This window comes from Melghirimyces algeriensis, assembly GCF_900182565.1.
In the GTDB taxonomy this organism is placed as follows: Bacteria; Bacillota; Bacilli; order Thermoactinomycetales; family DSM-45169; genus Melghirimyces; species Melghirimyces algeriensis.
In genome coordinates, this window is the sequence record NZ_FXTI01000006.1 from 57672 (window position 1) to 115041 (window position 57370).

61 protein-coding genes, 1 tRNA gene and 1 riboswitch (1 of these 63 running past the window's edge) are annotated in these 57370 nt (G+C 45.8%); of the genes, 22 read left to right on the top strand and 40 right to left on the bottom strand.

Annotated features, from left to right (window positions below; translation table 11 throughout):
- The first annotated feature begins 13 nt into the window (after positions 1 to 13).
- Together ptsG and FN782_RS09980 are read left to right on the top strand one after the other, a co-directional pair.
- The gene (ptsG, locus tag FN782_RS09975; protein WP_142505654.1) at positions 14 to 1954 is read left to right on the top strand and encodes a glucose-specific PTS transporter subunit IIBC; all 1941 of its coding nucleotides are present in this window, start codon (positions 14 to 16) and stop codon (positions 1952 to 1954) included.
- Between the two features lie 160 nt (positions 1955 to 2114).
- Entirely contained in the window at positions 2115 to 2750 is a 636-nt protein-coding gene (locus FN782_RS09980; RefSeq protein WP_142505655.1) for a DsbA family oxidoreductase, read from the top strand.
- Positions 2751 to 2995: 245 nt separating this feature from the next.
- Here the strand turns inward: FN782_RS09980 and wrbA are convergent, their stop codons facing one another.
- On the bottom strand, positions 2996 to 3655 hold the full coding sequence (wrbA, locus tag FN782_RS09985) for an NAD(P)H:quinone oxidoreductase (RefSeq protein ID WP_142505656.1): 660 nt from the start codon (positions 3653 to 3655) through the stop codon (positions 2996 to 2998).
- A 246-nt stretch (positions 3656 to 3901) separates the two neighbouring features.
- Between wrbA and FN782_RS09990 the strand changes: the two genes are divergently transcribed.
- The 7 genes from FN782_RS09990 to FN782_RS10020 all read left to right on the top strand — a co-directional run bounded on the left by FN782_RS09990 (position 3902) and on the right by FN782_RS10020 (position 12396).
- On the top strand, positions 3902 to 4678 hold the full coding sequence (locus tag FN782_RS09990; protein ID WP_142505802.1) for an aldo/keto reductase: 777 nt from the start codon (positions 3902 to 3904) through the stop codon (positions 4676 to 4678).
- 92 nt (positions 4679 to 4770) lie between these two features.
- On the top strand, positions 4771 to 6288 hold the full coding sequence (locus FN782_RS09995; protein WP_185956201.1) for a response regulator transcription factor: 1518 nt from the start codon (positions 4771 to 4773) through the stop codon (positions 6286 to 6288).
- A 176-nt stretch (positions 6289 to 6464) separates the two neighbouring features.
- Complete coding sequence (gene hutU, locus FN782_RS10000) at positions 6465 to 8138, top strand: urocanate hydratase (RefSeq protein WP_425462705.1); 1674 nt, start codon at positions 6465 to 6467, stop codon at positions 8136 to 8138.
- A 12-nt stretch (positions 8139 to 8150) separates the two neighbouring features.
- Positions 8151 to 9425: an imidazolonepropionase gene (gene hutI / locus FN782_RS10005; protein WP_142505658.1), complete on the top strand. Its 1275-nt coding sequence runs from the start codon at positions 8151 to 8153 to the stop codon at positions 9423 to 9425.
- Positions 9426 to 9451: 26 nt separating this feature from the next.
- Positions 9452 to 10456: a formimidoylglutamase gene (gene hutG, locus FN782_RS10010; protein WP_142505659.1), complete on the top strand. Its 1005-nt coding sequence runs from the start codon at positions 9452 to 9454 to the stop codon at positions 10454 to 10456.
- Positions 10457 to 10502: 46 nt separating this feature from the next.
- Entirely contained in the window at positions 10503 to 11834 is a 1332-nt protein-coding gene (locus FN782_RS10015) for a YjiH family protein (RefSeq protein WP_142505660.1), read from the top strand.
- Positions 11835 to 12057: 223 nt separating this feature from the next.
- Complete coding sequence (locus tag FN782_RS10020; protein WP_142505661.1) at positions 12058 to 12396, top strand: hypothetical protein; 339 nt, start codon at positions 12058 to 12060, stop codon at positions 12394 to 12396.
- 88 nt (positions 12397 to 12484) lie between these two features.
- On the opposite strand, the gene FN782_RS10025 is transcribed toward FN782_RS10020, so the two are convergent.
- The 7 genes from FN782_RS10025 to FN782_RS10055 all read right to left on the bottom strand — a co-directional run bounded on the left by FN782_RS10025 (position 12485) and on the right by FN782_RS10055 (position 17839).
- Entirely contained in the window at positions 12485 to 13012 is a 528-nt protein-coding gene (locus FN782_RS10025; RefSeq protein WP_142505662.1) for a GNAT family N-acetyltransferase, read from the bottom strand.
- Positions 13013 to 13655: 643 nt separating this feature from the next.
- Entirely contained in the window at positions 13656 to 14438 is a 783-nt protein-coding gene (gene srlD, locus FN782_RS10030) for a sorbitol-6-phosphate dehydrogenase (RefSeq protein ID WP_142505663.1), read from the bottom strand.
- A gap of 19 nt (positions 14439 to 14457) precedes the next feature.
- Positions 14458 to 14826, bottom strand: a complete 369-nt coding sequence (locus tag FN782_RS10035) for a PTS glucitol/sorbitol transporter subunit IIA (protein ID WP_142505664.1) — start codon at positions 14824 to 14826, stop codon at positions 14458 to 14460.
- Between the two features lie 20 nt (positions 14827 to 14846).
- Positions 14847 to 15875 carry a PTS glucitol/sorbitol transporter subunit IIB gene (gene srlE / locus FN782_RS10040; protein ID WP_142505665.1) on the bottom strand — a complete coding sequence of 343 codons (1029 nt, stop codon included), beginning with the start codon at positions 15873 to 15875 and terminating at the stop codon, positions 14847 to 14849.
- A 15-nt stretch (positions 15876 to 15890) separates the two neighbouring features.
- The gene (gene srlA, locus FN782_RS10045; protein ID WP_142505666.1) at positions 15891 to 16436 is read right to left on the bottom strand and encodes a PTS glucitol/sorbitol transporter subunit IIC; all 546 of its coding nucleotides are present in this window, start codon (positions 16434 to 16436) and stop codon (positions 15891 to 15893) included.
- A gap of 15 nt (positions 16437 to 16451) precedes the next feature.
- Positions 16452 to 16874 (bottom strand): transcriptional regulator GutM, encoded by a 423-nt coding sequence (locus FN782_RS10050; RefSeq protein ID WP_142505667.1) that lies wholly within the window; start codon positions 16872 to 16874, stop codon positions 16452 to 16454.
- Positions 16875 to 16888: 14 nt separating this feature from the next.
- Positions 16889 to 17839 (bottom strand): sugar-binding transcriptional regulator, encoded by a 951-nt coding sequence (locus FN782_RS10055; protein ID WP_142505804.1) that lies wholly within the window; start codon positions 17837 to 17839, stop codon positions 16889 to 16891.
- Between the two features lie 527 nt (positions 17840 to 18366).
- Here FN782_RS10055 and FN782_RS10060 point away from each other — a divergent pair.
- Positions 18367 to 19440 (top strand): acyltransferase, encoded by a 1074-nt coding sequence (locus FN782_RS10060; protein ID WP_142505668.1) that lies wholly within the window; start codon positions 18367 to 18369, stop codon positions 19438 to 19440.
- Between the two features lie 170 nt (positions 19441 to 19610).
- Here FN782_RS10060 and FN782_RS17510 read toward each other — a convergent pair whose 3' ends face one another.
- Positions 19611 to 19745, bottom strand: coding sequence for a transposase (locus FN782_RS17510; RefSeq protein WP_221930174.1), 135 nt, complete (start codon positions 19743 to 19745; stop codon positions 19611 to 19613).
- 133 nt (positions 19746 to 19878) lie between these two features.
- Here FN782_RS17510 and pdxK point away from each other — a divergent pair, with 133 nt between their 5' ends.
- Positions 19879 to 20667: a pyridoxine/pyridoxal/pyridoxamine kinase gene (gene pdxK, locus FN782_RS10070; protein ID WP_142505669.1), complete on the top strand. Its 789-nt coding sequence runs from the start codon at positions 19879 to 19881 to the stop codon at positions 20665 to 20667.
- A 506-nt stretch (positions 20668 to 21173) separates the two neighbouring features.
- On the opposite strand, the gene msrB is transcribed toward pdxK, so the two are convergent.
- Complete coding sequence (msrB, locus tag FN782_RS10075; protein ID WP_142505670.1) at positions 21174 to 21632, bottom strand: peptide-methionine (R)-S-oxide reductase MsrB; 459 nt, start codon at positions 21630 to 21632, stop codon at positions 21174 to 21176.
- A gap of 39 nt (positions 21633 to 21671) precedes the next feature.
- Positions 21672 to 22412, bottom strand: coding sequence for an IclR family transcriptional regulator (locus FN782_RS10080; protein WP_142505671.1), 741 nt, complete (start codon positions 22410 to 22412; stop codon positions 21672 to 21674).
- 208 nt (positions 22413 to 22620) lie between these two features.
- Here FN782_RS10080 and acnA point away from each other — a divergent pair, with 208 nt between their 5' ends.
- The 3 genes from acnA (at position 22621) to FN782_RS10095 (ending at position 26171) form a co-directional block, all read left to right on the top strand.
- A complete protein-coding gene (gene acnA / locus FN782_RS10085; protein WP_142505672.1) occupies positions 22621 to 25332 on the top strand; it encodes an aconitate hydratase AcnA in 2712 nt (903 codons plus the stop codon).
- The gene (locus FN782_RS10090; RefSeq protein WP_142505673.1) at positions 25332 to 25697 is read left to right on the top strand and encodes a VOC family protein; all 366 of its coding nucleotides are present in this window, start codon (positions 25332 to 25334) and stop codon (positions 25695 to 25697) included. The genes acnA and FN782_RS10090 overlap by 1 nt, the downstream gene beginning before the upstream one ends.
- A 156-nt stretch (positions 25698 to 25853) precedes the next feature.
- Positions 25854 to 26171, top strand: a complete 318-nt coding sequence (locus tag FN782_RS10095) for a DUF3817 domain-containing protein (RefSeq protein ID WP_142505674.1) — start codon at positions 25854 to 25856, stop codon at positions 26169 to 26171.
- 50 nt (positions 26172 to 26221) lie between these two features.
- On the opposite strand, the gene FN782_RS10100 is transcribed toward FN782_RS10095, so the two are convergent.
- The gene (locus FN782_RS10100; RefSeq protein WP_185956203.1) at positions 26222 to 27022 is read right to left on the bottom strand and encodes an ATP-binding cassette domain-containing protein; all 801 of its coding nucleotides are present in this window, start codon (positions 27020 to 27022) and stop codon (positions 26222 to 26224) included.
- Positions 27023 to 27196: 174 nt separating this feature from the next.
- A riboswitch (TPP riboswitch) is annotated at positions 27197 to 27308 on the top strand.
- 114 nt (positions 27309 to 27422) lie between these two features.
- Here FN782_RS10100 and thiC point away from each other — a divergent pair.
- A complete protein-coding gene (gene thiC, locus FN782_RS10105; protein WP_281285939.1) occupies positions 27423 to 29135 on the top strand; it encodes a phosphomethylpyrimidine synthase ThiC in 1713 nt (570 codons plus the stop codon).
- A 155-nt stretch (positions 29136 to 29290) separates the two neighbouring features.
- Entirely contained in the window at positions 29291 to 29695 is a 405-nt protein-coding gene (locus FN782_RS10110) for an acyl-CoA thioesterase (RefSeq protein WP_246064918.1), read from the top strand.
- Between the two features lie 93 nt (positions 29696 to 29788).
- Here FN782_RS10110 and FN782_RS10115 read toward each other — a convergent pair whose 3' ends face one another.
- From FN782_RS10115 to FN782_RS10150, 8 genes are all read right to left on the bottom strand, one after another.
- Entirely contained in the window at positions 29789 to 30139 is a 351-nt protein-coding gene (locus FN782_RS10115; RefSeq protein ID WP_142505677.1) for a hypothetical protein, read from the bottom strand.
- A gap of 135 nt (positions 30140 to 30274) precedes the next feature.
- Positions 30275 to 30610, bottom strand: a complete 336-nt coding sequence (locus FN782_RS10120; protein ID WP_142505678.1) for an ArsR/SmtB family transcription factor — start codon at positions 30608 to 30610, stop codon at positions 30275 to 30277.
- A gap of 74 nt (positions 30611 to 30684) precedes the next feature.
- On the bottom strand, positions 30685 to 31128 hold the full coding sequence (locus FN782_RS10125) for an ArsI/CadI family heavy metal resistance metalloenzyme (protein ID WP_142505679.1): 444 nt from the start codon (positions 31126 to 31128) through the stop codon (positions 30685 to 30687).
- A gap of 297 nt (positions 31129 to 31425) precedes the next feature.
- Complete coding sequence (gene trhA / locus FN782_RS10130; RefSeq protein WP_246064919.1) at positions 31426 to 32079, bottom strand: PAQR family membrane homeostasis protein TrhA; 654 nt, start codon at positions 32077 to 32079, stop codon at positions 31426 to 31428.
- A gap of 117 nt (positions 32080 to 32196) precedes the next feature.
- Positions 32197 to 33060 (bottom strand): alpha/beta fold hydrolase, encoded by an 864-nt coding sequence (locus tag FN782_RS10135; RefSeq protein ID WP_142505681.1) that lies wholly within the window; start codon positions 33058 to 33060, stop codon positions 32197 to 32199.
- A 48-nt stretch (positions 33061 to 33108) separates the two neighbouring features.
- Positions 33109 to 34188: a saccharopine dehydrogenase family protein gene (locus FN782_RS10140; protein WP_142505682.1), complete on the bottom strand. Its 1080-nt coding sequence runs from the start codon at positions 34186 to 34188 to the stop codon at positions 33109 to 33111.
- 28 nt (positions 34189 to 34216) lie between these two features.
- On the bottom strand, positions 34217 to 35146 hold the full coding sequence (locus tag FN782_RS10145) for a DMT family transporter (protein WP_142505683.1): 930 nt from the start codon (positions 35144 to 35146) through the stop codon (positions 34217 to 34219).
- A 77-nt stretch (positions 35147 to 35223) separates the two neighbouring features.
- Positions 35224 to 35673, bottom strand: a complete 450-nt coding sequence (locus FN782_RS10150; RefSeq protein ID WP_142505684.1) for a MarR family winged helix-turn-helix transcriptional regulator — start codon at positions 35671 to 35673, stop codon at positions 35224 to 35226.
- 150 nt (positions 35674 to 35823) lie between these two features.
- Here FN782_RS10150 and FN782_RS10155 point away from each other — a divergent pair, with 150 nt between their 5' ends.
- Complete coding sequence (locus tag FN782_RS10155; protein WP_142505685.1) at positions 35824 to 36033, top strand: helix-turn-helix transcriptional regulator; 210 nt, start codon at positions 35824 to 35826, stop codon at positions 36031 to 36033.
- 2 nt (positions 36034 to 36035) lie between these two features.
- Positions 36036 to 36506 (top strand): hypothetical protein, encoded by a 471-nt coding sequence (locus FN782_RS10160; protein ID WP_142505686.1) that lies wholly within the window; start codon positions 36036 to 36038, stop codon positions 36504 to 36506.
- Between the two features lie 278 nt (positions 36507 to 36784).
- Here FN782_RS10160 and FN782_RS10170 read toward each other — a convergent pair whose 3' ends face one another.
- Complete coding sequence (locus FN782_RS10170) at positions 36785 to 37654, bottom strand: lipoate--protein ligase family protein (RefSeq protein WP_142505688.1); 870 nt, start codon at positions 37652 to 37654, stop codon at positions 36785 to 36787.
- A gap of 401 nt (positions 37655 to 38055) precedes the next feature.
- Between FN782_RS10170 and FN782_RS10175 the strand changes: the two genes are divergently transcribed.
- Positions 38056 to 38127 (top strand) — tRNA-Phe (locus FN782_RS10175).
- A 53-nt stretch (positions 38128 to 38180) separates the two neighbouring features.
- On the opposite strand, the gene FN782_RS10180 is transcribed toward FN782_RS10175, so the two are convergent.
- Complete coding sequence (locus tag FN782_RS10180) at positions 38181 to 38396, bottom strand: hypothetical protein (protein ID WP_142505689.1); 216 nt, start codon at positions 38394 to 38396, stop codon at positions 38181 to 38183.
- Between the two features lie 191 nt (positions 38397 to 38587).
- On the opposite strand from FN782_RS10180, the gene FN782_RS10185 reads away from it, so the two are divergent.
- Positions 38588 to 39874 carry an NCS2 family permease gene (locus FN782_RS10185; protein ID WP_246064920.1) on the top strand — a complete coding sequence of 429 codons (1287 nt, stop codon included), beginning with the start codon at positions 38588 to 38590 and terminating at the stop codon, positions 39872 to 39874.
- Positions 39875 to 39924: 50 nt separating this feature from the next.
- Here FN782_RS10185 and FN782_RS10190 read toward each other — a convergent pair whose 3' ends face one another.
- From FN782_RS10190 to FN782_RS10230, 9 genes are all read right to left on the bottom strand, one after another.
- Complete coding sequence (locus tag FN782_RS10190) at positions 39925 to 41028, bottom strand: GerAB/ArcD/ProY family transporter (protein ID WP_185956204.1); 1104 nt, start codon at positions 41026 to 41028, stop codon at positions 39925 to 39927.
- Between the two features lie 16 nt (positions 41029 to 41044).
- Positions 41045 to 41272 (bottom strand): hypothetical protein, encoded by a 228-nt coding sequence (locus tag FN782_RS10195; RefSeq protein ID WP_142505692.1) that lies wholly within the window; start codon positions 41270 to 41272, stop codon positions 41045 to 41047.
- Positions 41273 to 41309: 37 nt separating this feature from the next.
- The gene (locus tag FN782_RS10200) at positions 41310 to 42500 is read right to left on the bottom strand and encodes a Ger(x)C family spore germination protein (RefSeq protein WP_185956205.1); all 1191 of its coding nucleotides are present in this window, start codon (positions 42498 to 42500) and stop codon (positions 41310 to 41312) included.
- Positions 42501 to 42514: 14 nt separating this feature from the next.
- Entirely contained in the window at positions 42515 to 44083 is a 1569-nt protein-coding gene (locus FN782_RS10205; RefSeq protein ID WP_142505806.1) for a spore germination protein, read from the bottom strand.
- 158 nt (positions 44084 to 44241) lie between these two features.
- Positions 44242 to 44844 (bottom strand): trimeric intracellular cation channel family protein, encoded by a 603-nt coding sequence (locus FN782_RS10210; protein WP_142505694.1) that lies wholly within the window; start codon positions 44842 to 44844, stop codon positions 44242 to 44244.
- 139 nt (positions 44845 to 44983) lie between these two features.
- Positions 44984 to 46000 carry a metal ABC transporter solute-binding protein, Zn/Mn family gene (locus FN782_RS10215; RefSeq protein WP_246064921.1) on the bottom strand — a complete coding sequence of 339 codons (1017 nt, stop codon included), beginning with the start codon at positions 45998 to 46000 and terminating at the stop codon, positions 44984 to 44986.
- Between the two features lie 156 nt (positions 46001 to 46156).
- Positions 46157 to 47362, bottom strand: a complete 1206-nt coding sequence (locus FN782_RS10220) for an ABC transporter permease (RefSeq protein WP_142505695.1) — start codon at positions 47360 to 47362, stop codon at positions 46157 to 46159.
- Between the two features lie 3 nt (positions 47363 to 47365).
- Positions 47366 to 48079 (bottom strand): ABC transporter ATP-binding protein, encoded by a 714-nt coding sequence (locus tag FN782_RS10225; RefSeq protein WP_142505696.1) that lies wholly within the window; start codon positions 48077 to 48079, stop codon positions 47366 to 47368.
- Positions 48080 to 48224: 145 nt separating this feature from the next.
- On the bottom strand, positions 48225 to 48854 hold the full coding sequence (locus FN782_RS10230; protein WP_142505697.1) for an SCO family protein: 630 nt from the start codon (positions 48852 to 48854) through the stop codon (positions 48225 to 48227).
- A gap of 150 nt (positions 48855 to 49004) precedes the next feature.
- On the opposite strand from FN782_RS10230, the gene FN782_RS16845 reads away from it, so the two are divergent.
- Both FN782_RS16845 and FN782_RS10235 read left to right on the top strand, forming a co-directional pair.
- Positions 49005 to 49160 carry a hypothetical protein gene (locus FN782_RS16845; protein WP_185956206.1) on the top strand — a complete coding sequence of 52 codons (156 nt, stop codon included), beginning with the start codon at positions 49005 to 49007 and terminating at the stop codon, positions 49158 to 49160.
- A 61-nt stretch (positions 49161 to 49221) separates the two neighbouring features.
- Positions 49222 to 49785: a class I SAM-dependent methyltransferase gene (locus tag FN782_RS10235; RefSeq protein ID WP_142505698.1), complete on the top strand. Its 564-nt coding sequence runs from the start codon at positions 49222 to 49224 to the stop codon at positions 49783 to 49785.
- Here the strand turns inward: FN782_RS10235 and FN782_RS10240 are convergent.
- The 9 genes from FN782_RS10240 to FN782_RS10275 all read right to left on the bottom strand — a co-directional run.
- Entirely contained in the window at positions 49782 to 50645 is an 864-nt protein-coding gene (locus tag FN782_RS10240; RefSeq protein ID WP_142505699.1) for an aminotransferase class IV, read from the bottom strand. The genes FN782_RS10235 and FN782_RS10240 overlap by 4 nt on opposite strands.
- Positions 50642 to 52009, bottom strand: a complete 1368-nt coding sequence (gene pabB / locus FN782_RS10245; RefSeq protein ID WP_142505700.1) for an aminodeoxychorismate synthase component I — start codon at positions 52007 to 52009, stop codon at positions 50642 to 50644. Before pabB ends, FN782_RS10240 begins: the two co-directional genes overlap by 4 nt.
- A gap of 58 nt (positions 52010 to 52067) precedes the next feature.
- Positions 52068 to 52751, bottom strand: coding sequence for a 7-cyano-7-deazaguanine synthase QueC (queC, locus tag FN782_RS10250; RefSeq protein ID WP_142505701.1), 684 nt, complete (start codon positions 52749 to 52751; stop codon positions 52068 to 52070).
- 4 nt (positions 52752 to 52755) lie between these two features.
- Complete coding sequence (locus FN782_RS10255) at positions 52756 to 53484, bottom strand: radical SAM protein (RefSeq protein ID WP_142505808.1); 729 nt, start codon at positions 53482 to 53484, stop codon at positions 52756 to 52758.
- Positions 53477 to 53962 carry a 6-carboxytetrahydropterin synthase QueD gene (queD, locus tag FN782_RS10260; RefSeq protein ID WP_142505702.1) on the bottom strand — a complete coding sequence of 162 codons (486 nt, stop codon included), beginning with the start codon at positions 53960 to 53962 and terminating at the stop codon, positions 53477 to 53479. The genes FN782_RS10255 and queD overlap by 8 nt, the downstream gene beginning before the upstream one ends.
- 222 nt (positions 53963 to 54184) lie before the next feature.
- Positions 54185 to 54343, bottom strand: coding sequence for a hypothetical protein (locus FN782_RS16850; RefSeq protein ID WP_185956207.1), 159 nt, complete (start codon positions 54341 to 54343; stop codon positions 54185 to 54187).
- A gap of 95 nt (positions 54344 to 54438) precedes the next feature.
- Positions 54439 to 54732, bottom strand: a complete 294-nt coding sequence (locus FN782_RS10265; protein ID WP_142505703.1) for a helix-turn-helix domain-containing protein — start codon at positions 54730 to 54732, stop codon at positions 54439 to 54441.
- Positions 54733 to 54975: 243 nt separating this feature from the next.
- Entirely contained in the window at positions 54976 to 56436 is a 1461-nt protein-coding gene (locus FN782_RS10270; RefSeq protein WP_425462703.1) for a catalase, read from the bottom strand.
- A gap of 319 nt (positions 56437 to 56755) precedes the next feature.
- Positions 56756 to 57370 carry the 3' portion of a gamma-glutamylcyclotransferase family protein gene (locus FN782_RS10275; protein WP_185956209.1) on the bottom strand. The gene runs 270 nt beyond the window's last position, so the window shows 615 of its 885 coding nt (coding positions 271-885); the start codon falls outside the window, past its right edge — the gene reads right to left on this strand; the stop codon is at positions 56756 to 56758.

The following is a 57370-nucleotide window of genomic DNA, read 5'->3' on the forward strand; positions in this document are numbered from 1 at the left end:
AAGGAGGGTTTTTATGCTTAAAATAGGATTTGGGGTTCTCCAACGAATCGGCCGTTCGTTGATGTTGCCTGTAGCGATGCTACCGGCAGCTGGCCTATTGCTGGGAATTGGTGATGCCGCTTCCATTCCCCTCATGACACAGGCCGGGCAAATCATCTTTAGTAACCTTGCACTGATCTTTGCTGTTGGAGTGGCCATCGGACTGACAGATAATGAAGGAACCGCCGGACTTGCCGCAATCAGTGGATTTTTAATTATGATAGTAACCATGGGTACTCTGGCAGAAGATGCCAAAGTGCAAACCAGCCCTGTTCTAGGGATTGAGACAATTGATATGGGAGTATTTGGCGGAATTATCATCGGGTTGGTTGCCGCCTACTTATATCAAAAATTCCATGATATTCAGTTACCCCAATTTCTCGGTTTTTTTGGAGGAAGGCGTTTTATTCCCATTGTTACTGCCGTCACCGCTTTTTTTCTCGGTATCGCCTTTTTCTATATTTGGCCGCCCATCCAAGACGGGATTGACAGATTTTCCATCTTGGTTACGCAACAGAATACCGCTTTGGCAGCCTTTATTTTCGGTGTCATTGAACGTTCTCTGATCCCGTTTGGACTTCATCATATCTTCTACTCACCCTTTTGGTTTGAATTTGGAACCTTTAAAACGGCTGCAGGTGAAATTATAAAAGGAGACCAAGCCCGCTTTATGGCTGGTGACCCAACAGCCGGCACCTTCCTGGGCGGAAAATTTCCCTTTATGATGTTCGGTTTGCCGGCAGCTGCCCTGGCTATTTATCATGAGGCCCGTCCTGAACGGAAAAAAGTTGTTGGTGGGATTATGCTTTCAGCAGCTTTAACCTCTTTTTTAACCGGCATTACGGAACCCATCGAATTTTCCTTCCTTTTTGTGGCCCCTCTTCTCTTTGCAATCCATGCTATTTTTGCGGGAATCTCGTTTATGGTGTTGGATCTGATCAATGTGAAGGCTGGTGTAACATTTTCCGGCGGGGTTTTGGACTACATCCTTCTATTTAAGAAAGCGACCAACCCGCTCTTGATTCTTCCGGTAGGCTTGGTCTTTGCAATCATTTATTATTTTGGCTTCCGTTTCGCCATTCGAAAATGGGATCTGAAGACCCCAGGACGTGAAGATGAGGACACAGAAGAGAATCAGAATGTGGACACCACCGATGATGAACTGGCCTATGAAATTCTTCAGGCTTTCGGCGGTAAAGAGAATATGGAGAAGCTGGATGCTTGTATCACCCGTCTCCGTGTCACGGTCAAGGATGCTGGTCAAGTGGACAAAGATCAACTAAAAACGTTGGGAGCGTCAGGTGTCATGGTTTATGGAAACAATATTCAGGCCATTTTTGGCACGCAATCGGATCGACTCAAAGATATGATCAAAAACATTCTGAGTGGCAAAAAACCGTCCCGGCAAGAAAAAAAGGAGAAAGAAGAAAGTAAAAATCCCCCCCCTCCTACAGATGGTGAGGAGCAATTGGCTGCTCCTCTATCCGGTAAGATCCTTCCGATCACAGAAGTTCCGGATGCCGTTTTTTCCGGGAAGATGATGGGGGATGGTTTCGCCATTGAGCCTTCAGAAGGTACGGTTGTGGCACCAGTAAACGGAAAAGTGGTGAATATTTTCCCCACCAAGCATGCCCTCGGTCTGCAAACTCCAAATGGGATGGAAGTACTGATTCATGTGGGAATTGATACTGTCAAGCTGGAAGGCAAAGGCTTTGAAGTTCTGGTGGAAGCGGATGCTGAAGTAAAAAGAGGACAGCCTCTTCTCAAAGTGGATCTGGACTATATTCAACAACATGCTCCGTCGATCATTACTCCGGTTGTCTTCACCAATCTAGAAGGCAAAAGCGTTAAACTTCTCAAAAAAGATCATGTGGAAAAAGGTGAAACAGATATTATTTCCATCACTGAAGAGTAATACGAAAAAAGGCCCATTAACGGGTCTTTTTTCTTTTGACAGAAACATCAAGGTTGACAACCGATCATGTTGTAACTAAAATAGTTACAACACAGCGCGCTTTATTTTGTTGTAACTGTTACAATTGCTTTGTATTGTAAGGAAAGGAGAAAGATAGATCATGTCTGTAAACGTAAAAGTATATTCAGATTATATTTGCCCTTTTTGTTTTTTGGCGAAAGCATCGTTTGAGAAAGCCATACAGGGAAAAGATGTTGAAGTGGAATGGATGCCTTTTGAACTGCGCCCCAGTCCTTCACCAAAATTAGATCCAGTAAATGACCCCTCCAAAAGAATGGGATGGGATCAGTTTATTAAACCAACGGCAAAAAAGTGGGGAGTCCATATGAAATTGCCATATGTTTCACCGCATCCCTATACAAACCTAGCATTTGAAGGATTTCACTTCTCCAAAGAACATGGCAAAGGAAAGGAATACAACGATCGGGTATTTACAGCATTTTTTCAAGAAGAACAGGATATTGGAGATATTGACGTTCTGACAAACATTGCGGGTGAGGTTGGACTGAATCAAGGAGATTTTAGAGAGGCTTTAATGACACGAAAATATAAAGAAATACAACAACAATCACTCAAACATGCGAATGAAGAAGCACAAATTACCGCTGTCCCAACATTTATCATTGGCGATGAACGGATTCAAGGGGTTGTCAATAAAGAAACATTTGAAAGGATTTTGGATCAGGAGTTAAAAAAGAACCGTAACTCTGTTGCCAATGGTTGCAATGCGATGTGAACGGCTCTCCACTAAAGTGGTAGAGCTTCTCGGTTCATCAAGCCGCAGGCGGGTACTCTCCGCGAGCTTTACTTCCCGTAGTTCCTACGGTACATATTGAAAATGTTTTTGTGGGTCTTTCCGCATGACAGGAATCGTTTTACGTGGTGACTGTTCCTTCCTCACCACAACCCCATACGATTCGGTTTTCAAGGTACAAATCGTTTAACACGTTTTCGCTCGTATTTTGAGTAATTTCGAAAGGCTCATACAGACGAACCTTGAATTTCTTCGGGTTGATTCAACTTTCCCTTTAACGCCTTGGCTACTTTGGCTACCCTGGCACCAAGGCGATAAGCCATTTTCAATTCGCGTTCTTCCGGTGTCTTTGACCCATCCGGACCCGCCACTGTGGTTGCCGCATAAGGAGAACCACCAATTCCATCCGCTGTCAATTGTTCAGGGTTTTCGCCATATGGAAGGCCTACATAAATCATTCCGTAGTGCAGTAACGGTATGAGAGTCGTAATCGCTGTTGTTTCCTGACCACCATGAACCGATCCGGTACTGACAAAAACAGAAGTTACTTTCCCTTCAAGCGCACCTTTGGCCCAAAGACCACCTGATGCGTCCATAAACTGTTTCATTTGGGCAGGCATCAGTCCAAAACGGGTAGGTACACCCCAAATGATACCGTCAGCCCAAGTAAGGTCCTCTTGGGTCGCTTCAGGAATATCGGCTTGAGCTTCCTGTGCCTTGACATAAGGTTCCTGTGTGGATAAATATTTTTTGGCCACCTCAAATTCCGAAGTTTTTGCTACTTTTACCTCTGTACCTTCAACACTTTTTGCCCCTTCTGCCACAGAGAGGGACATTTTGTAAATGTGACCGTAAGCACTGTAATAAGGAATCAGGATATTTGTCATTTTTCCCACTCCAGTAAACGAATTTGATAGGTTTATTGTGCCCCTACTGCCTCTGTAAATTCTCAAGGAGATGATTTCACTTATCTTAAATTTGATACATCTTATTCCTTATTCTCATCGTGGAAAGAGGTGTATCCGTTCATTTTTTTGGGTATAGTCTAATGGAACATTTACTTGATATTTGGGAGGAATTTCGCTGTGCCAGAACACCTGTCGGAACGCATTCAATTAAATAACCGTATCGAAATGCCATGGTTTGGACTGGGCGTCTACAAAGCGGAAAATGGAGACGAAGTGGTACAAGCGGTTCAAACCGCACTCCGTGTAGGCTATCGATTAATCGACACCGCTTCATTTTATGGAAATGAAGAAGGCGTGGGAAAAGCGATCCGGGACTCCGGAATTCCCAGAGAAGAGGTCTTTGTCACAACCAAGGTGTGGAACGATGATCAGGGATATGAGTCCACCCTAAAGGCCTTCGAAGAGAGCCGGGAAAAGTTGGGATTTGATCAGATCGATCTTTATTTAATCCACTGGCCGGTACGGGATAAATATCTGGAAACATGGAAAGCTCTGGAAAAACTATATCATGACGGCAAAGTGCGGGCCATTGGAGTCAGCAACTTCCAAATCCATCATCTGAAAGAGTTAATGAAACACAGCGAAACACGCCCAGCAGTCAACCAAGTGGAATTTCATCCCCGCCTCACGCAGAAAGAGCTCTTGGAATTCTGCAATGAACATCAGATTCGCCTGCAAGCTTGGTCTCCGTTAATGCGGGGAGAAATTTTGGATCATGAAACCATCCAGGAGATTGCAAAAAAACATGGCAAATCCCCAGCTCAGATTATTCTGCGCTGGGATTTGCAAAACGGAGTCTCCACCATTCCAAAGTCCGTTCGAGAAGAACGGATCAAAAGCAATGCGGATTTGTTTGATTTTAAGCTGTCCCCGGATGATATGAAGAAGATTGACAGCTTGAATCAGGATCGGCGGATCGGTCCGAACCCGGACGATTTTTAAACAGAACATATGACAACCTAAGGGTAACTCGCTTCGGGCGGGTTCCCTATTTTTGTTATAATGTGACTCCGTAAAAGGAAGGAGAAATGGGTTTGAAATTACTGATTGCAGATCGGGACAAAAAAGAACAAATCGGTCTGGAATGGCTGGTACGCGCTTATCCCATTCCCTTTCAGGAAATAAAGACAGCCACGGACTTCGATTCATTGCTGGAACAATTAACACAAAGTCCCCCTTCCGTTTGCTGTGTAGAGTTAGATATGGTACCGCGGAAGCGGTGGGAGGAATTTCGGCGTCTGGCTAACATCTATACCCGGACAATTATTGGAATGACTGCGGAAGCCACTTTTGACCGCGCCGTTCAGGCCATTGAATTGCATGCTTTTGACTTGTGGGTAAAACCTGCTTCTCCAGACCGAATCAAACGTTCTCTTAACCGTGCTTTTCGGGAATTGACTGAAACCCCGACGGAAAGGGAAAACCAATCCTCTCCAACTGCTGCCCCGCCTTTTTCCTACCGATCCCTTTTTATTGAAGAAGAAGGGAAGCAAGCTGGCACCCTCCTTCTTCTTCAGCCGGAAACACCAGAATCCATTCCGTCTCTGTACCGTTTTCTTGAAGATTACCCCTTTCATCATCAACCGATGCTTTTTCCCTTGAGCGATGCTGTGGCGGCGGTCTATCCCCGTTCACGATCCGACCGAAACAATATTTTCCAACGGGAAGGCTATCGCTTGATCCGGGAGTGGTCGGATCGATCACAAGAGTCTCTGTTTGCTGTGAGCCATCATAAACAGGATACTCTCTCGCTTCGACAACAATACCGTTTGGCCCGGCAAGCTCTCCAACTTCGGTTTTATCGGGGAAATCAACAGTGGATCACCGTCGAAAAAGCCATCCAATGGAAACGAATCGATCCTTTTCTCAATCCGGAGGAACAACGGCTTTGGGTAGATATGCTGGACCAATCGGACAAGGAAGGAATCAAAGCTTGGATGCAGTCTGAATTTTACAATCTGGCTTCTCCCTATCCTGACCCAGGACTTTTGCGGATTCGGCTGACCAGTCTTCTTGCCCAATTGCGGCGATTTATGAAGAGTTGGTCGCTTCATACGCAACCTTCCTTGGAAGCACACTACCACCGCATTTTTTCGACTGTTTTATATAACCCTTTACTCTACCGCATCGTGCAAGAGCTGTTGCTTTTTGTCTATGCTCTCTTGGATGGAGCGGAAGAACAACGGCAGCGCGGGGAATCAGACCCGGTGGAACGGGGAATCCGGTGGATGGAAAAAGAGTTTCACCGTCCAGATTTAAGTTTGGAACAGGTAGCCAACCATGTAAAACGAAACCCCTCTTATTTCAGCCATCTGCTTTCTCAGCAAAAACAGGTTTCATTCCGCCATCTGCTCCGGTCAATCCGGGTTCGTCACGCCCGTCGTCTATTGGAAACCACAACGCTTTCCATTCAAGAAGTTGCCCGACAATCCGGATTCTCTCATGCCAATACGTTTAGCCGTATTTTCAAAAAGATGACCGGACATTCCCCCAGGAATTACCGAGATCAAATAAAAAATCAATCATCCAAAGAAAAGGAAGATTTGACATGAAAGCGCTTCCTTTTCTTTGATCCAACCCAAAAAATTCCCTCTTTTTCGAATGTGGAGACTCTCAAAACACGTTTTATTCTTCTTTATACTGATAGAGAATCCATAAAATAAGCTTTTTTCACAGCCCATTCTTATAGAGAAAAAGTTAGTGATGAAAAAAAGGAAGGTGCTCAGTGATGAACAATGGAATGACGAAACCGCGAACCATCCGCGCTTCCAACGGAACGAAACTTCAGGCCAAGGGATGGATTCAGGAAGCAGCCCTGCGGATGCTGATGAACAATCTTGATCCGCAAGTGGCGGAAAATCCTGAAGATTTGGTTGTATACGGTGGCATCGGCAAAGCGGCCCGAAACTGGGAAGCATTTGATGCCATTGTACACACATTGAAAGAGCTGGAAGAGGATGAGACGATGTTGGTTCAATCGGGAAAGCCGGTAGCCGTTTTTAAAACCCATACGGATGCTCCACGGGTGCTGATCGCCAACTCCAATCTGGTTCCGGCCTGGGCTAACTGGGACCATTTTCATGAATTGGATCAAAAAGGGCTGATGATGTACGGCCAAATGACAGCGGGAAGCTGGATCTATATTGGTAGCCAAGGGATTGTTCAGGGAACCTATGAAACCTTTGCTGAATGCGCCCGTCAACACTTTGGAGGCTCATTGAAAGGGACACTCACAGTAACGGCAGGACTGGGCGGCATGGGTGGTGCTCAACCGTTGGCAGTAACGATGAACGGCGGAGTGGTAATCGCCATGGAAGTGGATCAGACCCGAATCCAGCGGCGTTTGGATACAGGTTATCTGGATCGGATGACGGAAAGCTTGGATGAGGCCCTCTCCATGGCAAACGCCGCCAAAGAAAAAGGGGAAGCATTGTCCATTGGACTGCTGGGCAATGCAGCCGAATATCTCCCCGAAATGGTCAGACAGGGGGCCATTCCCGACATCGTTACTGATCAAACCTCCGCCCATGATCCCTTAAACGGATATCTCCCCCAGAGAATGACCCTTGATAAAGCTGCTGAATTGCGGAAAAAGGAACCGGAGGCACTGATCGCTCAGGCAAAGAAAAGTATGGCCGTTCATGTACAGGCCATGTTGGATATGCAACAAAAGGGAGCCATTGTCTTTGATTATGGAAACAACATTCGACAGGTGGCAAAAGATGAAGGTGTAAAACACGCCTTTGATTTCCCCGGTTTTGTTCCCGCTTACATTCGACCGCAATTTTGTGAAGGAAAAGGCCCCTTCCGTTGGGTGGCTCTGTCAGGAGATCCTGAGGATATATACCGAACGGATGAGGTCATTTTACGGGAGTTTCAGGATAATGAAAATCTCTGTCACTGGATTCGAATGGCACAGCAGAAGATCTCCTTCCAGGGGCTACCTTCCCGGATTTGCTGGCTGGGTTATGGTGAGCGGGCCCGATTTGGCAAATTGATCAATGATATGGTAGCCAAAGGGGAACTGAAAGCCCCCATCGTGATTGGGCGGGATCATCTGGACTCCGGCTCCGTCGCCTCTCCTAACCGTGAAACAGAAGGGATGAAAGACGGAAGTGATGCCGTAGCAGATTGGCCCATCCTTAACGCAATGATTAACGCGGTGGGCGGAGCCAGCTGGGTTTCCGTACACCACGGTGGCGGTGTGGGCATGGGTTATTCCTTGCATGCGGGAATGGTGATCGTCGCTGATGGCACCAAAGCAGCGGAAAAGCGGTTGGAACGGGTCCTCACCACCGATCCGGGAATGGGGGTTGTCCGCCATGTGGATGCAGGATACGATAAGGCCATTCAGACCGCCAAGGAAAAAGGAGTCAAGATTCCGATGCTGAAAACTACCTGAAGGAGGCTCATTATGGCTAACAAACCTTTATATATACAAAAGGCAGCCCAACTGGTCACCTTGCAAGGAAGCTCCGATGCCCCCTTGCGTAAGGAAGAAATGGAACAGCTGCAAATCATTGAAGATGGAAGCGTATGGATTGAAGATGGCTTGATTCAATCCGTCGATACCGATGCAGAAATCCAAAAGCGTTATGCCTCCCGGTTAAACGAGGCAGAAATCGTAAATGCCCGTGGGAAATTGGTCACCCCAGGCTTGGTTGATCCCCATACCCACATCGTTTTTGCCGGTAGTCGGGAAAGTGAATTTGAGTTGCGCCTCAAAGGGGCGACCTACATGGAAATTATGAACGCTGGTGGTGGGATTCACTCCACTACATCCGCCACCCGAAACGCATCCCATGAGCAGCTTTACGAAGAAAGCTGGAAACGGCTGGATCAATTTCTCCGCCATGGGGTTACAACCGTAGAGGCAAAAAGTGGATATGGCCTCTCCATGGAACATGAGATCAAGCAACTGGAAGTGGCCCAGCAATTAAACCGTGATCATACCATCGATATCGTTTCCACATTTATGGGTGCCCACGCGGTTCCCGCCGATTACAAAGAGCGACCGGATGATTTTGTGGATGAGGTCATACAAAAAATGCTTCCAGAAGTGGCCCGGCGGGAACTGGCGGAATTTAACGATGTTTTCTGTGAGCGCGGCGTGTTTACCCCTGATCAATCCCGTCGCATTCTGGAAGCCGGTAAAAAATGGGGGCTTCTTCCCAAAATCCACGCTGATGAAATTGAACCGTACCGAGGGGCAGAACTGGCGGCAGAAGTGGGAGCGGTCTCCGCTGACCATCTGTTACGTGCCTCGGATGTGGGCATTCAAGCTATGGCCGATCAGGGAGTCGTTGCCGTATTGCTTCCGGGAACCGCCTTCTTCCTGATGGCAGAGATGGCGAATGGACGCAAAATGGTGGATACCGGTGTCCCTGTGGCACTTTCCACCGATTGCAACCCCGGTTCTTCTCCCACCGTTTCCCTGCCGTTCATTATGAACCTGGGATGTCTAAAGATGGGAATGACTCCTGCTGAAGTATTGACAGCCACTACCATCAATGCCGCTCATGCCATTCGCCGTGGACATGAAATCGGCAGTCTGGAGAAAGGCAAAAAAGCGGATTTGGTCATCTTTGACGTGCCCAACTATATGGGACTTCAGTATTCCTATGGCTCCAACCATACACAAACCGTGATCAAAAACGGTCGAGTCGTATATCGTCGAGACGAAGTATAATGATTTTCTCAGAAAGGAGGATCACATTGACATCCCATTACCCCTATCCCATGCTGAACCCACCTGCTTTCCGCTGGAACCGGCCCCAGCCATTGCCGACGGACCCCAAGGTACATGAATGGATTGAATCGCTGGATGAAGAGTCAGCCAAAACATTGGACTGGGCAAACGTGGATGTTACGTTATTTGGCGTCCCTCTCTCCCGCTCTTCCATCAGCGCTTCCGGGGCCAGCGAAAATCCCCATGCCCTGCGACAGGCATGGAAAGGATTCAGCACCTACAACCTGGATGAGGAAATCGATCTCTCATCATTGCGGGTGGTTGACCTTGGAGATGTGAGGCAACATGTGACCGATATCTCCATCTGTCATCAAAATATCATCCAAGCAATGGAAGCGATGCGAAATCATCATCCTTATACCACCCCTGTGGCGATGGGTGGCGACCATTCCATTACTGCTATGCTGGTTAAAGGGTGGAAAAAAGCCCATCCGGAAGAACGGATCGGAATTCTTCAATTGGACACGCATTTTGATCTTCGCAGCCTGGAAGACCACGGCCCTACCAATGGAACCCCGATCCGCAATTTGATCGAAAGTGGAACCATTCATGGAGAAGACGTCTACAATATCGGCTTGCACGGCTTTTTTAACGCCCGTTCCCTGAAAGAATACGCCGATCAGGCCGGTGTTCATTATGTCACCCTGAAACAAGCCCGAAAAAAAGGGGTGGACAAAACGGTCCAGGAAGCACTTTCCCAACTGAAACAGCGGGTAGACACCATCTATCTCACCGTGGATATGGATGTACTGGACATTGGAGCAGCACCCGGCGCTCCAGCCTCCACCCCCGGTGGAATGCAATCGGACGAACTGTTTGAAGCCGTCCGGATTGCAGGACAACACCCATCAGTAAAGGCGATGGACCTTGTCTGTCTCGATCCCCTGCGGGATGTACGAGAAGCAACCGTTAAAACAGGTGTCCATGTGATGTTATCTTTTCTTACCGGACGGATTCAAAGAAAGGGTTGAGGAGAAAAACTCCTCTTCCCTATATCCCATTCTAGGAGGGTTCATCATGAGCCAACCAGCAAATCATCTTCCTCCAAATAGGGGATCATCCTTATCTGTCAAAAATATCTCAAAATTAATTCTATTCAGCGGGATTGGAATATGGATGTTCTTTATACCCGTCGCTATCGGTGAAACGTCTACCATCCCTTTGGATCATATTGTAACTTGGATTCGGGAAAGCTTTCCTGCACTCGTTCCTTGGTATGCTTTGATCATGATTTTTATGGGCGCTCTCTATCCCTTTATCAAGGGAACCTGGAACCTTCGTCCAGTCGATCGTATTTTCTCGATCTTGAAGATCCTGGGGTTTCTGACTGCACTCCTTCTCATTACCCAAACGGGGCCTCGCTGGCTGTTCTCCCCGGATCTCGGACCCTTTCTCTTTCATAAACTTGTGATTCCAGTAGGTCTTTTGGTACCCGTGGGGTCCATGTTCCTCGCTCTTTTAGTAAGCTACGGCCTTTTAGAATTTATCGGAGTGCTTGTCCGACCCATGACGCGTCAGATCTGGAAAACGCCTGGACGTTCAGCCATTGATGCCGTCGCTTCCTTTGTTGGCAGCTACTCCATCGGTCTATTGATTACCAATCGTATGTTTAAAGAAGGGTATTACAACGCCAAGGAAGCCACTATTATTGCTACCGGATTTTCCACCGTTTCCGCCACCTTTATGATTGTCGTCGCCAAAACACTGGGCTTGATGAGTCATTGGAACCTGTATTTCTGGCTAACCCTGTTCATCACATTTTTGGTCACAGCCCTGACTGTACGTATTCCACCCATCCGAAACAAAAGTGAAGCCTACGCACAGGGAAAGGGAATTCCTGAACCGAACATCAAACACCAGCTCCTATCCACAGCCTGGAAAGAAGCTCTTCATGCAGCAGAACATGCCCCGCCTCTTTTCCGAAATATATGGAACAACCTGAAGGATGGACTGGTGATGACCATCTCCATTCTTCCGTCCATTCTCTCCGTAGGTCTGACCGGGTTGCTTTTGGCCAAATTTACTCCCGTCTTCGATTGGCTCGGCTATCTGTTTCTCCCGGTCACTTGGTTGCTTCAACTGCCGGAACCCATGCTGGCAGCAAAAGCGTCCGCCGTGGGAATCGCAGAAATGTTTCTTCCGGCACTATTGGCGACCAAAGCTCCATTGGTAACCAAGTTTGTCATTGGAATTGTCTCCGTTTCATCCATTCTCTTTTTCTCCGCCTCCATCCCGTGTATTTTGTCCACCGAAATCCCCGTTTCCATTGGAGAGTTGGTGATTATCTGGGTGGAACGGACGATCCTGACACTTTTACTGGCCACTCCCATTCTCTATCTGCTGTTGTAAGTTCTATGAATAAGACCAAAAAGGTCCGGCCCCGATCCATGGTAACCGGACCTTTTACATTTTCAACGTTTATGGTGGGTAGTTTGAAACTATCGGCTCATCCGTTCAGTTTAAATATAAACATTTATCGTACCAGTGGGTAAACCGAAATATATTCCAATATTTACAAAAAATAAACTTTATTGTATGATCCAAATATAAAATATCAGGAGGTAAAACGAGAGTGAAAAAAATTGTGTTCTCTCTAATGGCTGTGCTGGTTGTGTTTTCTTTCACAGGGGCTGATGTTTTTGCCAAAGAGATTGAAATACAAAGTTCCTGCCAGAATTACGACCAAGCAATCAGAGTGGGTGTAGGCTATTCTGCAACAGGAATTTTCGGCAAACCGGGTACTATTGTACCGTTGTATGGATGGCCGGATCTTTACGATCTACGAATAAACAGCCATGGTACCTACGACTCAGCAACGGTGATAGGTAAACGGGAGGGGACAGGATGTGTGCAGACGAAAGCCACCGATGGTTCTTACTATTATTACAAAATAAAAGTAGTGGAATACTAATTCATAAAAGACAGCAACCATGGGTTGCTGTCTCTTTTCGCTTGATAAAATGCCGACTCCTTTTTTGCGACATGTGCACTAACCGTTTTCAATCATCAGGATTCAGGATCGCCAGCAATTGGTGATCCTCCCATTTCCCATTAATCCTTACATTTTTCTTGGATAACCCTTCTTTATGAAATCCGGCTTTTTCCAACACGCGAATGGAACCTTTGTTATGGGGCATCACACCCGCTTCGATTCGGTGCAACTTCAATTCCTTAAAGGCAAAATCCACGACAAATTTCACCGCTTCGGTCATATATCCCTTTCCATTTTGCTCCTGATCCAAGCAATATCCCAGCCAGCAACTCTGTAAATCCCCTCGGACAATTTCTGCCAGAGATATTTTTCCGATTAATTGGTCATTCACCAAAAAAATTCCAAAATAATACCCGATTCCTTTCTTGGCCTGTTGCACATGTTCTTTTACAAGCTCCCTTTGACCTTCAAGGGTATAAAACATTTCTGTCCTCAACGGTGTATACCGTTGAAAAAAATTCTTATTTTTCATTTCCAAACGTAACAATTGCTCAGCATCGCGAATCTCCAGCGGTCTAATCACAATGTCACTCAATGGGCTTTCTCCTCCCAAATAAAAACACCACAGGAAGCCCCTGTGGTGTAGGATTTTCTACAATTGTTACACCACAGGCAACGACCTGCAGTGTCCTATTGAAAAATGGATCACATCAAGGATACAAGTCGTCGATCATCTGAAATTAGACAGACGGATCCCATGATGATGATCAAGGAAAAAAACAGCAGTCGAGTACCCGCCTTTGGAAAGAAATTTGATGGATTTCTTTTTCATGATGGTACCCTCCCCTGTTCCAGAGATAAGTTTTATATTATATGATTTTTTAGTATTGATCAAGGACCATATGAAACCTTAAAACCGACGAAAGCGAAATAATGCCCATTGCCCTAGAAGTAGAAGCCTACTTCTGCAATGAACACAGAAACGCTGGCAACTAACAAATCCGTTCCATGTAAAAAATGTTCTGGATAATAATTGATCCAAGAAAAGAGATTGCCCATCGTAAGCACCTAGGTGCTAGCATACAGCAATACGACCGCAATTAAAAATTCATTTTTCAAAAAACTAAAGTGGAAAAAACCTGTGCCGAATTAACGACAAAACACCATTTCTCATAAGGAAACGGTGTTTTGCCCTTTCGCTGTTAGAACCAAGATTCATATTATTCAAGTTTCCATCCTCAATGCATCACTTGTCCGCCCGTTACATTAATCGATTGCCCAGTCATATAGGATGCTTGATCAGATGCATAGAAAACAACGGCGTTGGCAATGTCTTCATAGGTACAGCCCCGTTTCAACGGTACCTTGTCGATATAGACCTGGCGCACCTCTTCCGGTTTGATTCCCAACTTTTTCGCATATTGGGGCGTTAAACTCTGAAACATCGGCGAGTCCAGAAGGTTGCCCGGCATAATGGAGTTGACTCGGATATTGTATTCCGCCAAATCCAATGCTAGGCTTTGGGTCAGTCCAACACCGCCAAATTTGGAAGCGGAATACGCGGAATTGTGCTTACTCCCCACTTTCCCTGACTTGGAATTAATTTGTATAATATTTCCATATCGCTGGTTGACCATCACTTTGGCCACTTCCCGCGCAGTCAGAAAATAACCCGTCAGATTTGTATCCAAGGTTTTCTGCCAATCCTGCAATTCGTACTCGGTAATATTGGCGCTCTTTGCCACTCCTGCATTGTATACAAGAAGATCGATGCGACCAAAGATATCGACGGTATCCCGAACCATTTTTCGAACCTGATCTTCCTTTGTTAGATCCACAGTGACAGGCAAACTAGCCACCTGGTAGTGGTTGCGGATTTCTGTGGCCACTTTTATCGCATGTTCACGGATGAGGTCCGCAACGGCCACTTGATAGCCTTCCAGTGCCAATCGATAGCTTAATGCTTCTCCAAGATTTTGCCCTCCACCGGCAACAATTGCGACTTTTTGTTCTCCACTCATAACCTCTTCTCCTTTATCTCTATGATTTCCGGACGATTTCGAGCGAGCTTCCAACTTGGATCTCGTTTATTTTTCCTATCTCAAGAACCAAGGTTCCCGGCAAATCAGCGCTGTTCTCTCCCGTAAATTTGAGCGTGATGTGACCCAAGTTATCCAAATTTTGGTTCACAGCACTTCCTACAGCTGTCACTTTAAATGTCTGACCATCAATCATTAAGATATCTTCCGGTTGAATCGGTTCTTTCAGGTCATTTATCTGATGCAGGAAACAGAACTCTGCCAAATCTTCCGGTGCACCCTCTTTAAAGAGAATCAGCATCTGTTCGTCTAAAAGTTGGGCTGCCATAGGGCCAATTTGTGTAATTGTTGTGTTGTAAATCGTCTTCATGGACGGCAACCTCCCGATTGTTAGGAATCATAGAGTCCAAAGCTGGCAAGCCAGGCAATAAAGACCGTGGGAGCTCCTGTCAAAAATCGGCCATAGAGAACCGAAGGGACTCCTACTTCCACCGTCTCCACCTCTGCTTCAGCAAGTCCCAGACCTACGGGAACAAAGTCAGCTGCAGCCTGGGAGTTAATGGCGAATAAGGCTGGCAGAGCCAGTTGCGGCGGGATGTTCCCTTTCCCGATCTCCACACCGATCAGGGTCCCAATCACTTGGGCAATAACCGCTCCAGGCCCCAAAAACGGTGATAAAAGTGGAAAAGAACAGACCAAGGAGATAAGCAGCAATCCTGGGAGGGACCCAGCAAATGGAGAGAGTACCGATGCGAAAAGATCCCCGATTCCAGATTCCAGGATGATCCCAATCAACATGGCTACAAAAGCCATGAAGGGCAGAATGGTTTGAATAACCGTTTGGATGGCATCCCTACCTGCCTGATAAAATACGCCGACGATGGAACCCATTCCCATTCCGATTTTGACCATCAATCCCTTTGGGTTGGATTGTTCATTTATTTTTTTATCCGTGGTATACTTAGGGTTGGAAATTACTTGCTTTGCATTGGGTTGAGAGCTTGCGCTCTTTTCTTTTTCTGTTTCCGATTCAGAATTTTCAGCAATCTGTATATTATCGGGTTTGACACCGGAGACATAGATATCCTCGGTGATAAACCTGGCGAGTGGCCCACTTTTACCGGTTGCCATCACATTGATCGTTTTAATGTTTTTCTGTGGGTACATACCGCAACGCAGCGTACCGCCACAATCAATAATGACACAGGCCAATTCATCGTCCGGTACTTTAGTCTTAAACCCGTCTACCAACTCACAACCTGTCAGTTCTGCAATCCTGTCTGCAATATACGGTTTGCTCCCCCCTGTAATATAGGCGACTTTGTTCCGCTTTTCGTCCGGTGAAATCACGAGAGGACCGCCGAAACCACCTGGTCCTGCGTGAACGATGATCGATTGATAGGATTGATCCTTTGCCATCGGTGCTTTCCCCCCTCACAGTTGTACGGTATCTTTCAGTTTTACATTCTGTTGTTTGGCTACATAGGCAGTGGTAAAGTCGGTAACCCAACCCCTTAGGAAGTTCGTTACCATCCCGACTAAAAGATACCTTAGCGCCAAATCCGTAACGGGAAGATCCAATTGGGTAATCCCTGTCGCAATCCCAAGAAAGACAAAGAGTTCACCCGGATTGACGTGAGGAAATAACCCGTTCATCGTATGGCAGGAAAACGAAGCGGAAGCGTAATAACCAGGCTTGTACTTTTCCGGCAGGAATCTTCCCAGCGATAATGTCATGGGATTGGTCAGGACAAATGTACCGATCACCGGAAGTACCAGATAACGGGTAAAAACATTTTTTCCCGATTTTTTCGCCAACCGTTCCACCCGGTCTTCTCCGATCAGTTGAACCAAGGCATTCATGGCGACCAAAAGCATGACGAGAAGCGGAACAATGCCGGTTACCAAATCGACAAAGACTTCCCCACCCCGTTGAAACAATTGGATAAACGCACCGGCATAATCGGATACCATTTCCATTTGCATCACCTCTTCTTATTTTGCCATCAGCATCTTATCAAGCCATGTCTTTTTAACGGGAACATCACCTCCTTTAGCGATCGTTTTAACGTTGTTGACCGCATCTTGAATCGCCTTTGCAGTAAGTCGGTTGTATCCTGCAATATCTTCCGGTTGAAGATCCAACAGATTTTTTCCTTCCAGACCCTTAAGGGGTCGCAAGCGGGAAAAAATCGTTACCCCCTGCATTTTCTCCACCCTTATGATTGTATTTCGAGCGTCGATCGCGATTAAGACCACCGTCCCGGCCCGAAATTTTCCTGTCAATCGCCCAATCGCCACTCTGCCCAATCGCCGCATCTCCCTGAACCGTTGATTAAAATGCCTCACCTGAAAATAGCCTAGAATGATTTGAACCAACCAAGCGAGACCGATCATCAGAATGATGGAAAAAATCATGAAATCCCTTCTCTCTAACTGTTTAAAATGGCTTCTGCTGTCTCTTCATTGGAAATCAAGACATTGATATATCTCCCTTTCATCGCCCCGATAATGGAAGGAACCTTTTCCACTGATTCTGCCATTCCAATGGAGTATTTAAGATTCTTGAGTCGATCCAGTTCAATCGCCACTGTCCGCTCGTTCACCTCAGGATGCAGTAAATTCCCTTCTCGATCAAAATAACGGGAACAAATTTCTCCAATGGCACCCAAACGGTTTAATTCCTGGATTTCCATATCTCCAAAAAAGCCTGTCCAAATCATATTTGATGAACTGATGGGTGCACCGATCCCGACAACTGCAATCGTCAAATTTCGCCACAGATCCAAAATCTTGCGAAAATAATGGGAACGCATAATATCATCACGGGTCTCTTTTTTCTCTACAATTGCTGCTGCGTCAATAAAATGGGTCGTCCCGCCAAACGCGTTGGCTACATTGTAAACAATCGTGTTGACATGGTATTTACTATCCATCGTCCCCGGTCCCCCGACAAGCGGAACAAAATCCGCCCGTCGCTGTTTTATATCGGAAAACTGACCCACCATACCGGCAAGCGTACTGCCCCAAGCAAACCCAACTACATCGTGATCCCTGACGATCCTCTTCAGTAAATCAGCTCCCGCTCGACCAATCGCCTTTTTCTTTTCTTCGGGCGAATGATCGCGTTCCGATGGAACAATAATCGCTTCCTTCAGTTGAAATGTTTTTTCCAGTTGGTATTCCAAATCAAAAATCCGGTCTGCAGAGTCCCCCCTTATCGTAATGGTAACGATTCCTTTCTCACGGGCTTTTTTCAGCATTCGTCCAATGGTCGTCCGATAAATGCCCAGTTCCTTGGCGATCGCTCCCTGAGTCATTCCCTCTTCGTAGTACATCCGTGCGATCTTAATCAGAAGCCGTTCCTCTTCTCTGTTTTTCAATTTATCACCTTCATTCGCACAAATGTGCAATATCATGTCATATGTAGTTTTCACAAATTATAAGCGCTTTCATTTAAATCGTCAACTCCCATCCTAGTGGTTATAAAAGGAAAAAGAGGACTTTCATTCTAAATTTCTATCTCTCTCAATGTAAAAAAGAGAGCCCTTTTGATCCTTCCGTCAAACCATTTTTTCCTATGAATCCAATATATAACCGATAATAACATGTCAGGAAGATTCCGAAGAATGTGTGAACATTGATTTTCTCTGGATACCTCCCTGTTCAGATTTATATGGAACGAAACCTTAACCCAAAGTCAACCGAGCAGAGTGAACAAAGACCACCCACCGGGAAGCCGGATTGTTTAATAAGGTCTCACTCCCCTCTCACCATTTTTGCATGAAAAGGTAGAGGTTTTTTTTCTTTTTAATGGAATGTTAAGTATTCTTAAAGATAAACCGTTTTCACAAAAATCTTTGCTATACTCGTATCCATAGCTGAGGTTTGGTAATGGAGGCGGAATAGGGTGTACTTTCCGGAAATCAATTTTGTGCGCGGCTGGGCGTGTTTGGCTGTGGTAACGGTGCATGTGGCGGGGGCTTTTTATTATCAGCAGGGAGCATCCTGGTCCGAAATATCCTTCATGTTGAATCAACTGGGCCGTTTTGGCACTCCCTTATTCGCCGTAATTGGTGGCTTTTTACTGTTTCATCAGGCCATGCACCGGAGATTTTCCCTGATGATGTTCATCCGGTCACGGACAATGAAAATTCTGTTGCCGTTTTTGATCTGGAGTGGGATCTACTTGCTGATCCTATGGCGATTTTATGAAGTACCGGTCTTTTCAGACGGTTTGGCACTTGTTCTGCGTATTATAACCGGACAATCCTATTATCATTTGTATTTTATGGTTGTGGTCTTGCAATTTTATCTTCTCTTTCCGCTGTTACAAAAGAATTTGCGATCGGAACGGGCTTGGCGAGTCGCTATGCTTGTTTCACTTGCGGTGACAGCAGGATGGTTGCTGTTCCCCTTAAATTTTGAAATCAGTAAGGCGTTGGGGCATCCCGCCATGCTGGGAAAATGGATCTTTTATTTCCTGTTCGGGGGATTTCTAGCTCGTCACTGGAACCGGATCAAGGAGGAATTGTGCCGGTATCCTCTACAGGTAGCCGGTTTGACCATAGCAGTGTTCATCGGAGGGATCGTGGAATATCAATGGTGGGGACCCTACAGCTCCCAGCGATTGATGAACCTGGTGAATATACCCATACTGTTTCTTGCACTGGTGACTGTTCATCCGTGGTTTACCCGAACCGTCCCTTACCTGGAGGAGGGCTTGCAACGGATTGGAACCTTTGGATTTGGAATTTATCTGGTTCATCCTTTATGGATTAGTCTCTTTATGGAGTGGATACCCGCTAAATATTGGCACATAGGAATGCTTCCATTCATATGGACAGCCATATTGTCCGCTTCCATGATCATGATTCTGCTGATTCGGCGAACACCCTTTCATCCGTATCTCTTGACCATTCCCAAGCACCCCACCCATAAAACGCAACAGAAACCGATCCCTTCCGCCGCAGCAAGATCCTGATACATTGTAGAGGTCAGATATAGTGTTCCCATTACAAAAACAGCTGACCGTCTGGGTCAGCTGTCTTCTTCAGACCAGGAAATATTCTTTCTAAAGCTTTTTCGGATGTCTGGAAACTCCTTTTTCCACAAACAGGAAGAAGCACTTTTGTAAGCATTGATAAATCGGGATCATTCCGAATTTGGATGTCCCTTGAACAAGATATGGACATGGTCTTTCTCGTGATTCCATTCTGGCAGAGCCATATTGTACTTGGATGCAATGTACTCAAAGATTCCCCCTTGCACGACGGGAAATCGGATCATCCAGTACTTTCTTTCGATATTTTTCACGAGACTAGATGGTATACATCAAGAATTCCAATTCCCTCTTGTAGAAGCGGGAGACTTCTGGCGCAGGTTTGTTAAAATAAAAGAAGAGTCTAAAGGAGGAATGATGATGAAAAAAGCATTAACCATCGCCGGCTCCGACACCAGCGGGGGTGCCGGAATTCAGGCTGATTTAAAAACGTTTCATGCAATGGATGTTTACGGGATGTCGGCATTAAATACCTTGGTAACCATGGACCCGGATCATTGGTCCCATCAAGTTCATCCCATTCCTCTAGAAACCGTCCAAGCCCAATTGGACACAATTCTTTCCACAAATGTGGACGCCATGAAAACCGGTATGTTGAGCACAGTGGAAGTGATTGAATGTGCGGCTGATGTAATCGAACGATATGGGGTAAACCGCGCCGTCATTGATCCAGTGATGGTATGTAAAGGGGAAACAGAAGTTCTTCATCCGGAAAACAAAGAGGCCTTGCGTAATCGGCTGGTCCCCAAGGCAACTGTCGTTACACCCAATCTTTTTGAAGCCGCTCAGTTGGCGGAGATGAGCACCATCACCACAGTAGAGGAAATGAAGCAAGCCGCCCAGGCGATTTACCAACTTGGACCGAAATACGTCCTCATTAAAGGAGGTTCCGGCCTTCACCACCATCAAGCGATAGATCTTCTTTATGATGGAAAAGAATTTACGACATATGAAGCGGAGAAAATAGACACCGCCTGGACGCATGGTGCCGGATGCACCTATTCCGCCGCGATCACTGCGGGATTGGCTCATGGTAAGAGTGTGCCGGAAGCCGTCCAAACAGCCAAACGCTTTATCACCCTAGCCATCCAAAACGGTTTTGCATTAAATCAGTTTGTGGGACCTGTGCGTCAAATGCGTTTGAAATAATACACGAATCATCCCCTTTTGAGTGAAACCTCTGCGGCGTCCACTCAAAAGGGGGTTTTTCTAAGAAAGGGGGAATACCATTGGCAAGATCAACAATGATGGGGAATGGTGCATAGAACCGTCAATCACAGGCGGTTTATTCCACAAAGGTTGTGAACGGCTCTCCACTAAAGTGGTAGAGCTTCTCGGTTCATCAAGCCGCAGGCGGGTACTCTCCGCGAGCTTTACTTCCCGTAGTTCCTACGGTATATGTTAAATTGTCGGACTTGTGAGGGGTTAACACCCCCCTCATCCGACGACCGGAGGAAGTGCCCGTGGTACGCTCACTTTCATCTAATCTATTAGGATGGAAAAGATTCCCTTTCGCATTTCCAAAATATATCGAATTTAATTTACAGGGAATATAGGATATACAGAAAAACACAGATGATCCATAAGGCTTTTGATTTCGCCCTTTCATCTGTTTAACAACGGTTACGGGCCGACCATAGGTGAAACAAGCATAACTACTCATCTTCCCTCTGTTCAAACAACTTCAGATATTTACCATATCCTTCTTTCTTAAGCTCCCTCTTCGGGATAAAACGAAGGGCGGCCGAGTTGATACAATAACGAAGCCCTTTTGGACCGGGGCCGTCCGGAAAAACATGACCCAGGTGAGAATCCGCTTCTTGGCTGCGCACTTCTGTCCGGATCATTCCAAAACTGCGGTCCTCCTTCTCTGTTACGGCCTCTTGATCGATTGGTCGGGTAAAGCTGGGCCAACCACAGCCAGCATCATACTGATCTTTGGAGCTGAAGAGCGGTGTGCCAGAAACAATATCCACATAGATTCCTTCCTCTTGGTTATTCCAATATTCATTCTTAAAGGGCGGTTCCGTTCCATTGTTCTGGGTTACCTCATATTGCAAAGGCGTCAGACGCTTTCTCAGCTCCTCACGGGACGGCTTTCTGTTGGAGTCCACTGAAACTCCTCCTTTTGTTTTATCTGCTAAAAGATGGAATCATTTCAACATTTTTTGCATACGTTCAGCCGCTTCCTTGACGGGTGGAATCACTTCTTCCATTTTCTCCTTTGTCAGCCGACTGACAGGTCCGGATACCGCCAAAGCTGCGAGTATGTTTCCATCACGTCCAAAAATAGGTACAGAAACAGCAGAGGTCCCTGCCTCCCGCTCTTCCACACTGGTTGCGATTCCTGTATCACGAATGTTCTCCAGTTGCAAACGATACATTTTTTTATCCACCGAGTCAGGCCAGTTGGGGTCTCCCAGAATCAATGCCTGATCAGACAGCGGGGAAAAAGCAGTCAAGACTTTTCCCGCAGCTCCAACTGCCAGGGGCATTCTCGCGCCTACCGGGGCCACCCGGCGAATGGCCTGCAGGCTTTCCACTGCCTGAACACGAACGCGTTCCAACCCATCACGAACATAAAGACTCACCGTTTCCTCAATCTGATCCCGCAATCGTTCCATTTCCGGAAGAAACAGAAGTGCGGGATCATCGGAGCGGGACAGATGAGCAGACAATTCCCAAATTCTAAATCCCAAACGGTATTTTTCCGTCTCTCCATCCCGAACCAAAAATCCTTTATCTTCCAATGTCGCCAATAAACGATAGACGGTGCTCTTATTTAATTCTGTCATCCGAGCAATTTCCGTTAATGACAACTCCGGTTTTTGGATAAAACAAAGCAGAATATCCAATGCACGTTCGGCCGCGCGTACCGTCTTTTTTCCTTCCATAACGGTTTCCCCTTTGGTTTCACTTGGCGAAATATGTTTTTAATTAACATTATACCCCCTTTTTTTTCCGTATAAAAGAGCAAGTTTTAAAGCGATCAAGGGTATACAAATGAGGAAGTCTCAGTGTATAATGAAACAGAAAAAGAAACTCTGTTTTAACTGATGAAACTGGACGTGATTTTATTTTTTAAAAGGAGGTTGTTTTTTCATGTCCACAAAAGACCTCTTCGGCGTACGCAAGACGCTCTCTGTCGGCGGCAAGGACTATGTATACTATAGTCTGAAAGAGCTGGATGCGAAAGGTATCGGCGACATCTCACGCCTTCCCTTCTCCATCAAAGTTTTGTTGGAAGCCGCTGTGCGTCAATATGACGGCCATTCCGTCACCAAAGAACACGTTGAACAACTGGCCAACTGGACATCTCGAAAAGAGAATAAGGAAGTCGCCTTTAAACCGGCACGGATCGTGTTGCAAGACTTTACCGGGGTTCCAGCCGTGGTGGATCTGGCCGCACTGCGTTCCGCCATGGATCGGGTGGGTGGCGATCCCAACCAAATCAACCCACTGATCCCTGTAGACCTCGTGATTGACCACTCGGTCATGGTGGATAAATTTGGAACGGAAGATTCGCTGGAGTACAATATGAACCGTGAATTCGAACGGAACGAAGAACGCTACCGTTTGCTTCGCTGGGCAACGGATGCCTTTGATAATTTCCGTGCCGTCCCTCCGGCTACCGGAATTGTACACCAGGTCAACCTGGAATACTTGGCAAAAGTGGCGCAAACACGCGAAGTAGACGGGGAATTGCAAGTATATCCTGATTCATTGGTGGGTACCGATTCCCATACCACGATGATCAACGGTCTGGGTGTCCTCGGCTGGGGTGTTGGCGGAATTGAGGCCGAAGCTGGAATGCTGGGGCAACCCCTTTACTTCCTGACACCGGATGTCGTCGGATTCAAGCTGACTGGTGAGCTGGCAGAAGGTGCCACTGCCACTGATCTGGCTCTGACCGTTACACAGACATTGCGCAAAAAAGGCGTAGTGGGTAAATTCGTCGAATTTTATGGCCCAGGATTGTCCAAGATCAGCCTGGCTGACCGCGCAACCGTCGCCAATATGGCTCCGGAATATGGTGCTACCATGGGCTTTTTCCCAGTGGATGAAGAATCCCTCAACTATTTGCGGAATACTGGCCGTGATGAAGCATTGGTCCAGCTCGTCAAGGAATATTTCACTGCACAGGGAATGTTCCGCTCCGACGACACGCCGGACCCGGTCTTCACCGATACCGTCGAACTGGATTTGGGCGATGTAAAACCCAGTCTGGCAGGACCGCGCCGTCCTCAGGACCGGATTGAACTGTCCGCTATGAAGGAAACTTGGAACGAAACCTTGAAAAAACCGGTTGAAGAAGGCGGCTTCGGTGTTGAAGAGACAGATAAAAAGGTAAAAGTGGAATACAACGGCGAAACCTTCGAATTGGGCAACGGAGATGTAACGATTGCCGCAATTACCAGTTGCACCAACACCTCCAACCCGTCCGTCATGTTGGGTGCCGCTCTTGTAGCTCACAAAGCGGTTCAAAAAGGGTTGAAAGTAAAACCTTATGTGAAAACCAGCTTGACACCGGGTTCCAAAGTTGTGACCGAATACCTGAAAAAATCCGGAATGATGGATTCACTGAACCAACTGGGCTTCACTCTGGCTGGATATGGATGCGCCACATGTATCGGAAACAGTGGTCCGCTACCGGAAGAAATCAGTAAAGCCATTCACGAAGGGGATCTGACAGTAGCTTCAGTCCTGTCCGGAAACCGAAACTTTGAAGGCCGGATTCACCCGGATGTCAAAGCCAACTATCTGGCTTCTCCCCCGCTGGTCGTTGCCTATGCCCTCGCCGGAACGGTAGACATCGACTTCGCCAAAGACCCGATCGGACATGACCAAGATGGAAATCCTGTTTACTTCAAGGATATCTGGCCTTCCAATGAAGAGGTTCGGAAAACGGTAGAGGCATCCATGAATGCCGACCAATTCCGTGCTCAGTACAGCAGCGTATTTGATGCGAACGAACGCTGGAATCAGATGGATACCCCCAAAGGGGAACTGTACGAATGGGATGAAAAATCCACATACATTCAGGAACCACCCTTCTTTGTAGGATTGTCTCCTGAAGTGGAACCCATTGAAGAAGTCAAGGGAGCCCGTGCTTTGGCATTGCTGAAAGACTCTGTCACCACGGACCATATTTCCCCCGCCGGTGCCATCGCTCCAAACAGCCCAGCTGGGGAGTATTTGAAGGAGAATGGGGTCAAACCTCGCGACTTCAACTCGTATGGCTCCCGTCGCGGGAATGATCGCGTCATGACCCGTGGTACCTTTGCCAATATCCGCATTCGAAATCAAATGGTGCCGGGTACGGAAGGCGGTTTCACCAAATATATACCCACTGGAGAAACCATGCCGATCTATGATGCAGCCATGAAATACAAAGAAGACCAAACCCCATTGGTCGTTCTTGCCGGTAAAGAATACGGAACCGGAAGCTCCCGTGACTGGGCCGCCAAAGGAACCAATCTGCTTGGCGTCAAAGCTGTTATTGCTGAATCATTTGAGCGGATTCACCGTTCCAATCTGGTTGGTATGGGTGTACTTCCCTTGCAGTTTGAAGAGGGCACCAGCTGGGAATCGCTAGGACTCACTGGTGAGGAAACCTTTGATATCACAGGGCTGAACGATGATATTCAACCCTTCCAAAAAGTAAATGTCACGGCTACCAAGCCGGATCAATCCACGGTTGAGTTTCAGGCGATCATCCGCCTCGACAGTCAGGTGGACATCGAATACTACAAAAATGGTGGAATCCTGCAAACGGTACTGCGTCAACTTTTAAATGAAGAAGCAAAAGCCTGATGCAACCCCTCAGTATCCATCATGTACAAATTACAATTCCCAAAGGATCTGAAGCAAAAGCTCAACATTTTTATTGCGATATCATGGGATTGGAGGAGATTCCTAAACCGAGCTCCCTGGCCGGTCGGGGTGGCTTTTGGCTTCGTCTTGGAGACATGGAAATTCACATCGGTACCGAAGATGGAGTAGATCGCACTCGTACCAAAGCCCACTCGGCTTACCTGGTAGAAGATCTGACCGCTTGGCGCCATCATCTGATGCGACAGGGAGTTGAAATTCAGGACTCTATTCCCATTCCCGGATATCAGCGCTTTGAGTTACGCGACCCCTTTGGCAACCGGATGGAACTGATCGAACGGAAATAAAGCACGCCCCGCATACTGTGATGCGGGGCTGTGCTTTTGTAGTCAAAACTGACTTGTCACCAATCATTCATCCTCTGTTCATATTTGTCCCCTACAATATGCAAATATAAGATAGAATAAGGATTATACATGATCCCAAGCAAGGAGGTATTCACGATGTTTCACACGTCGCTTGGACGTTTCCGCATCGTCAGTTTTTTGGAAGGGCTCTCCTACCTTCTGCTTCTCGGCATCGCAATGCCTCTAAAATATTTTGCCGATCTGCCGATCGCTGTTACCATTACCGGTGCGATTCACGGTCTTCTTTTCGTCCTCTATCTCATACTGCTCTATCCGGTAACAAACCAGCATCAATGGTCATATAAACAGATACTGGGAGCACTGATCGCGTCTGTCACCCCGTTTGGTTTTATCATTCTGGACAAAAAACTTCTGCGTCATCAGGAGATATCATCCAAACAGGTAACGAATTGAAGCCAATGTATGAAAAAGCCCGGAATATATGGGCTTTTTTCATGAATCGATCAACTGTTGCTCGAAAGAAAAAAACGCTGCATCAACTGATACCAGGAGGCGACTGAACCGTCCGGAACTCCTGATGTCATCCACCTTCTCTCTCCGATTCGACGACAAAATCCTGATTCCATTAACAGCAAGTGATCCGCCAACTCTGCCAACTCCAAATCATGGGTGACAAAAATTGTGATTCCTTTTTCTCTTCGTTGCTGAAGTTCATGAAGAAACAAATTGTATCCCAATTCATCCAGTCCACGGGTTGGATCATCCAAAAGCCAAAACTCCGGATCACCCAGGAGACTGGCGGCAATGGCATAACGGGAAAGTATGTATTCCGGAAGTTCTACCAGCATTCCCTTTCGATACGCTGCCAGACCCCAGCGAGTAATCATTTCCACCACGCGTCGTTTCGGTTGTGCCAATCGGTGATAATAAGAAAGATTTAACAATGCATCCTCCAATACCATATCATCTGGATGCAACAGTTTATTTGAGGGAACGTAGCCAATACGCTGTTGAAGCAATTCAACCGTTGACATATCCCCCATATCCGCAATTCTTCTGGACCAAACATAACTGCAATGATCCGCAAACTGATAGGTCACCCTTCCATCATCAGGAACGGAAAAAGCGGCGATAATTTGAAGAAGTGTACTCTTTCCCGAAGATGGCGGACCCAAAACAGCTGTTACTCCACCCTTCAGGGTAGCAGTGAAATCGAGTAAACCCGCTTGCCCCTGAAATAAGCCCCATCCTCTTTTTTCACTGTCCGTAAAACGTTTACTTACATGGGAACACTCAATATACAATGATTTCATCCTTCCCGAAGTGATAATCTTTTTTCCAAATGGAATACCTTTATACTTTTAGACGTGAAAATGCGGAAAAAGTTTCAGAAAATATATGTTGCTAAGAATGAAAGTAATTTTCAGCAAGGTCCTTGACCCTTTTCCATTACTGTGATTAAATGAAGAACAGGCAACTGCATACCTCACGGGAGCTTGGAGAAGCCAGGCTGAGAGGGCGGGAACTCTACGCCGACCGTTTAACCTGATCTGGATAATACCAGCGTAGGAAACACGGATGGATGCACCATTTATGGTCATTTAAGAAGAAGTCGTATCAGTAAGACGACTTTTCTTTCCGTATATTTTTCCCTTGCCTTCCTCCCGTCGGCAGTGCCGAATGATAACGAGGAGGCTATTTTTAATGCATAACAGTTACAAAATCTATGTCAATGGGTCACGAGAAGACATTCGGGTTCCAATGCGAAAAATTTGTCTCTCGTCTGAGGATCGTTCCGGAAAACCCGAATCACTTTGCGTTTATGATACCAGTGGTCCTTACACGGACCCCGATGTTTCCACGGACCCTCAAAAGGGGCTCTTCCCTCTTCGCAGGAAATGGATACTGGAAAGGGAAGATGTAGAGGAATATGAGGGTCGCGACATTCAGCCGGAGGACAATGGATACAGGAAAAACAAACCAGATGAGTACTCCAATCCGTCTCGTTCCCCTCTCCGGGCTAAAGCGGGAAAAACGGTTACCCAGATGCATTATGCCCGCCAGGGGATCATTACCCCGGAAATGGAATTTATCGCGATCCGGGAAGGAGTCAGTCCGGAATTTGTCCGGGATGAGGTGGCCAAGGGTCGTGCCATCATTCCTGCCAATATCAATCATCCTGAAAGTGAACCCATGATTATCGGAAAACACTTCCATGTCAAAGTCAACGCCAATATCGGAAACTCCGCAGTAACTTCCTCCATTGAAGAAGAGGTGGAAAAAATGGTCTGGGCGACCCGTTGGGGAGCCGACACCATCATGGACCTTTCCACCGGCAAGGATATCCATACCACCAGGGAATGGATTCTGCGCAACTCTCCTGTTCCAGTCGGTACGGTTCCAATCTATCAGGCACTGGAAAAAGTGAATGGCAACCCTGAAGATCTGACTTGGGAAATTTACCGAGATACATTGATTGAACAAGCCGAACAGGGTGTCGATTATTTTACCATCCATGCGGGAGTGCTTCTCCGCTATGTTCCCTTGACCGCCGACCGGGTAACCGGAATTGTCTCGCGCGGTGGCTCGATTATGGCCGCTTGGTGTCTGGCCCATCATGAAGAAAGTTTCCTGTACACGCATTTCCGGGAAATTTGTGAGATTCTTCGAACCTATGATATCTCACTCTCCTTGGGGGATGGCCTTCGCCCAGGTTCCATCGCGGACGCCAACGATGAATCTCAGTTTGCCGAACTAAGGACCCTGGCAGAATTGACACAGATCGCCTGGGAATATGATGTGCAGGTGATGATCGAGGGACCAGGGCATGTCCCCATGCATCAAATCAAAGAAAATGTGGATATCCAGCAGGAGTGGTGCAAAGAAGCCCCATTTTACACGTTGGGTCCCTTAACTACGGATATTGCACCCGGCTATGACCATATCACCTCCGCCATTGGAGCGGCCATGATTGCCTGGCACGGGACAGCCATGCTCTGTTATGTGACACCTAAAGAGCACTTGGGACTTCCCAACAAGGAAGATGTAAAAGAAGGAATGATCGCTTACAAAATCGCTGCTCACGCTGCTGACCTGGCCAAAGGTCATCCCAGGGCACGAAATTGGGACGATACGCTTTCCAAGGCACGGTTTGAGTTTCGGTGGGAAGATCAGTTTAACCTCTCGTTGGACCCGGAGCGTGCAAGAGCGTTCCACGATGAAACCCTTCCCGCAGAACCGGCTAAAACCGCTCATTTCTGTTCCATGTGTGGCCCCAAGTTTTGCAGTATGCGGATCACCCAGGATATTCGAAAGTATGCTGCAGAAAAAGGACTAAATCCGAACGATGCCGTTGAACAAGGCATGAAAGAGAAAGCGGATGAGTTTCGAAAAGGCGGTACAAAAATATATCGATAAAATCCAGATGATAGCTGCATCCATCTTCCACTCTGGTGGAAGGTGGTTTTTTATTTCTGGAAATACTTCATCCACCGATTACAAAGGAAATTGATCCATCCATCAAGAAATCATATAAAAGCCATTCATCGCTAACAAGAAGGAGGCACCAACCCTTGCCGTTGTCAACTAGCATACAAGTACGTTTTCATGAATGTGACGGACTGGGTCATGTCAACAATGCTGTCTACTACAATTATATGGAAACTGCTCGAATTGAACTGTTTCAGATGTTAGATCCCAACATGAACCTGGATAACTGGAAGCTGATCGTCGCCTCCACCAGTTGTGAATACAAGTCCCAGGCCTCCTTTGCCCAGTGGCTAAAGGTGACCACCGAAGTGGAACGGATTGGCAACAGCAGTTTCACTGTAATGCATCGGATCAGCGATCTGAAATCGGATGAACTGATCGCCATCGGACGAGCGGTTCTCGTTCATTACGACTATCAAAAACAACGTAGTACCCCATTGCCAAAGGCGATGAAAGATACACTCCGATCCCTTCATCTCCCGCAATGAAGAGAAAGACGCAACATCGTGAACATTGGATGTTGCGTCTTTCTTTTCCATATCCGTCACATAGATGAAAACACATACTGCATACCCGCCCAGTTAACCGGAATGTTTATTTTCCCCATCACGGACCCACACAAAGAGAACCATCCCCAAAACTGTCATTACAATAGCGGAAACATAACGATCCACAAGCTTATGTATAAGGTTCCACTGCTCCCACCCATAAGGAATAAAGGCAAAAATCAGAAACAGAAGGAACAGAGTCATCACTTGACTTCCTTTCCCCGTTTTTCCTCCGAACCGAAACAAAATGGGAATCAGTACGGCGAGAGCGTAGATGAAAAGATATACCGTTTTTAACCGGATCACCCCTGATGCATCCAATCCACCGAGGAGTAAAGCACTGGCCGCCAATAATATCATGAACATCGCATAAAGTGGATGCATTACATTCCCCCCTCTCTGTTTTGATTTTATCCAACGGATCAATCCGTTTAAACAGCCTTGGAATTTGAGCTCCAAGGGTGTTTCACTTAACGGAAGGCTGAACCATGGCAATCCTTGCAGTTGAATCTGGATCACTCATGAACCAGCCTTCTCCTCGGACAAGGAAAATCGCTGGGACAATTCGTTGCAAAAATCGTTCAGCTTGTTTCGGTTGATAGAGTAATAATTCCACTTTCCTCGTTTGCGTTCATGCAAAAGACCCGCATTTTTCAATTCTTTCACGTGATACGACACCTTGGATTGCTTTAAATTTAACGCTTCTTGAATATCGCAAACGCACATTCCGGTGGTACAGCATTGAACAGATTTTTTTCCATCCCCTCCGGCAATCAGATCAAGAATTTGACAGCGAATCGGGTCGGCCAATGCCCTGGCAATCTGAGACAGCGGTTCATTGGTGCAACAAGACATCACAATCCCTCCTGGATTAGCATAAGCGAAACCCAGGCAACGCCCAGGTTTCACTAAAGGATATCATTTATTCCTTATTCGGAAGTGCAGCAATCAGGGGCACAGCAATCACCCTCAGATGTTGCAATTTTCGATGATTGTCCGAAATCGTCCACATCTTCCTTGACAAAGAAGACTTCCCATCGGTGATCGTCGGGACTGGTTACCCAAATTTTATCCTGACGGGCATAGCAACAAGTGGTATCCATTTCGTCGAATGAAGCCAACCCTGCATGTTGCAAACGTTCCTTCGCAGCGATTACCGCCTCTGTTGACTCCACTTGAATTCCCAGATGATTCAGCCCACCAGCAATGTCACCTCCTTCGTTTAACGTGAAGTTCAGGGCCGGTTGATCCAGATCAAATTTAGCGTAACCAGGATGCACCTTGGCAGGTTCTTCTCCGAATAAATGACGATAAAACTGGATGGAGGTGTCCAAATCCTTCACATTGATCGCTACATGGGGTTTTAATACCATTTTTCATCCGCTCCTTCTCATTCGTTTATCATTCTCCAAGTATCGAACGACACAATCCGTCAAATTGCCATGAAAGAATAATCACCTCACATCAATTTTCTTTGATATAATCATACATCAAATAAATTTGATCTGTAAATCCGCAAATCAAAAAAAATTGATATATGATGTACAGCTCACTTCCCGTTTCATCAAGTCCCGTTCCCGGTCTGACCAGGGTTGAAAGAGGTTTTGTTAACAACAAAGAGCCGATTCATATTTTGTATCGGCTCTTTGTCTTACCAATCCTTGATTTCTTTATACTCCCATTGGAATGATATACACCACCATCATCGCAAAGTGAAAACCGGTTCCGGTCATGACAAACAGGTGAAACACCTCATGAAAGCCAAAACGGTTGGGAAAAAAATCACACCATTTCGTGGCATAGATCACCGCCCCCAACGTATAGGCGACACCGCCTGCCACCATAAGAATGATGGCACCAACCGGAAGACTTTGAACCAGTTGAACAATGGGAATTAATGCAATCCATCCCAATGTAACGTAAAAAGACGTGGATATGTAGCGAGGGGTTTGAATAAACAGGAATTTAAGCGTAATCCCAATCAACGCCAAGGTCCAGACGGCGATCAGCATCACCCATTTCCAAGCTCCCTCTAACCCATAGTAAAAAATAGGTGTATAGGACCCTGCAATCAACAAGTAAATTGCCACATGGTCCAGTTTCTTCAAGAGCAATTCCTTCTCCGGGGTGGTTCTCACCCAGTGATAAAGAGAACTGGCTCCATAGAGAAGAATGACACTGACACCATAAATGGTCATCACCACTAAGGTGGATACATTTTCACGACTGAGAAGAATGAGAAAAACCAAACCGATAATCCCAGCCAAAAAGGTGACAAAGTGCGTCCAGGTATTTACCGGCTCCTTCATTTTTAACCATTTCATCAGGACGCCCCCATTTTTCGAAATACTCTTACCGATTATATCCTGAAATTAGAACAATGAAAACCCTGAAAGCTTAATCTTATCCAGAAATTAATAAACTGATTCAAAGTTTCTCATTCACCTTATAAAATCATCAACCTCATAAATCCAATTTACCAATCGTTTATTAAACTCATGAGGTTCTTCCAACATGGGATTATGCCCGCTATGCTCAAAAATTACTTTTTCCACCTTCAAACTTAAGTCTTCAACAGGGTCCCACAGTGAGACTGGAGCAACTAGATAATCATACCTTCCCAAACCAATAAAAACCGGCTTATTGAAGTGTTTCAATGATTGTAAAAGATTCAGACTTCCAAATACCTCTCCCCACAAGTGATCAATGATCTGCATATTTGTATATACACCTTCCCACAGATCTGTTGCATCAAATGTATAGTCGTAAAAGCTTTGAGCACCCATACGAATGCACATATGAACAAATCGTCTTTCCGGATCTTTTTCAATGTCTCTTTCCAGTAATGCGATATCTTTTTCAAACTGTCGTTTTCTTTCATCACTTGCAGTATCCCTAAAAAAGGAAAAACTCTGCTGTTGCCTTTCTTTACTGTTTGTAGGTGCGGAGTTTAATAAGACAACTTTCTTAACACATTCAGGATACTTCCTAGCATACTCTAAAGCCATAAAAGCATGGCCTGAATGACCCAATATAACAAACTCCTCCAGATTAAGCATCTGTCTTATGCTTTCGATATCATCAAGCATAAGATTCAATTGATAATCTTCTGGGCTTAATGATCGCGGTGGCTTTACGAAGCCTCTATGATCAACAAAGAAGAATTGCAGTTTTTTTTTGATCTCCTGAGTAAAGAGTTGAGAATAATAGACTGTACTACCTACTACAAGTACAGGTATACCTTCTCCCTCAATGCTATAAGATAATGGAAAGCCATCAATGGTCAGTGTTCCGCTTTTTTTCATTTTGACATTCACCTTTCTCCGTAAATAAAATGGCCCTTACTCATGAAACTAGAATGTTTCCTTTCCAATCTCTGTGATATGAACCTCTGGAATGATATCCGAGCAGAGCGAATCAATATCAAACAGCTCTTCAATGTGATAGATCCCTTTTAACCATTTGTTCGTATATAGTTCTTCGCTTACCCTTGTTGCGATGGCAGCTGTGATCGATGCTTCTTTCTGACCATGAAGAGCACACTCGGCAAGAACTCTTTTACCGCCAACTTCTCCCCATGCATCGATTTTTAAAGCATAGATTTCCCTTCCCCATCTTATTTTGCTTAAAAGCCATACTGCCAATGTCCGTAGCGATTGATATTTTAACAAATGGAATATCCCTGCCCGTTTACATAACGCAAATATCTTGGTAACGGTTCGGGAATCCAAGCACAGTCGGGTACTCACCGTCGGCACCTTTAAGGTATGGGGCAAGGAATGCTGATCGGAAAAATTAAATCGATATCCCGTTCGATCCCCCAGATCTCTGCCAAAATCAGTTGTTTTCCCATCGTCAAAGGTCTCTGCCTTGACTTTCTCCCGATTTGAATACACGTAAAAGCTTGTATCCAAATGATCGATCGTCCATTCAATAGCCGCTTTACCATGCTGATCTCCCAACCCCAACAGGACATAAATATCGATTGCTTCTGTTTGATCCATGTAACGTGTGGTATATTTGGCTAATAAATTGGTAAGTCCCGGTGCTAAGCCAACGCTTAAAACAGCCGTTGTTTCGTTCTTTATCGCTTCTGCCTCCAACGTTTCAACACGCGATAAAAAGGAAGCATTCGCAGAGATATCGATATAATCCACCCGGTTGGCAAAACAGGCCTGTACAAAATCCAGGTTTCTCTGGTCAAGACACATCACAACCAATTTCACTTTATCCAATAAATCTGACGGCAGAGGCTTGGTGGTATCCAATTCACGAGGAATCACTCTCCCATTCGTTGTTTTGCAAAATTCTTCTGCTTGGCTCAATCTTCTTCCTGCTGCAATCACCTTACCCGGATACCGTTTCCCCAGCTGCTCACAAATCAGCCTTCCTACATGTCCATACCCACCGACAACTAGAATCTGATCCTTCATATCTGTCACCCTTCTTCCCCTTGTATGTTTATAGACCCATTGCGATCAGAATGGTTCCAAAGAGCATCATTAGAATGGTTACCCAAGTTGTCCGGGTAATGGATTCAACCCCTCTGAAGATGGCAGCACTGATCAATACGGTGATTAATGGTTCGGCTGCTGCAATCATACTGACATAAGAGACTTGAATCGTTTGTGCAGCAAGGAAAAAAAATAATGGACCCAGACTGGTTAAACCACCCGCAATAAAATAGTAAGGATTCAAACTCGTCACGTTTTGCTTTAGATTCTCTATAAATTCCCGACGAACACATTGATAGATGATGACAAAAACAAGGGAGGTCAAGGCTCCAATCCATACACCCAAAAAAGCGTGATCCATTTCGATCAAACCTTGTTTCCGAATCCCTTGACCCACTCCGAAGATGATGGCCGAAAACAAAGCAAGTCCAAGCCCCACATACGAATTTCTTTGAGCCTTCGTTGCATGGTGTACATCGATCGATTGATGGTTCGTTGTGCGAGACAGATGTAACCGAACACCTTCATTGAATATCCCACCAAGCAAAAGGAGCATTCCGATCCCTGGCAATAACGTAATCGATTCACCCAAAAAGAAAAGGGCAAACAGAGTGGTAAAAATGGGAGTCGAATTACGGATCGCTGAGGCTTTGGACGGACCAATATATGAAATACTAAAAAACAATGTTAACCTTCCTACACCTGTCGTACACAACCCCGCAAGTGCAAAGAGCAGGATGGCTTTCCATGAAAACTGAAGATCCCACCCCTTTATACTGATTACAATGAAACAAAGGACACCTAAAAGAATCACATTCATCAAAACGGTGATAAAGAAGCCATTATCACTGTCAGGGCTCCGTTTGATGCCTTTTTTTACAATGACATTATTCATGGCAAACATCACGGCTGATAAAATTGCAAAAACAACACCCATGTTACCTCTCCCTATATAGTTTAGATACTATACTTTTTGTCCAAAAAAATTTGACGACAACACAGTTCAATGCCGTGTCATTCATTTTTTTCAGCTAATAATCCTGTGAAAATCTTGATACATTTTTCAAAAATGGTGATTTCGTGCGGACTTAACTGCTCTTGAAGCTGTTGATAAAACTGTTGATGAAGCTTCAAATGTGCTTGATAAGCGGTTTTTCCCCGATCGGTCAATGAAATCAACACGGCCCTTGAATCCTCAGGGTGTTCACCTCGAAAAACAATCCCCTTCTTTTCCAAACGACGAATCACCTGTGTAATGGCTCCCTTGGTTACCCCAAGTCGCTCCGCTAATTGACTCATCAGTACATTTCCGTCTTCTCCAATTGCATCCACTGCATGAATCTCACTTGGAGTCAAGGTTCCCGCTTCACCAAACGTTCGAGGATTGCGTTCCAAGCGCTGAAGTTGAAAGATTAACCGTCCAATACTGTGGCTACCATGGTTCATATCATGTTTATTCATCATGTCATTTAGTATACATCCTAAACTAAATAAAGGCAAATGATTTAACCAGTCCATTTCAGTTAAATATACCTTACAAAATGTTATGTTGACTTAACATTTTGTAAGGTGTACAATACAATACATATAAACACAAAACCAAAGGAGGAAAACGTGCAATTATCCAATCGAATCCGCGAATTGCGTGCACGGTTTCAGTGGACACAGCAACACCTTGCTTCCAAGGTGGGAGTAACCAGACAAACAATCGCTGCTATAGAAAAAGGGGATTATGTTCCTTCTCTTCTTTTAGCCATGAAGATCTGTCTTGAATTTCAATTGCCTGTGGAAGAAGTCTTTCAAATTGAAAAAGGAGAGGAGTAACCATGCGTTCATCAAAGATTTACTTACTCAATGTAATCATTGTGGGGTTGTTTGGCTGGGCAATGGTGACGTACTACGATGCAGCAGAGGAAATAAAAACGTGGATCAATGATTCCAGTGTACAGGGCTTTTCTTTGAATATCCTGCCAACGATCCTGGTGTTGCTGGTCGCTGGAATCGCTGTGGCTGTAGTAACCCGAAAGCAAAGAAAGCAAGGAAAAGGGTGGAAGGAAGCGCTGTTTCTCCCCGCTGAATTAAAGGAAAGCGATGAACGGGAAAAAATGATCACTGCAAAGGCATGTCGGAATGCTTATGTTTCAACCATGATTGCTTTTCCGTTTCTCACGATCGGTATGGCAGCTCAGCCCCTAGTCTCCGATTATTTCGCAGCTTATCCTGTTGTTGTTTTCCTTCTGTTTCCGTTCATTCAAATGACGGCCTACTATCTGACACTCAAAAAAGGGTTGAGTTGATAAGCCCTATACAAAGCCCTGCGCCAAAAGGCGACAGGGCTTCGCTTTTAATAAAGATCCTCTATGGAGGTTCATGACAAAGTGGTAAAGGGGAGATATCCGTTTCCGCACCTCTTTCCTCCAGCAACGATGTGGAAAGAGTCCGCTTCACCCCCTCCGGTCCCAACCAGCGGACAAAAGGGAAAAGCAGGTTGTCCGCTAAACGGTTGGGACCTCCAGAGGTTTTGCTGGGTAGTCGGAAAAGGATGCTCCACCGGATACTTTTTCAGCAGTCTCCTCTATGCTTTTTCTGTTCGCATTTCATAAAACTCAGGAAAGCATCGGTCCCGGTACGTTTCCGCCTCCACCCATTCTTTTTCCGTGGGAGATTGGATCTCATCCACACCTGTTAAAGATCGAACAGCATTGAAAATCCCTTCCGTCGCTTTTTTTTCCACTTCGTCCGGTGTACCGGGGACAAATGAGGACAGGGTTGCTACGGTATCAATATAGACAGGTCGACTTCCCTCGGCAAGCTCATAAAACGCATTTAACGCAGATACAGCTTCTTGCCGATCCATCCATGTAAGCAGCGTTGCATGGGCCAAGATGTATCCCGGACGCCTGGAAGTGAGACCGGCTGGACCTCCTTTCCAGATTTGAGAGGTGCCAACGATCTTCTTTCCTTGAACGACAACATTATAACGTCCATCACAAAAGGAGCCTGGCACTTCCCCAAAATAAGAGTGCAAACCGAATGTGTTCTTCAGCATCTCAATAATGGGAACGCCCAACATCCGATAGATATCGTCAATATTCCATTTCATCTCCTTGGGACGAGGAAGGAAAAGGGAAAGATTTAATGTTCCAGGACCATGTGGGACAGCGGTTCCCCCGCTTTGTCGCACATAAACCGGCCAATCCACCTGTTTCATCATCTGCGCCGCCTTTAAACCATTTGGCGCGCGCAAATCTTTTTTCGCCACCACAAGACTGCGGGGTCCTTGCCACACACGAATCGTCGCCGGAGCCTCCCCCTGGGCCACCATCTCCCCCACTGCCTCTTCCATCCCATAGGAAAGGGGTCCAGCTTCATTGGGTTCATACAGAAGCCTCCACGACTTTATCTCATTAAATTTCCATGTTACTTCTTTTATTAAATCTTCCATATTTTAAACCTCCCGCACCATGTACCCTCCGCCATTATACCCCAATCCCATGGAATCAGCGACTTAGATCAATAACACCCTTCTGTTTTGAACATTACAGATCTGTTACAAACATTCCTGTCAAATACAAAACGGTGCATTTATATGGCTCTCTCTGTTACAAAAGATTAAATGTAGATTACAAATCGCCCCGTTTTAACAATTATAGTGGAAAAGCAATTATAATAAACTTAACAAAACAATCGGAGGTCATCATTATGAATCAAATCATCGGTCTTTTTAATGCCATGCTCTTCAGTCTTCCCTGCTGGTTTGGAATTGTTTACACATTGCGCCATCTTTTCTAGAACAGTTGCTTGAAGAACGTAGACAAGGTTGGGTCAACCCCTGCTGATGATTGAGTGGATGTAGTTTAACGGAAGAACACCGGCAAAACCCAGCCGGCGGAACGGGTTCGACTCCTGTCATCCGCTTTACAAAGAACAGACCGCTTTCCATTGTCGGATTGCGGTCTGTTCTTTTCCTGTCACAAATCATTCCTGTCTTTAGCGTTTGGCTTGATTTGGTATTTCCATTCATCAAGCACTCTTCCCAAGAGAAAAACTTCCTCCCGATATCGCTGTATACTGCGACCTTTCCGATCTCCTTCCAGAACCTTCATTCGCAACTCCTTGAATCGACGTTCGATACAGGATAACGCCGCTTGCCATTCTTCCGTGGAAAGATCCATTACGACTTTCATGTCATCACACTCCTCGTCCCTCCAACCTGCCCTTATCAATGTATGAAAGAGGACTTGTCCCTTTGACTAGTGAAATTTTTCCCATACATCAGAGATTGGTTTCTCTCCCTTGCTCTCCGCTGTATAATAGTAGTGTTGCGTCATAACGCGTAACGGGCGGGAGAGGGTTCAATAACAAAGGATTGGATGGATTGAACAAGGGATTGAGACGATTCCAACGCGGGGAGTCGAACTCCATCGACATCCGGAGGGAATGGATGGCCGGGTTAACCTCCTTTATTACAGTTGCTTATATTCTCATCGTTAACCCGATGATTCTAAAAGATGCCGGAATCCCCCTTGGAGCGGGATTGGTAGCCACCATTGCTTCATCGGTGTTTGGCTGCCTATGGATGGCATTTCGGGCCAATGCCCCGATTATCCTAATTCCCGGTATGGGTGTGAATGCTTTCTTCAGTTATACTGTCGTTCAATCTTTGGGATTGAGCTGGCAGGAAGGGCTGACGGCTGTTACGCTCTCCGGGATTCTCTTCTGGATCATTGCTACTACCACCTACGGAAACAAACTGGCTGAGGCCGTTCCATCTTCCCTGAAGCATGGAATTACTGCCGGAATTGGCCTGTTTCTTACCTTTATCGGTTTGCAAAAAGCACAGTGGATCCACCCCGATCCAGTAACGTTTATCAGACTGGGGAACTTTGCAGAACCCATTCCTTTGATTACACTGATCGGACTGATGGTAACCCTGTTTCTGTATTCACGGGGCATTACAGGGAGTTTTTTCTTGGGTCTTCTCTTCACTGCCCTGTCCACTTACGGAGTTGGAGCTATACCGGATACCCATGTTGCCACCCCTCAACTGAAGGAATACAGTCAGGTCTTCTTTTCCTTGGACTGGGGTGTGGTGATCACTCTACCATTCTGGGTGGCGGTCTTCTCTTTAACCATGATTGTTGTATTTGAAAACCTGGGTTTATTGCAAGGGATCTTACCCCAGCAGGAAAAGTTCCCCAAAGCTTACCGGGCAACCGCTGTCTCCAGCTTCGTCTCCGGTCTTTTGGGTACCAGTCCCACCATCGCATCAGCTGAAAGCACTTCAGGGATTGCTGAAGGGGGACGAACCGGAATGGTACCACTGGTGACTGGAATGCTGTTTTTATGCACGCTGCCGGTGATGCCTTTGGTGGGTAAAATCCCCGATCATGCAGTCGCTCCGGTCTTGATTATCATCGGAGCCTTGATGGTACAGAGCGTGGAACATATCTCCTTTTCTGATTTCTCAGAGGGGTTCCCGGCATTTTTCATTCTCGCGGGAATTCCCTTGACTTCCAGCATTGCGGATGGTCTGGCTTTTGGGTTTATAACCTATCCGCTGTGTAAGGTCGCCATTGGAAAGGGAAAACAAGTGCCTTCCCCCGTCTATCTCATCGGCGGATTGTTCCTGGTTTATCTGATCGTTGCTTCCATGATTCATTAGATGAAGACGCGCACCCGTAATCGGTGCGCGCCTTTCATTACATCCTAACATCACATTCCCTTTTTGATGGGAAACCACCTCTTCCGAACGGCAGAGAGAACCAATGTTAATACGGGCAACAACAACGCAAAGGTTGCGGAATAGGGAAACCAGATTGTATGCGTATAATTGAAAAAAGCAGGATTGGGAATTAACACAAGAGAAAGGGCAACAGCGATTATACCCAGGGGGAACGTCAGGGGACGGTAGTCATTTAATCGAAAAAGTTGTGCCAAACCTAATGTAGAAGCATAGAAGCAAATCGAAATTTTCATAAACAGAGTAAACAACCACATGATGGCCACGATCGCTTCCACTCTCTCCAAAAAGTCGCCGATACTGATTTTTTTGGCCAGGATATACGTTGGATACTGTTGAATACTTGCAACGGTTGCCCCCAATACAGCAATAGTCATCATACTAATCACAGCCAAAACTGACGTCCCTATTACCATACCTGCCACATAAGGCTTTCTAGCCTTCCCCGGTTGGTTGACATAAGGGAAAATCATTAACAGGATCACCAATTCCAACACATTTGCAAGAAAATACACATTTCCTTTTAAAATGGGCGAAAACCCTTCCGCTAAGATGGGTTGGAAGTTTTCCATTTCCACTTGAGGAAATAAAGAGACAATCAATATTAAAAAGAGAATCCATACCCATGGATACAATAACTCCGAAGTCCGTGCAATGGTTTCAATCCCAAGCCTTGTTGCCAAAACCACAACGAGCAGAAACAGACTGATGGTCATCTCTATCGGCGTTCCCATCAAAAAGTGAATGGTCAAAAAGTCACCCGCTTCATAGGTCATCAGTGCGCAATCAATAAATATATAAGTAATAAAGAGAAAGGAGATGCCTTTCCCCAACCATCTCCCCCAAACCTGTTCACTATATTCGACAAGGGTCTGCTGGGGAAAACGTTTCCCCAGCAGACTATACATCACGGCCAATAACAACGCTTCCCCCACACCAATCCATGCGGAAATCCATCCATCCTGTTTAGCGGATATGATGACATGGGATGGAGCCAGTATGATAGCATCTCCGATGACAAACAACAAAGTCAAAACCATAAATTGACGTATGGATATTTTGCCCCGCTCAATCATCCTGATCACACCTTCACTACAGCTGATGGAAAATCCATTCTCCCACCGGCCTGTATACATAGATGAGCCAATCCATCGGATTGGGAATATCCCAGTTCAAACCCTCCGCTATACTGAGACCGGTTCCGATCAAAAGGAGTATTAAATATACGGATAAATCTTTTTTTTGCTTTTTTCTCCATAAACGGGGGAGATCAATCCATGCAATCACTGCCACAATCAGTAAAATACCCACAACCAACATGTGATTCCCCCTTTAGGCAAGTTAGCGTAACTCGTTATCATTTTTCCATCTTTTGAATAAACGAATTCCCCACTGTACCGGAACCTTGCAACTTGACATCCACCTGAACATCCACTTTCAGTTGTGGATATCGCTGATCCCAGTCTTTCTTTATCTTTTTCCAGTACCGTGGATTATCACGGTATATCGCATCACCAAACCCAAAAATATCGGATTGAAGCTGTTTAGATTTTTTAATGCTTGACAGTACATACTTTTTGATACGCTGTTCTGCCCGTTTTTCCAACTCATAATAGGTTTGGGCATCGTTCAGATCAATTTGACACGAGACTTCTCCTATGTTTCCTTCCACTTGAATGTTTATTTTTCCGTGAGGAACGCCATTTTCAACACTCCCTCGTATGTCACCTTTAGACCGAACCACTTCGATCACTAGCTTTCCTCCCTTGGGACAGGGGACATCTCCCACGGTGTTTTTAACATTATTAAGAGCATAATTGTATCCGATGCTTTCCCTTTCATTTAACCACCCCACCAGCCGATCCTTTTTCAACACCCCTAAAGGTGTATAGGCTAATAATGCCGGCGGATGAATTCTTCGAATATTTTCCTCTTTATTGCCTATTTCATTCTTCCCCTGGACATAAACACCGGTTAAAACTGGCTCTTTCCCCTCTGAAACAATATCTGTGATCAATTGGTCCAACTGAACTCCTACTGTCGGGGCCCATGCTTCCTGTGATGTTGTCAGCGAGTCAAAAAGTTTTTGCGAAGGGATTTTTTGTATATGAGTAAAATGGGATAATACATCTAAAGCCGGAGTCTTTTTGGCGATGACGATAAAAAAATCGGTCCGTGTTTCATGGTCTCTGGAAAAAAAATCTAATATATCCCGGACCCCTTTCCTCGACACTTCTTCGCTGATAACAATCATTCGAAAATGGGAAAAGTAAGCTTTTCTTGGAGATTTTATGGTTAATTTTCGGAGACACTCAAAAAGGGTGTCTGCCTCCGTCTGCAAAGTGGTAACGGGTGGACCTTGACCGCCTGTTTCAGCAATCTGTTCCGGGTTGACCACTTGTACAGACACACGATACCCGTTTTCTGTTTGATCAATCCCGGCACCCGTGGCCAGCCCCAACGTATCCAATTCCCTCCGGCTCCAACACCCCGTTGGGGTTACAACCAATAAAAAACAGATAAAAATGGCCATCCATTTTCGCCTCATACTTTTCGCTCCTATCATGGTCGGGAATCGGGTTTTCTCGGTCCGGTGCTTTGCTGCCGAACGCGATTATATTGACTGATTAACCTGGGACGGGTCTTCATCAGCCATAAAGGAAAACGGAATAGGGTATCCTTCTGCCCTTCAATATTGAAGGGTGCCAGCGGAGACATATAGGGAATTCCAAAGGAACGCAAACTAGTGAGATGTAACAGAAGTGTAATTCCACCCAGGACAATTCCGTATAAGCCAAAAGAGGCGGCCAAGGCCATAAATAAAAATCGGAGAGCCCTAATGGGAAGCCGTAACTCATAGGAGGGAATCGCAAACGATGAAATGGCAGTGATGGAAACGACGATCACCATGGCGGGAGAAACCAATCCCGCCTGCACCGCAGCCTCTCCCAATACCAAGGCACCCACAATTGTAATCGCCGTGCCCACCGGTCGGAGCATCCGGAGCCCGGCTTCACGCAACGTCTCAAAAATAAATTCCATCAATACGGCTTCAACAAAAGCGGGAAAAGGAATCCCTTCCCGCTGGGCCGCCAAACTGATTAACAGCGTGGTATGCAACATCTCCTGGTGAAAGGTGGTTACAGCAACATACAGAGAGGGAGCCAAAAGAGACACAAATAATGAAATATACCGCAGAATCCGTACAAACCCATAATCCGTTTTGTTATAGTAATCCTCCGGGGATTGCAGTAATTGGGGAAAGACGACAGGAAGAATCAAAACAAAGGGGGTTCCATCCACCAACAATATCACGCGCCCTTCCAACAGAGCCGCTGTCGCGATATCCGGTCGTTCGGTATTATCAATGGTTGGAAAAGGTGAATACTTTTCATCCTGAATCAACTGTTCAATGTATCCACTTTCAAGGACTCCATCCAAATCAATTCGGTCCAAACGGGAATGAAGCTCTTTCAGCACTTTTTCATTCACAATGCCGTTTATGTACATAATGGCTACATTGGTGCCTGTGACCCGACCGATTTTTCGGGTTTCCAACCAGAGGTTAGGACTTTTGATCCGCCAACGAAGCAATGCGATGTTTTTGCGAAGTGATTCACAAAACGCTTCATGGGGACCACGAATCACCGTCTCAGTAATCGGTTCAGAGACATTTCTGGACTCCAGCCCTTGCGAACTGACTGCGATTCCTCTGGGGATTCCCTCAGACAAAATCACTGTTCTTCCCGATAAAAGCGAGGTATACACACTGTGATAATCATGCAAATCCTGAACGGAACCACCAGCAATTACCCGCATTTTTATATATTCCAAAAATGAATCATAACCGTCCATATAATTGTTTTCATCATGGATCAATGGCTTGATCACAAAGTGTTGAACCTGATTTTCATCCGCCAAGCCTTCCATATATAAAACCGCCATACAGATCTTTTCATCTCTGTCAAGAAAAATTTCACGGATATTTAAATCAGAGCTGTTGCCAAATGATTGTTTAATATGAAGCAAGTTTTCGGTTAGATCACTTTTTAACCATACTGTATCCGGCTTTTCCTGGCTCATCGGCTTTTGTCGCCCTTTGTTCCGACTCCATCTCTTCCATTGAGGCATCGTACGTTTCCCCCAAACAAGATTGGCATGGATACCCTTATCATCCTTCAATTGGAAGGATTTTATGACAAAAGAAAAGCGCCCCCATGGGGACGCTTTTCGCGGGTATCTGATCATCAATGCAGGAATGTCAGTCATACCAGAGAACTTTTATCGCATCAATTCTTGGCGATTCGTCGCGGAAGTTGCCAATGAAAGAGCAGAGAGATCAATCGAAGGCAAAGGATCAGACCAAACAGGAGATAGAGTTGCCAATCTTTCTGAACCACTTCCATCCCGATCATCCATCCACCGATGACAGCCCAGAGAGCATAAATCTCCTTTTGCAAAACCAAGGGTTTTCTTCCCGCCAAAACATCCCGAATCACCCCACCACCAATTCCCGTTAAAACGGCTGCCACTACCACAGCAATGGTTGGTAACTCCATACGAATAGCGGACAAAGCACCTTGGATGGTAAATGCGGAAAGACCCACGGCATCAAAGAATGAATACCACTTCTTCCACCGTCTAATCCACTGCGAAGGGATGGCTACAAGCAGAAGAATGGTAAAGAGTGCAATATAGATTGAAATATCTTCCTCCCACAATGAAGGAACCGGAACCCCAATGAGAATATTTCGTATGACCCCTCCTCCGAACGCTGTCACAAACCCTAGGACCAATGTACCAAAGAGATCATATCGCTCCTCCATTGCCACCAAGGTCCCACTGACAGCAAAGGCAATGATCCCAATTAGGTTTAACGTTTCCCAAACCATCCCTTACACCCCGTTTTTTTCTCTCTCTTGTCCTCAAAATGTACTACAAAACAGACAAAATGGAAACCGTCAAAATGAAATCGACCCCTCCATTTTCTGTAAAAAACCACTCATCGTTTGTGATGAGTGGTTGGCAAAATTACTTTTTTCCCAATGCTTTGCCCAGATTTTCTGCATTCCTCTTCATGAGAGACATGTAATCTTCCCCTTGTTGCTGTTCCTTTTCCGTCAATCCTTCCAAAGGATGTAATGTTAATGCTTGGGCTCCCACTTCATTTTGAACGGCTTTTGCCACTTTCCCTTTGACCAAGGTTTCAAAAAGGATATATTTTACCTTATGTTTTCTAGCTGTTTCAACGATGCTTTTCATTTCTTTGGCACTTGGCTCATCCGAGGGAGAGAGCCCGGAGACAGCGACCTGGTTCAATCCGTATCGATCGGCAATATATCCAAAAGCAGCGTGGGAAACGAGAAATGTTTTGGTTTCCGTGCCTTTAACCTCTTGCTTAAAGGTTTTGTCCAGCTGATCCAGTTGTTGGCTCAACTCTTGATAGTTCTTTTCATATGCCTTTTTGTGCTCAGGATCCTTCTGAATCAATGCCTTTTTGATATTGGCAGCCACTTGTTTGGCACGAACCGGGTCCAACCACACATGGGGGTCCTGATGATCCCCATGTTCTTTTTCATGGTCATGACCCTCATGTTCTTCATGTGCATGCTCTTTTTCATGGTCATGACCCTCGTGTTCTTTATGATGATCCTCTTCATGATGGTGATGATCTTCCCCGTTAATCAAGGGAACGCCTTTCGTCGTATTCACCAACAATGTCTTCTTCGTATCCAATGTATCTTTCATCTGATCCGTCCAACGTTCAAAACCAACTCCATTATAAAGCAACATATCTGACTGGTTAATCTCTGCTACTTCTCGCGCAGTCGGTTCATAATTGTGGGGATCCACCCCGACCGGAACAATATTCGTCACTTTCACATGTTTACCGCCAATGCTTTCAGCAAAAAACTGTAAGGGATACACACTGACAGTCACGTGAAGTCTCCCTTCTGATGAAGACTCTACATCTCTTCCCCCACAACCGGCAATCAACAATGAGAAGGTCAGAAACACCACACTGATCCGCTTCATCCACCGATTCACACTCATACCTCCAAAATCGTTATGATTTCGACTTTCTCTATTATAAACAGATATTGTACGTTTGTAAATCGTAATAATTACGATTAACTGAGATGCAAAAACACAGAATCTCTATATCTAAGGTTCTGTGTTTTTCCGGATCATTCCTCTTTATATTCAAGTAGACATTAACTTTACTGTTAAGAATGAAACGGGCAATGCCAAAGGAAACATCACCATGCCAACCAAACCAAACATGGATAGCCCCATCCCGATCGTTAACGGTATAAAACCAATCAAATGGATAAATAAAACAGATTTTTCAAAAATAGGTTTGACCGCTGAAATCGAATGAATCCACACACGAGACGCTGGATTCTTCATATATTCCCGGCAGAACATTCGCCCCCAGAGTGTAAACAGTATCGAAAGAAAAAACCACAATATCCACTTTAACAAGATCGGGGAAATCATAATAGCGATTGTACACAATATGATAAATTGACTGTATGACCACAGTTGACGACCATTTCTCAAAAAGGACTTCATGATGGACTCAGCCATTACATGCGAAGAAGATCGTTCACGAAACAGGGTGTTGGACTGAGGAAAGATCCATGGGCTTTTCTTTACCCAGTATTTAGGACTCGCATACCCTGTTTGTCCTAAGATTAAGGATACCCATTTTAATCGCTGGATCTCATCATACTCAATATCTTTTAAAAATGTATTTGTCTGTTTGATCCGACCCGCTAGAGCAACACTGCATCCTCCAACAATCAACGATGCCAAAACAAATACAGACGGTGATTTTATCCCTTGAACTCCAATCAGTATAAAGGCACATCCACCTAAAACCCTTAAACTGACTCCCCACAATATTTTATAAATCCAGCGATTTAAAATGGTGATTCGTCTTTGTATCAATGAACCGAACATTTTTGCTTGCCATAAATAGATCCAGAAGCCGATAAACAGGAATAGATCCATATCAACAATATAGTTGAACAGAGGCCACAGCAATAAGGTGAATAGTAAACTTTGAACACCCTGCTTCCACCATGCATAATGCAACCCGATTTGAATATATGATTGCATCCACTCTTTTTTTTGAAATAAAAACAGCTGATCAGCCGGTTTGATATATAAGGGGATCGCACCCCCTACAAAAATATAAGTGAATCCAATGAAAATTGGCAATGAAACATTGGCAAACCAATCTGGTTCACTGTTCCACCATCCAATATAGGTTTTAAAAAAGATGAGCAATGCCGGAATCAAAATATAAAGGGCAATGGTCCAATCAACCACACTTTTCCATACTTGATATTGAAATCGGAGATTTTCTTTCCATCTGTGTTGATACAAACGATGAGGAGACACCCGTCAAACCTCCCTGGATGTTGTCAAGGAATAAAAACAGTCCATTAACGATGCCTCATTTTGCCCTGTGTGCCTCCGAAGTTCGTTTAGATCACCTTTGGCCACACAATAACCTTGATAAAGAAGAAAAAAGGAGTCACAGATCTTCTCGGCAGTATCCAGGACATGGGTTGAGAGCAATACCGCGGCACCACGCTCTCTCTCTTCTTCGAGCAGCAACAAAAGCTCCTTTGTAGCCAGAGGATCTAATCCGATAAACGGTTCATCAACGATATATAAATCCGGTTCCAACAAAAACCCAGCAATTAACATCACTTTTTGTTGCATCCCTTTGGAAAACAGTCGTGGGAGATGATGCACTACTTGTGATAGTTGAAAACGTTCCAATAATGTATAAGCTTTATCACGAAATATATCCTGCGGTATCTCATAGACGGATGCTGCCAATTCCAGGTGTTCCCATACCGTCAACTCATCGTAAAGAACAGGATGCTCCGGGACATAACTGTATCGCTTTTTCGGTCCTAACTGATTGATCTGTCCCTCCATGTGGTTGAGAAATCCCAATACAGCTTTCACCGTGGTACTTTTCCCTGAACCATTCGGACCAATGAGACCCATCATCTCTCCACTATGAAGAGTAAACTTGATATCATTTACAACACGGTTCCCCTTGGTATATCCTGCTTCGCTGATATCAACATCCAATATCTTCATATGTCTACATCCTCTCAATACTGTGAAGGAATTTATATGAATACTACACAATATGCTAATCTATTCTAAAATAAATCTCAAAAAAAAAAAGAAATCAGATGATGTTGTAGCAAGCCGGGGGAGTGATTGGGAAGCATCTTTCTCATTATCTTTGCAGTGTTCGAATATCCCGGATGATTTGATCGTAATCCGGTTGCAACCCGTTATAGTGGGACATGACCTTACCATCTTGATCGATGAGATAAAAACGAGTAGAGTGGCTGATCTGAGGAGGGCTTTCTTCTGAGGGGAATCCCTCTCTTTGCACGGGGTCTCCAAACGCTGCTTTCAGAAAGCGATGAAGTTGGGGTTCGCTATTATGGGTCAGGAAGTGCCAATTGGAAAAATCAACATGAAGATGGTTTCCATACTGTCTGAGACGGGACGGGGAATCAAACAGAGGATCTGCACTAAATGAAACGAGTTTTACATCTAAGTTTTCCTTTTGCAGACGTTTCTGAAGCCGTACCTTGTTAGCTGTCATGGGAGAAGCCACATCCGGACAACGGGTATAGATAATGTCTGCCAACCAGATGGACCCCTTCAAATCCTCTGTTCCAAAAGACACTCCGTTCTGGTCGATATAAGTGAATTCAGGGATTGGCGCACTATTCACTCCAATGGAGTCTGGATGAGGATGTAAGGGTTTGTTCCCCCAATCCAACCCACCATAAACCATCAGCAGCGCTGTGGCTGCTACAATGGTAAGGATTTTTCCCCTGGAAAAGCCTATCACGGGATCTCCTCCTTTCAGCAACCCAACCTTCCTCTTCCTCTGATATATGTAGGCGCGTCCAATATATGACAATCTTTTTTCTTTATGTATAATCCAGACCACCAGAAAGGAAACTTAAGGAAGAGATCAAACGTAAAGGAGGAAAAATGGATGCCCACTAGAGATGAACGTCGTCGTAGCCCAATGGTGGAGCCTGAGGTACAAGAGGAACAGGAAAACAATCCGTCCCGCCATGTGAAGGGAGATGAAGAAGAGGTTCCTTTCCCCGAAACAGCTCCGGGACAACACCCGCCAACTGAACGGTAAGAATGAGTCAACCGCCCCGCGGGGGGCGGTTGATTAGGATCATCAAAGGAGTCTTATTTTCGTGAAAAAGCAACTATCTGAACAGAAATTATTCTTAAGCAAATTTCTGCAATCCCCTCAGAATATCGGCTCGGTGATCCCCAGTTCACGGTTTTTGGTTCGTGCCATGTTAAAACCTGTCGCTTGGGAACATGTTCGCTCCCTAGTGGAATTGGGAGCGGGTACCGGCGTATTGACCCGTCACTTCAGCCAGCGAATCCATCCCGATTGTCTCGTGTCGGTGTTTGAACAGGATGATGAACTGCGCAAAGCCTTACAACGTGAATTCCCTCAATATCACCATTATGCCCAAGCGGAATCACTCCGCACGGTTCTTCAATCGCAAGGGGTGCATTCGGTGGATTGCATTCTGTCCAGCCTCCCTTTCGCTGTTTTCTCTGCCAGAAAACGCAACCATATTTTGAAGCAAGTCCACCAAACGCTGAAAAAAGAGGGTATGTTTCTTACCTACCAATATTCCTTGCAGTTGAAAAAGGAACTGAAACAATGGTTTCATGTGCAGAAAATCACTTTTGTACCGTTAAACATTCCCTGCGCCTTTGTTTATCTTTGCAAAAAAACTTAAAAAGATGCTTTTGTTTGCTCCATTACGGCCTCTTTCCAGGCCCGGATCAAACGACAGGTTACCGGACCGGGCACTCCATGCCCTACAGATTGTCCATTTACCTGTACACATGGAAAGACACCCAGGGAGGAATTCGTCAAGAAAACCTCATCCGCCTGATGCAGTTCTTCCGGTTCCAGCCGACTTTCTTCCACCGTCAGCCCCAATTGGTGGGCCGTTTGAATCACCCACGCCCGAACAATACCGGGTAAGGGACCCCGGTTGAGTGCTGGGGTTCGGATCACCCCATCTCTCACAAGAAAAAGATTGGAAGATGCCCCCTCACACAGATCACCCTCCACCGTCCGCAGAATCGCTTCCTGTACTCCTTTTTTTTCCGCATCATCTCTTGCCATGATGTTGTCCAGAAATTGGAGAGACTTTGTTCCTGAAGTCGGTGACAAGGGGTTGCAAATGGGATAAGATACGATTGCCCGAATTCCTTGATCATAGAGGTTGGTTTTTAACGGAAGTTCTCTGGCTTCCACCCAGTAACATGGCTGATCCAGTTGTTTCAGGGGGACTGCAAATCCTCCGTTTCCGCGAGTCAGAGTCAACCGAAGATAGCCGCTCTTTACTTGATTCCACCGGATCGCCTCCCGGATGGCTCGTTTAAATTCCTGTTCATCAGGGATGTGGGTAAACCGGAGCTTTTCAGCGCTTTGAACCAATCGGACCAGATGTTCATTCAAAAAAAGGGGAATCCCTTTTTCCACCCGAAAGGTCTCAAATAAGCCGTCACCAAAGAGTGCCCCCCGATTACGACTGGAAATCCGGGCCTCTTGTTCCTCATACACTTCTCCATTCACAATCCATTTCATATTTGTTTGCCCCCTGAAATCCAACGTCGAATCGCTCTTTCCATTCCGCGCCCTTTGGCTACCGTTTCCTCATATTCCATCCAGGCGTCGGAATCCGCCACAATTCCTCCCCCTACATGATAAGACAAAACCCCTGTCTCTTCCCCGATCCAAGTCATTGTGCGAATTGCAATATTCCACTCCGCCGTACCTCTTGTATCCACATATCCGATGGAACCGGTATAAAACCCTCGTCGTTCATTTTCCACTTCATGAATCACCTGCATCGATCGAAGCTTGGGAGCACCGGTGATTGACCCTCCGGGAAAAACAGAACGCAGCACGATACCTGCTGTTGTCCCTTTTGGAAGTTCCCCCGTCACTGTCGCCATCTGATGCCAAACCGTCGGGTGAGGATGAATGGTAAACAGCTCTGAAACGCTTACCGACCCCGATTTACAAAACTTCCCAAAGTCATTCCGCTCCAAATCCACAATCATGACCAACTCCGCCTGATCCTTTTCACTTGCAGCCAACTCGTTCCGATACTGTTCATCTTGTTCCGGTGTCTCCCCACGAGGACGGGTCCCCTTGATCGGACGGGTTTCAATGTATCCACCTTCCCAGCGTAAAAACTGTTCCGGCGAAGATGACAGAACTGCAAAACCCGGAAAACGCAAAAAAGCCCCATAAGCTCCGGGATTGGCCTCCCGAAGCATCCGGTACAGCGCACCAGGATGCCCTTTGACCTTTCCTTCCATTCGATAGGACAGATTCGCCTGATAAATGTCTCCCCGACGAATATACTCTTGTACACGGAATACGCGACGCATGTACTCCTCCCGTCCAATTTCGGAAACCATGGGTTGGATCAGTTCCCCATCCATTTTTAATATGTTTTTCGTCTCTTTTTTGGCTGTGATTTGATCAACCACCGTTTCCAGCTCTCGCTCAGGCTCTCCCTCTTCACGAAGTGTAACCGCGACCCAAGTCATCCCTGTCTCGGCATCTGTTACCACAACATTCCCTGGAACCATCAGAACGCCATCCGGAAGCGCAAACCTTCTTGGCTTTGGCGGGGCAATCGTTTCCAGATCCCAAGCCAACTCATATCCCAGAGCACCGAGTATCCCTGTGAGAAAAGGTGGTGCGTCAGTGGGCAGATCCGGTTTGGGAAGTTTCTCAAGTACAGAATCCAACACCTGAAATACATCTACACGATCCCCATGATAAAATGTCTCTTTCCACACCGGGTTCCAAGCGAGAATGGTATATCGTCCCCGACCGCAACTATCCAGAAGAATCGTCTCTCCTCCAGCGGTTAGTCGCGGCTCTTCCTCCACCAAATCCACTTGTTGATTCAGACGCATCCACGCCGTTTTCATCGATGTCACCTCAGTTTATCATTCCTTTATTTTTGCACGAGGTATGAAGGGTATGAGCTCAAAAAATCTCCCGATATGGAATGGGGTCTTTTGCACCCGCTTCAGCAAAGCCCTTGAGACGCAAACGGCAACTGTCACAGATTCCACAAGCGGTCTTACCTCCCTGATAGCAAGAGGTCGTCAGATGATAAGGGACTTTCAGACGAAGGCCTTCCCGAATGGTCTCCGCTTTGGAAAGATAGATTAAGGGCGCTTCCAACCGGAGGGGCTTTCCCGACACTCCGGCTTTTGTCGCCCGATTCATCGTCTCCTCCATACTCCGAATAAACTCCGGCCGACAATCCGGATAACCGCTGTAATCCACCGCAGAAACTCCAATATAGACAGCTTCCGCTTCAATCACCTCCGCATATGCAACAGCCAGAGACAGAAAGATCAAGTTTCGGGCCGGCACATAGGTTACCGGGATGCTCCCCTCTGCCTCAGGAGTGGTCGGTACATCCTTCGTTTGATCCGTCAGAGCGCTGCCACCGATCTGTTGAAGAAAAGCGACATCCACGATCCGATGCTCGCTCACCTTGTAGTAATCCGCCACCCTTCGGGCCTGTTCCACCTCCCGACTGTGACGCTGTCCATAGTGAAAGGTTAGGGGATACAGCTCATATCCCGCTTCCTGCGCGATTCCCATACAGGTGGTACTATCCAATCCTCCGCTTAAAACGATCACTGCTCGTTGCTTCATCTTTTTACACTCCCCTTTTCTCTGGGTCCCAAATCCATTTATGTAGTTGCAGGTTCAGTCTCACCTGGGGAAGGGGCGTTTCCAACATCCACTTTACCAAGAGGCTTGGAGAAAGCGTTTCAAACACCGGACTAAATAAAATCTGTCCCTTTTGATAAAAGGTCTCCAGCGTGCGAACAGCACACTGAAAATCCTCTTGGTCTCCGATCACAAATTTCACTTCATCCCGATCTGTCAAAAACCTGAAGTTCTCATGGATCATCCGGTGTTCTTCCCCAGACGCCGGCAGTTTGTAATCCATGATAAACCGGATCTTTTCCCGTAAATGGTCCTGCTTCTGCCGCAAACGATGAAAAGGACCCAGGTCAATGGCCCCGTTGGTTTCAACATGGACGTCTGTCACTTCATCCCGATCGGCCAATGCCAATAACAGTGCCGCTGATTTCTCCTGATGCATCAAAGGCTCCCCACCTGTCAGGCAAATCCTTTGACTGGAGTATTGATTTACCCGGTCGACAATTTCTTCGATCGTTGCTTCAAATTCTGGACGGGCAGGGGCATAGCTGTATGGAGTATCACACCAACTGCACCGCAGATTACAATGAAACACCCGAACAAATACGGTGGGATACCCTGCCGCTGTCCCTTCCCCTTCCACGGTTTCAAAAATTTCCACCATGGGGATCGTCCATTTTCGATAATGATCCGCTTCCAACACTCCCCAATCATGCATCGGAATCACCCGCTTCCATCCAGGTCCGCTTGATGGTAACCCGACTGGTCGGGGTTTCAAACAGGGTTAATTCCTCCAAGCGGTGACCCTGACTGGACCAACCTTCCCGATCCATCCAAGCCTCCAACTGCTCCCAGATCCAAACCACCATGTTTTCCGCGGACGTATTCATATTGGGGAGAACTTCATTCAGATATCGATGATCCAGCCGGGATTCAATCTCTTCTTTAAACATTCGCTTCACTTCACCAAAATCAACGACAATTCCAATCTCATTGACAAAACCACTAATCGTGATCAATAACCGATAGGTGTGACCATGCAAATTTTTGCATTTTCCATCATACAAGTGCAAATGGTGGGCGGCATCAAAAGTAAATTCTTTGGTCACCGCCACCCGCTTTCGATGATAGCGAAGCTCGTCCCGATGGATATCCACCCCAAGCCGCTCCACCTGATCTGGTATTTTAAATTCCATTAAAAAAACCCCTTTCCATCAAGGGGACATAAAAACAACTCCCGGAGACAAGACGTCCGTCATTGTTCACCGTTATGTTGGTATATGCCATACAGTCCCCTAGTGTTGTTTTAAGAGTGGTGGGTTTTCGACACTCTTCACATTCAAATGTTGTTTCCAGTTTAACATATTCTGTCGTTGAAATGGACATTATCATCCACAGTATGGCCCGGTTTTTGCTCATTATGTTTCCTTTGCAAATGCTCCCAAGGAAACCAATGGAATCACCTTTTTATAAAAACCTGCAATATCTTGGTAATGCTTGTTGCCGTTAAGACTTGTTTGATACTCATGACCACAGATATATCTTCGACTGATATGCTTCAGTACGGGTTTCGACATAGTCAATAAAGAACTCCCATCGCTTTGGAAATCCAAAAAATTAAGACGTTTGTAAAGGGGAATGCCTGCTTGGTTTTTTCTATATTTCGCCGGAGTCATTCTAAAAATCTTGCAAAAGACCGGGTAAATGCCTCTTGTGAATGATATTGATAAGCTACAGCGATATCAAGGATTCGTTCTTCTGATTGTGTCAATTTTTTTGCGGCTTCACTCAGTCGTCTCTTTCGAATATAACTTTGGACCGAAAAACCACTGATTGCTTGAAATAATCGTTGGAAGTAAAAAGGGGAAAATCCGGCCTCCTTCGCTATTTCTTGAATTGTCAGTGGTTCTTTCAACTTATTTTCGATCAAATCTACCGCAGCTTGGATGCGTATATAAACATTCAAACTCCATACTCACCCCCCTTTTTTCATCATATAGCAAAGATCAGGATTTTTTTTGATCCTCTGTGCTATTGTTTATATCTCCTTCACAGTTATTGACGGAGTGGAACTGGGAATATATAAACGCAAATCCAGGGAATGAAGCACGGATGTCTTCATCCCTGGATTCAGAACCATTGACACTAACATTTTGCAGCCAACGAAGAGTGGTGAATTGAATCATTCCATGTGTCATTAAATTGATGCTTAATTTTCTTTTGTTAAGTACTCGCTGATATCGATTCCCAGAGCATCAGCGAGTCGTTGACCGTACTCCCGATCCGCCCGGTAAAAGTTGCAAATCGCCAGCATTTGTGTCTTTTCATTTGTTTTCTTCAGGTCATTGGCAAGATTCCTAATCAAGTGATTCTGTTCCGATTCACTGAAAGAACGCCAGAGTTCGCCCGCTTGGGTAAAATCGTCCGTTTTATGGAACTTGCGACGACCGGTGACACCTGAAATGGGGGTCTCACTTTCCCGATATGCAGGATCTTCTTTGGGAGAATCCTCAAAGCGGTTGGGTTCATAATTGACAGGAGAAAAGTCGGTTCGGGCTTGCATATTTCCATCCCTTTGATAATTTCTTACTGGTGCATAAGGACAATTGATCGGCAGATTCAAATAGTTGGGTCCAATTCGATGGCGTTGGGTGTCCGGATAAGAAAACAGCCGGCCTTGCAAGAGTTTATCCTCGGAAGGTTCAATCCCCGGAACAACGGCACTGGGAGAGAACGCAGACTGCTCCACTTCCGCAAAATAGTTTTTCGGATTGCGGTTTAATGTCATCCGACCCACCCGTTGCAACGGATACTCATCTTCCGGCCACCTTTTGGTCGGATCGAGAGGGTCCCATTCAAAGCGATCCATATCTTCCGGAGGCATCAATTGCACATAGAGATCCCACTCCGGGAACTCTCCTTTATCAATATGTTCGTAAAGATCCCTGGTCGCATGTTGGAAATCCTTCCCTTGTACCCGCTCCACTTCTTCAGCAGTCAGGTTTTTTACACCTTGAAGTGGCTTCCAATGATATTTTACATAGATAACCTTTCCATCTGCATTGACCCATTTGAAAGCATGAACGCCGAACCCTTCCATTTGCCGATAGTTGGCGGGGGTTCCGTAATCGGAAAACACCCACGTCATCATATGGGTAGACTCCGGGGAAAGCGTCATAAAGTCCCAATAACGATCCGGGTCCTGAATATTGGTATCTGGGGCAGGCTTCAGAGAATGGACCATATCAGGAAATTTAATGGCATCCCGAATAAAGAAGACAGGCAGATGATTGCCAACCAAGTCATAATTCCCTTCCTCTGTATAAAACTTGACAGCAAACCCCCTCGGATCGCGGGCTGTTTCCGGGGAACCCGCCGGGTGAATCACTGTAGAAAAGCGGACAAAAACGGGGGTTTCTTTTCCTTCTTTCGCAAGGAACAGAGCTTTTGTGTAATCCTTCATACTGTTAGTCACTTTAAAAATCCCATGTGCTCCTGCTCCACGGGCATGGACAACCCGTTCCGGAACCCGTTCCCGATCAAAGTGAGCGATTTTTTCAATGAGATGGTAATCCTCCAACAGTGTGGGACCTCTTGATCCGGCGGTACGGGAATTCTGATTATCACCAACGGGAACACCCTGGTTAGTCGTTAAACGTTTATGATCCATGATACTCCACCTTTATTGATAATTATTTTGCATTGATAATTAATCTCTTTTTATAATAATTATAAATAAGGGTGGTGTCAATCACTTTTTTCTTCTCCAATTGCTCCAAATTGAAAAGGGAGTCGTGTTCGCTGTATAGATCTCCTTTCAATGAAACGATCGACTGACTGCCTTTCGCCATTGCAAGAAGATGGATAACAAAACACGGACTCCCATTGGGTGAGCACCTGTAAGAGTAACAACTTTTGCAGAAACATTCTTTTCCAACCAACTAGTGGAGGGAAACCCTGTTTCCCCATCCTTGAAAACTTGAGGATTGTTATTCACTACCATTCATCGTCATCCCAAATGTGTCTTTGAACCGTCGGCGTAATCCGCGATGGTAACTGTCGCTTACAATCCCTTTGCTTCCCCTCAGAATTTCACGTACATAATGCTCTGGTGGAGCAATCTCTTTTTTCTTATCTATCACAACAAAGGTCAACACATTTTCTACCGTTTTTCCATCGATGATAACAGGAACCCAAGCCGGACGATAAACGTTGTGATCCACTCCTTCTCTCCAAAAAAGATACTCCAACCCTTGTTGTTCAACTTCATATACTTTCCCCTCTACCCTATCTCCTGGTTGTTCCACAATATCTGCACGTCCACCATCGGGACGAGGCAGAGTAAACCGCAAGGCATATCCATGAAGGATTCCCCGACCCAGCACCTGTTGGAAAACGTCTCCCACACCATGGGAAAGAAAGCGCTGATGATCCATACAGGAACCATATGCAAAATACAGCCAACGATTTTGCCGTTTGAGATCCCGTGCTTTCCAGTCACCGTACGGGACGGTTTTCATCGATCGTTGTCGGGGGCGAGCATAGAGATAAACATCCGACTCTACACTGCCATGATCCGTTTGTACAGATAAACGGACCCGTCG

What these genes read in the sequence shown, in the direction of transcription:
- FN782_RS10145 (WP_142505683.1), bottom strand. Translation starts at nt 35,146, where the DNA reads ATGGGTGTTGTTTTTGCAATTTTATCAGCCGTGATGTTTGCCATGAAT.
- FN782_RS09980 (WP_142505655.1), top strand. Translation starts at nt 2,115, where the DNA reads ATGTCTGTAAACGTAAAAGTATATTCAGATTATATTTGCCCTTTTTGT.
- thiC (WP_281285939.1), top strand. Translation starts at nt 27,423, where the DNA reads ATGCATAACAGTTACAAAATCTATGTCAATGGGTCACGAGAAGACATT.
- FN782_RS16850 (WP_185956207.1), bottom strand. Translation starts at nt 54,343, where the DNA reads ATGTCGAAACCCGTACTGAAGCATATCAGTCGAAGATATATCTGTGGT.
- FN782_RS10270 (WP_425462703.1), bottom strand. Translation starts at nt 56,436, where the DNA reads ATGGATCATAAACGTTTAACGACTAACCAGGGTGTTCCCGTTGGTGAT.
- queC (WP_142505701.1), bottom strand. Translation starts at nt 52,751, where the DNA reads ATGAAGCAACGAGCAGTGATCGTTTTAAGCGGAGGATTGGATAGTACC.
- queD (WP_142505702.1), bottom strand. Translation starts at nt 53,962, where the DNA reads ATGGAATTTAAAATACCAGATCAGGTGGAGCGGCTTGGGGTGGATATC.
- FN782_RS10080 (WP_142505671.1), bottom strand. Translation starts at nt 22,412, where the DNA reads ATGGAAGGAAAAAAGACGGTACGCGCGGCCGAACGTGCATTGGATATT.
- FN782_RS10120 (WP_142505678.1), bottom strand. Translation starts at nt 30,610, where the DNA reads ATGTCTTGTTGCACCAATGAACCGCTGTCTCAGATTGCCAGGGCATTG.
- pabB (WP_142505700.1), bottom strand. Translation starts at nt 52,009, where the DNA reads ATGAAAACGGCGTGGATGCGTCTGAATCAACAAGTGGATTTGGTGGAG.
- FN782_RS10210 (WP_142505694.1), bottom strand. Translation starts at nt 44,844, where the DNA reads ATGGTTTGGGAAACGTTAAACCTAATTGGGATCATTGCCTTTGCTGTC.
- wrbA (WP_142505656.1), bottom strand. Translation starts at nt 3,655, where the DNA reads ATGACAAATATCCTGATTCCTTATTACAGTGCTTACGGTCACATTTAC.
- FN782_RS10135 (WP_142505681.1), bottom strand. Translation starts at nt 33,060, where the DNA reads ATGAAAAAAAGCGGAACACTGACCATTGATGGCTTTCCATTATCTTAT.
- FN782_RS10125 (WP_142505679.1), bottom strand. Translation starts at nt 31,128, where the DNA reads ATGGTATTAAAACCCCATGTAGCGATCAATGTGAAGGATTTGGACACC.
- FN782_RS10200 (WP_185956205.1), bottom strand. Translation starts at nt 42,500, where the DNA reads ATGAGGCGAAAATGGATGGCCATTTTTATCTGTTTTTTATTGGTTGTA.
- FN782_RS10015 (WP_142505660.1), top strand. Translation starts at nt 10,503, where the DNA reads ATGAGCCAACCAGCAAATCATCTTCCTCCAAATAGGGGATCATCCTTA.
- FN782_RS10050 (WP_142505667.1), bottom strand. Translation starts at nt 16,874, where the DNA reads ATGATTTTTTCCATCATTCTGATGATCGGTCTCGCTTGGTTGGTTCAA.
- ptsG (WP_142505654.1), top strand. Translation starts at nt 14, where the DNA reads ATGCTTAAAATAGGATTTGGGGTTCTCCAACGAATCGGCCGTTCGTTG.
- FN782_RS09990 (WP_142505802.1), top strand. Translation starts at nt 3,902, where the DNA reads ATGCCATGGTTTGGACTGGGCGTCTACAAAGCGGAAAATGGAGACGAA.
- FN782_RS10225 (WP_142505696.1), bottom strand. Translation starts at nt 48,079, where the DNA reads ATGAAGATATTGGATGTTGATATCAGCGAAGCAGGATATACCAAGGGG.
- FN782_RS10190 (WP_185956204.1), bottom strand. Translation starts at nt 41,028, where the DNA reads ATGATTGAGCGGGGCAAAATATCCATACGTCAATTTATGGTTTTGACT.
- FN782_RS10180 (WP_142505689.1), bottom strand. Translation starts at nt 38,396, where the DNA reads ATGAAAGTCGTAATGGATCTTTCCACGGAAGAATGGCAAGCGGCGTTA.
- pdxK (WP_142505669.1), top strand. Translation starts at nt 19,879, where the DNA reads ATGAAAAAAGCATTAACCATCGCCGGCTCCGACACCAGCGGGGGTGCC.
- FN782_RS10150 (WP_142505684.1), bottom strand. Translation starts at nt 35,673, where the DNA reads ATGATGAATAAACATGATATGAACCATGGTAGCCACAGTATTGGACGG.
- FN782_RS10195 (WP_142505692.1), bottom strand. Translation starts at nt 41,272, where the DNA reads ATGTTGGTTGTGGGTATTTTACTGATTGTGGCAGTGATTGCATGGATT.
- srlE (WP_142505665.1), bottom strand. Translation starts at nt 15,875, where the DNA reads ATGGCAAAGGATCAATCCTATCAATCGATCATCGTTCACGCAGGACCA.
- srlA (WP_142505666.1), bottom strand. Translation starts at nt 16,436, where the DNA reads ATGGAAATGGTATCCGATTATGCCGGTGCGTTTATCCAATTGTTTCAA.
- FN782_RS10035 (WP_142505664.1), bottom strand. Translation starts at nt 14,826, where the DNA reads ATGAAGACGATTTACAACACAACAATTACACAAATTGGCCCTATGGCA.
- FN782_RS16845 (WP_185956206.1), top strand. Translation starts at nt 49,005, where the DNA reads ATGCCCACTAGAGATGAACGTCGTCGTAGCCCAATGGTGGAGCCTGAG.
- hutI (WP_142505658.1), top strand. Translation starts at nt 8,151, where the DNA reads ATGGCTAACAAACCTTTATATATACAAAAGGCAGCCCAACTGGTCACC.
- FN782_RS10170 (WP_142505688.1), bottom strand. Translation starts at nt 37,654, where the DNA reads ATGGAAGATTTAATAAAAGAAGTAACATGGAAATTTAATGAGATAAAG.
- FN782_RS10240 (WP_142505699.1), bottom strand. Translation starts at nt 50,645, where the DNA reads ATGAAATGGATTGTGAATGGAGAAGTGTATGAGGAACAAGAGGCCCGG.
- FN782_RS10205 (WP_142505806.1), bottom strand. Translation starts at nt 44,083, where the DNA reads ATGCCTCAATGGAAGAGATGGAGTCGGAACAAAGGGCGACAAAAGCCG.
- FN782_RS17510 (WP_221930174.1), bottom strand. Translation starts at nt 19,745, where the DNA reads ATGATCCGATTTCCCGTCGTGCAAGGGGGAATCTTTGAGTACATTGCA.
- acnA (WP_142505672.1), top strand. Translation starts at nt 22,621, where the DNA reads ATGTCCACAAAAGACCTCTTCGGCGTACGCAAGACGCTCTCTGTCGGC.
- FN782_RS10090 (WP_142505673.1), top strand. Translation starts at nt 25,332, where the DNA reads ATGCAACCCCTCAGTATCCATCATGTACAAATTACAATTCCCAAAGGA.
- FN782_RS10140 (WP_142505682.1), bottom strand. Translation starts at nt 34,188, where the DNA reads ATGAAGGATCAGATTCTAGTTGTCGGTGGGTATGGACATGTAGGAAGG.
- FN782_RS10255 (WP_142505808.1), bottom strand. Translation starts at nt 53,484, where the DNA reads ATGCATGATTGGGGAGTGTTGGAAGCGGATCATTATCGAAAATGGACG.
- hutU (WP_425462705.1), top strand. Translation starts at nt 6,465, where the DNA reads ATGAACAATGGAATGACGAAACCGCGAACCATCCGCGCTTCCAACGGA.
- trhA (WP_246064919.1), bottom strand. Translation starts at nt 32,079, where the DNA reads ATGAAATGGTTAAAAATGAAGGAGCCGGTAAATACCTGGACGCACTTT.
- FN782_RS10160 (WP_142505686.1), top strand. Translation starts at nt 36,036, where the DNA reads ATGCGTTCATCAAAGATTTACTTACTCAATGTAATCATTGTGGGGTTG.
- srlD (WP_142505663.1), bottom strand. Translation starts at nt 14,438, where the DNA reads ATGAGTGGAGAACAAAAAGTCGCAATTGTTGCCGGTGGAGGGCAAAAT.
- FN782_RS10095 (WP_142505674.1), top strand. Translation starts at nt 25,854, where the DNA reads ATGTTTCACACGTCGCTTGGACGTTTCCGCATCGTCAGTTTTTTGGAA.
- FN782_RS10115 (WP_142505677.1), bottom strand. Translation starts at nt 30,139, where the DNA reads ATGCATCCACTTTATGCGATGTTCATGATATTATTGGCGGCCAGTGCT.